The sequence below is a fragment of the Vibrio sp. N418 genome, assembly GCF_000222565.1.
Lineage (GTDB): Bacteria > Pseudomonadota > Gammaproteobacteria > Enterobacterales > Vibrionaceae > Vibrio > Vibrio scophthalmi.
The window spans coordinates 57672-115342 of sequence record NZ_AFWD01000002.1 but is presented as its reverse complement, the minus strand read 5'-3'; the positions used below and the strand labels follow the sequence as shown (position 1 = coordinate 115342).

The window sequence follows — 57671 nt, the reverse complement described above, 5'->3', positions numbered from 1 at the left end:
TTGATGATAACCAACAGATGATCCGAGTCGGGGGCGAAATCGACATTTTACGTCAGCTAAAACTTCGCGCGGGTTGGAATCGCAATTTGGCTTATGACAATCTAGATGATACCTATACAGCGGGTATTGGTTTGTCGCCATTAAATCTTTTCCAAATGGATATTGGTGCGAGTTACACTAATGAAAACTCGATGGGTGGTTACGTAAACTTCCTGACGAGTTACTAGTAATCGCCCCGAAATCATAATATAGTCGGCTCCTAAAATTAGGAGCCTTTTTTATGTTTGATGATTTAAGCCTAAGCCACGAAGAACAGCAAAAAGCGGTGGAAGAAATTCAAAAGCTAATGACGCAGGGCATTAGCACCGCAGAAGCGATTAAGATGGTCGCAACGCAAATTCGCGAGAATGCAAAAAAAGATGCTGAAAACCAGCAGTAAAAGAATAGGGCAGGAGACTGCCTTTTTTTACGCCTGTCATTTACACCCTAGTGCACTATAACGATAACTTCATCCCAATACTGCGCATAAACACGCTAATTCAAGCCCTCAATAAAAGTGACACAATTGAAAAGTAGTTAAACGTGACGCTGTTACACTTGCTACATCATTAGCACTAAACTTCATTAATTTATATTTTACAGTAACTTACTGTAGTGTTTTATTTTGTATGCATAAACCAAAAGCTGAGACTGTAATAAAATTACAACTCATATCTATTGGTTGATTTTGCCATAGAAATGGCAGTGATATTCACTAGTGCGTTATCTTGTCACATTATTATGCTGTCTATTGTTGTGGAAGGAGAATAGAGACAGGAATTAGTGGTGACAACGTAACTAGTTTGTAGGCAAAACTGTTAGTGGACTATCTGGCGTAGTAGATTAGCGATAAGGTGAAATACAACATGAGGTTTAGAAAAGTTTTTAGATAAACGTAGGTCACGTTACGATGATTAGTATGGTATCGTTTTAACCCAGTGACGTACGTGGGTACTTTAGGAATGGGCAGTATGATAAAACCAGATATAGAACAATTACGCATTGCGATGAAGCTGCCAAGTTCGGTAAGTTTTTATGGCTGGCTTATCCATAATCCTAAATGTGGTGATTTCTTGCATTCATTTAAAGAAGGCCAGTTAACAACGGAAACGTTTTGGGCCGCGACACCGGATAAAGGCTTCGAGTTTGAACAGTTCGAACACGCTTTAGAAACCTACCAATTACTGCAACTACAATCCAAAGCCATCATTGTTGCAGCCTTTAATCTTGGCGAGCAATTCATGATCGCCGATCCTGCTGACACCGGCGACGCATCATATCGTTCATTAGATCAAACGCAAGTTAGTAAAAGAAGACTGCATTGAATATTCAAACTCGTTTATTGTGACTCCACCGTAAGCCATTGCGGAGATCAGGTTATGATTCCAGCTCTAGTACTCGTTCAGATTTCGTGGTTTCTACTGGAGTCATTCCATACAGTTCATTTTCTAATTCAAAATAGTCATAACAATTTTGAACCTTGAAGCGCTTAAATGTAATGCCAGCCGACGCAGTTGCAGCATCAACAAACACATCACGTTTCTTTCTGTCACTTCTTTCATGGCTAGAGTCGTCTAGCTCAATCACCATGTGAATATCTAATGTTTCAGGATCACACAGAACAAAGTCATAGTGCTTACAAGCGATTTGATTGAACGCTCTTCGCCAGTTGCTTTTATCATATTCACCTTTCTTAGGGCTTAACACATCTGCAATACGTACTTTGGAAAAAATGAGGTGACGGTTTTTTACCGAAACGGTCAGCGCTCGATAAAAGGCCAGTTCAGATTTGGTGACTAGGGTATTTCTCGATTGGTATAGATACTCGGTCGTTGTGGTGCTTTTGTTCGGTTTGCTATTTGGTCTTCGTGATAATCGTCCAATAACAACTAAAACGAAAACAGTAACAACTGCGATTAGGATAACGTTGAGATCCATTTAGCGTTCCTTTGCGTTTTAGATACTAAAGCATATCAAGTATTTGCGTAAAAAGAAGAGCGAGCGCTCAAACAAAATCAGCAATCAAGCCGGGAATTCAAGCTAGATATTTCTGTTTATCTATTTTTCGTTGGCACACACAAAAAATGATTTTCTTGTGCAGGTCGTCTACGGACTAGGATTATCAAGTATATCAATGACTTGCGGTGCATTAGCATTGGTGTTTTACACCCCTAAAGAAGCCCTAGCTCAGTGCGCATTATGTATCTTATGTTAAATGTAATCGTTCAATATAAAGCGCATCAATCTGTGCGCTCTATTCTTCTGCTGTTGCATCTAGGATTATCACGCTTGGTTTAACATAAGCGTGATTTACCATAAAATACTTAATAATCAGTTATTTAATCATAGATTATCTAACTGATTATTGCGTTGCGTAAGCCTACGTTTAGCCGCCGGCTAATTTAACGGTATGGCCTTTTTTCTCTAAATGCGCTTTGATTTTCTCACGAGCGTCACCTTGAATCTCAATATCACCATCTTTAACCGCGCCACCGCAGCCACAAACTTTCTTAAGTTCTGCGGCTAACAGTTTAAGCTGCACGTCATCCATATCTAAACCGGTGATAATGCTCACGCCTTTACCTTTACGGCCTTTAGTTTGCTTTTGAATGCGCACAATGCCGTCGCCTTTAGGACGAACAACTTTTTCTTCTTCTGGTTTAATACGACCGGTTTCTGTTGAGTATACTAATGTCATGACTATTTCTTTTGTTGCTCAGCTTTCTTTTTAGCAATCAAGTAACCTTCAATGTGTTTTTGAATGGCTAACTTGCCGCCCTTAATTAGCTTTCCATTAAAAAAGCAGTACCAGGAATTCGGTTCACCGGTATCGCTCTTAATAATATAGCCAAAGAAGTTCTCTTGCACTGCCTTTCCTTGGTTTTCACGCGTGGTGGCCAATGAGGAGAACTCTTTTGGGTCGATGATGGTTGCGGTATCACAGAACCAATCGATACTTTTTTTCAGTGCAGCGGTGCTGCCTTGTAATATTGTGTTTTTGATTCGAACTTGCCAAACATCAGTAGTCGAACCAACGGTCTTCATTTCGAAGCCTCGGTATGTCGCAACAGCCATGCTTTTAGTCTTATCTATTGGTCTTGTGATTAATAATAATTGTAAATCACTGTTAGGCAAGTATATTTATAGCATTCCTGTCGTTAAGGTGCGTTTCGTTGCAAAAAACTATTCCTAAAATCACTGAGCCCAAGAAATTGAAAGATTTTACCGCCCAATTTGGGCAGTCAGTCACCTACGAACAAGTAAACGAGATTACAGCCGGCGTATATGCTCGTAGCTCGTTACTTGCGATGACAAAGGATTGGAATCTGTTTATTGAGTTTTGCCAGCTGAAATTGGTCACACCTCTACCCGCTTCAACCACCGCAACTCGGCAATACATCGAGAAAGTAGCAAAAGAAAAGAAATACGCAACGGTCAAACGTTACGTAGTCACAATGTCGCTCATGCACAGATTGTTGTCTTTGCCTGACCCAACGCAAAATCAACAAGTACAGCAAGCTTTGGCGTCGATACGCATAAATAAACAAGGTGACCATCAGCAAACGCATTCGTTTGGGGCGCAACAACTTGCTGAACTCACTACTCAGTTGGGCCGCTCAAGTTCAATGCGTGATTGGCGTAATTTGGCCATTTACCATGTGATGTATTATTCGTTGATGAAGCGGAAAGATCTCAGAGATTTGTGTTTTGAACAGTTAGATTTGTCCGGCGAGGAAATTGCGATCGAACTCGATGGTTCTCGCTATTGGCTTAATCCGGAATCCACTGCGATTGTCAGAAAATGGCTGTCGGTACGCGGTCAACACGGGACATTTGTTTTCTCATCGATCGATCGCCACGAAAACATTGGGATTGAACCACTAAACGATTCGTCAATCTTCAGAATTTTGCGTTCAGCCAGTGAAATGCTTAATTCGGACGTCCAGTTTTCTGGTCAGTCGCTACGAGTGGGTGCAGTCGAGGAGCTTGCCAAACAAGGAATGAAGCCAAAGGATATTCAACATGCGGGTCGTTGGTTAAGCCCTGCCATGCCTTATCAATACTTAGGTAATAAGACACAGGCAGAACTTGAAAAAATACAGTTTTTATCAATAAAACCAATAGAGTAACGAAGATTTATTACTCTATCAGATAGTTAGATTGATGACTTAACACAGTCTGCAAGGAATTGATGGAACTGATGGCCATTGTTTTCCAGCATTTTAGGGAACATCGAAATCGGTGTCATACCTGGGAAGGTATTCACTTCATTTAGATAGATGTTACCTTCTGGTGTTAAGAAGAAGTCGATGCGTGATAAATGGCGTAACTTCATCTGTTTAAACACTTTTTCAGCATTGATGCGGATCGCTTCAATTTGTTCTTCAGTCAAATTTTTCGCTACAACATCAGTGGTTGAATGACTTGCTGCAGAGTATTTTTCTTCGTAACTGTAGAAAGTGTTATCTGGTGCTTTTACTTCCCCCGGTAGGGTTAATACGAGCTCGCCTTGATATTCATACGCCGCCACTTCTAATTCGCGTGGTTTAACGGCCTGCTCTACCAATACTTGGTCAGAATAGCTGAACGCATCATCAATCGCTTTTTGCAGTTCATTTAATTCCGTTACCTTGTAACAACCAACCGATGAGCCTTGGCATGCGGCCTTCACAAATACACTGCCCCATTTTTCAAACGCTTGCTTGGTTTTCTCAAAGGCATCGGCATTGTTTTCTGATAGGAAAAGGTACGGCGTATTTGGAATGCCTAGTGCGTCATACCAAAGTTTCGACGTAATTTTGTTAAAGCTATTGGTGCTTGCTTCTGCTCGGCAGCCTAGGTATGGGATCCCTGCCAGTTCTAATAGCGATTGGATGTCACCGGTTTCACCCGGGAAACCATGAATACATGGCACCACGAAATCCACATGTAAACTTTGATCAGCAAAGTTAAGTTGGCCGGTGTTGCTATCTAACAGAGCCAATTCACCTTGATCAGTAAACCAGCCCTCTTTCTTCATTTCTATACGGGTCACTTCAAACTCAGGTGTTAGCTGGAGCTGAGATTGTAGGTAGTTTGCAGAAACCAAAGAAACGTCGTGCTCAGATGAGCCGCCGCCGCATAAAAGAAGAATGGATGTTTTGTTCATTAAAATCTTTCCGTGATACTACAGAAACTGGGATGGCTTCATCATAATAAAAACCACTCCAAGTTACACTTCTAATACCAATATAAATAAGCAGCTAATGAGAGTTAGCTGAAAGAATAGACAGTAAAAAGGGGCTTTCGCCCCTTCGTTAAATTAGTTTAGTTTGTTCAGGGTTGGATACGGAGAGTTTTTGATCGTATCGATGCTCTTAACAAATGGCTTCAATGCTCTAAATTCTGCAGGAAGCTGAGCAATAGCTTGTTTTGCATCTGCCTGTGTTGCGTAGTCACCATAAAGAACGGTGTACCATTTTGTACCGTTCACAACTTTATAGTTTTCCCAAATAGGCTGATCTGAGTTTGGTAGCATGCGAGCAAATTGATCAACTTTAGTTTGCGTACCAACAGCAACGACTTGAATGGTGTAACCAAAACGCGCGGCTTGGGAATTTTGCTGTTTATCAGATGGTGGCACAATAGCGACTGCTGGAGTCGTTTGCGCAGGTGTTGAAACAACAACAGTATCAACAACCGTTTCAGTCACTTCTTCTGTGATCGGTTGTTCCACTTCTGCCACTTTATAATCTTCGCGATAACTTTCTGAGCTTACGTCTGTCGTGTACTGACCAGAGACACATGCTGAAAGTAAAACGGACAAGCCAACGATAGCGATTTTTTTCATGAATTCTTCAAGCCCTAGATAGAAATTACTGTAAATCATGCCGTTAGAAAGCGGCATAATCAAGCCAACCTAGGCATTATATTACGAGACTCTGTGACTTGTAACACAAAGTGTTTATTGTCTTGGGTGATCTGCGCAAAACTCCATCAAATTTAGCCTGCAAGTCCAAATTAAGTCCGTTACGATTAGGTGAATATATCGTTAGGAAGTTGATTCATGAACAGCTTTGGTCATTTGCTTAACCCTAAATCGATTGCGGTTATCGGCGCCTCCACTCAGGAAATGCGTGCGGGCAACATCGTGATGAAGAACTTGCTGCAAGGTGGCTTTGAAGGCGCCATTATGCCGGTGACGCCGAAATATAAGTCGGTGTGTGGTGTTCTCGCCTATAGCACTATCGACGCATTGCCTATCGTCCCTGATGTCGCCATTCTTTGTACTCATGCGAGTCGTAATATCGAGATATTCACCCAGCTTGTTGCGAAAAAAGTCAGCTCGGTGATCGTTCTTTCTTCCGACATGCATCAACTTAGTAGTACCGGGGAACCTATTCAGGAACTTTGTGCTGGTATCGCTCGTACCGTTGGTATGCGGATCTTAGGGCCAAATAGCCTTGGCTTGATGCTACCTTGGCTTAATTTTAATGCTTCATTTTCACCTGTCGCCCCTCAGCGTGGCAAGATTGCCTTTATTTCCCAGTCCGCTGCGATGTGCACCACTATCCTTGATTGGGCGAATGACAAAAATATTGGTTTCTCTGCTTTTATATCGCTCGGCAATGCCGTTGATATTGATTTTGCTGACCTACTCGACCATTTAAGTACCGATACCCATACCGAAGCGATTCTGCTTTACGTTGATTCGATAAAAGATGCCCGTCGATTTATGTCCGCAGCACGAAGTACCTCGCGCAATCGCCGAATATTGGTGCTAAAAGGGGGACGTACAGTTGAAGGACGTAAAGCTGCTCAAGCCCATACTGGCGGCAGTGATACGCTTGATATTATTTATGACTCCGCAATTCGGCGTACCGGTATGCTGCGGGTACAAAACTCACATGAACTATTTGCCGCAGTAGAAACTCTTACCCATTCGGTTCCTTTGCGTGGTGAGCGTTTAGCGATCATTACCAATGGTGGTGGTCCTGCCATTATGGCGGTCGATACTTTATTAGAGCGTGGTGGTAAACTGGCAAAACTGGATGAATACACAGTATCGCAGCTAAATCGCGTTTTACCCACCAGTTGGAGCCAGAGAAACCCAATTGATATGGTTGGTGATGCCAGTTATCAACGTTATGTGGATACGCTTAATACCATCATGGATAGCGATTGTGCGGATGCCATTTTGATTATGCACAGCCCTTCAGCCATCGCACACTCAGAGCAGACCGCTGCCGAGATTATCAAAGCGATAAAAGCCCACCCAAGAAGCCGTCGCTTCAATATCCTCACCAATTGGTCGGGTGAACTTACTGCCCGTCCAGCACGAGAGATTTTTACCCAATTTGGCATCCCAACCTATCGCACCGCTGAAAGTGCGGTGGTTGCTTTCATGCACTTAGTTGAGTACAGACGTAACCAAAAGCAGCTGATGGAAACCCCTACCACTGCGGAACCCGTTCATATTGCCGAACTAGAAAGTGCCAAAAAATGGATTGCCGAACAATCACTGGATAAAAATACAGTATCGTTAGATACCCACCAAATCCGCTCATTTTTAAAGCACTTTGACTTTAATGTTCTGCCTACTTGGATTGTAAGTGATGCCAGTGAAGCGGTTCATGTTGCGGGTGAAATAGGCTACCCGGTTGCTGTTAAACTCCGTTCACCTGATATTCCCCACAAATCGGATGTACAAGGTGTAATGTTGAACTTACGCAATAGCACGGAAGTGGCCAATGCAGCGCAAGCGATTCTTGACCGCACCGAGTTATCTTACCCTTCCGCTCACATACATGGTTTGCTAGTACAAGGAATGGCAAAACGGGCGGGCGGTGAAGAGCTTCGAATTAAAGTGAAGTACGATGAAACCTTTGGTCCGGTTATTTTGCTCGGCCAAGGAGGATCGGAATGGAATGAAGGACTAGATGCCGCTTCAGCGCTACCGCCTCTTAATATGGCACTCGCCCGTTATCTGATTGTTCGCGCGATTAAAGGTGAGAAGATTCGCCTGCAAAAATTGCCCGAGCCTATCGACATTGAAGGTTTGTCTGAAATCTTGGTGCGTATTTCACAGATGATTGTTGATTGTCCACAAGTGCATGAACTGGACATTCATCCGCTATTGGCTAATGGTAACGAATTTACCATCCTAGACGCCGATTTAACGCTTAAAGCCTACCAAGGTGATGCACAACATCGTTTGGCGATCAGGCCCTATCCTGTAGAGTTTGAACAAAGGGTACAATTAAAAGACGCCAGTTCGATTCTATTACGCCCTATTTTGCCTGAAGATGAACCCAAACATGCGGAGTTTATTCATGCCGTTTCTAAAGATGATCTGTATAAGCGTTTCTTTACCGAAGTGGGTGAATTCAATCATGAGGCACTCGCGAAGCTAACTCAGATTGATTATGACCGCGAGATGGCCTTTGTTGCGGTTGATATGAGCGGCGAGGAGCAAAAGATTATTGGTGTCAGCCGAGCCTTGATCAATCACGATAATAGTGATGCCGAATTCGCCATTTTGATCCGTTCTGATCTTAAAGGTAAAGGCCTAGGTAAGATTCTGATGAACAAGATCATTGATTACTGCCAAAATAAAGGCACCAAACGAATGTCTGGTATGACAATGCCGACTAACCGCGGCATGTTGATGCTCGCGCAAAGCCTCGGCTTTAAAATTGATATCCAGTTTGAAGATGGCACCGCGGACATGGTATTGGACCTACAAGACACTCAGGTGTCGGAACGAAACTAGTCTCTAGAGAGTTTGTCATATTGCGCAATGTTAAGCGGTGATGTTGATAAATCACGGACTCAATTATCAACGTCACCTCTCAAATTGATTGAATGTAGTGCTTTTAAAGGCAGCGCTTTGCAACAAAGTTCGCTTTACGCTTATTTCATTTGCCAATATTTTTTTAGGTACTGAATACACCATGATTTGGCTTCACCAATTTGATGGCGTTTCCACGCCATAATTACCTCAATTTCGCGTACGTCCGTTCCGCTAATTTGTTGCAATATTCCCTGCTTGATTAGTGAAGTTGCAATGCTGGTTGGCAAGGTGCCGATACCTAAACCGGATTTTAATGCATCCACTTTGGCTGCAAAATTACTCACGGTGAGTCTTGGTTGTTTTTGTAGTACATTCACCGACATAGCGGGTTGTTCTCGAGCGGTGTCTGCAATGGCGATCACGCGATATTTTTCACGCGCTTGATCATCAAACTCACCGACACGCTTATGGACATAGTGATCCGTTGCCGCTACCCACATCATTTCTAACAGCCCTATCGTCTCCGCTTTTACATCAACTGGAATCGTTTCTAATTTTGGACAAACAAGAATATCAGCTCGGCCATTTTCCAGTGCTTCCCAGCAGCCAGCTAAAATCTCTTCTTGTAGACGTATTCGCGTAGAACTCACGTTGCCCAGAGCATTAACCATGGGGAAGAAATTGTCGACTGGAATAATGCCATCAAACGCTAAAGTAATATCAAGCTCCCAGCCATTCGCGAGCACGCTGGCATCGTTGACCAACTTTTCTGTTGCCGTCAATATCGTACGCCCTTGCTCTAAGATAAGCTTCCCAGCTTGAGTAAAGACGGCTTTATGCCCTGAACGGTCAAAGATCATGATGTCTAGATCTTGCTCTAACTTTTGGATCTGATAACTCAAAGAAGATGGTGCTCGATCCAGTTCATTGGCAGCGGAAGCAAAGCTCCCTCTCCTGTCGATGGCATCAAGAATATGAAGCGCTTCAAGCGTAATTGGACTTTGCAAAGAGTTCCCCTTTTTATTACAACATCTGAGCAAGGTTTAAAATAATGTTAGGACGGGAATTAATCAATCATCGAACGATAAAACTATGGGCTACATAAACAAGTCAGGAGAGTAAAAGCGTTCAGGTGGGGAGAAAATAGCAATATCATGAGGTTCAGATAGAACAAAAGCCAGCAAAGGGCTGGCTTCATGATCAACTTCATTCAAAAAGTGGTTTAAAATTGGGCTGAATGAGTGATTATTTAGCGGCTGACATCTCTTTCTTAACCATAACTGCTGCTGCTACGATGAAAGCGATGATTAGACCTAACTCCATGACTTACCCCTACTGATAAAATTGGAAATTAAATGCCAGTTATTTATAACCCGTGCATTGTATCAGTTATCCAATTCGATAAAAGTCGTTAACGAAAGTTTTACTTGTTTTAGCGACTCAGATCAAAATTGAAGGTAAGTTGACCATTTACTTAAGTTAAATCGAATGATTGACCCCAATTAGTGTTAATAAACTCATTTATTTCATCAACACTTTTCCGCCAATGATCTTATAAGATGGAGTGCCTCTGACTAAGGTATCGCGAGCGAACTCTGTATGACATTTTGGACAAATACAGGGTGTTTGCGTGTAATCTTCAACAATGCGCTCTTTAAAGCATTTCACCAATGCTCCTTTACCACCTTTTCGATATTTAAATAGTAAACAGCGGCACTTGGCGCAAAAAATCTCAACCGTTTTTGACGGTTGCTTCTTATTGGGTTTCGCCATGGTGAGAGCCTCGCTCATTGAGCATGTTAGGTTTAATCCATACCTTGCTGAAATCAAACCACCCTAGCGCATTGCATTTGGCATTTTGTAGTGAACCGCATTGATCTTTACTCACGCCCAACCAACAATGGAACATCGGAATCAATTGCATTTTATCGGCAAGGGATTTCCCAATATTTTGCGCAGGAAAAGTCGCAAACTCTTCACAGCGATACTGAGTGACTACCTCAGACCACTGAGCAAAGTCTTGCTCGCGACTCAAGTGTTCTATATCACTGTAGTCAAGTAACCAACCAGCGATCGCATCATCACGATTGTTGGCTATCCCCATCGGTTTTACCCAAATGTCGACTTGCTCGTTGTCAGGCATCTCCATGTCATAGGTGATCAATTCAACCTCAAGGTTATCTTGCTTCAACAGCGTCTCTAAACACTTAACTAAAGTGGGAAACATTGGGTGCTTGGCATGATAAGCAATTTTAACGGTGCGGTAGCTTGGTGGTGGAGAATAATGCGCTTGTCTTGTGTGGTGGTACCAACCCGGTTTCAAGCCGTGTGCTGGCAACGCGCCTAACTCGACAATTTTATCTTGTGGCAATAGTTGGAATACGTTCAGCGAGGATAGGCGCTGACTAAAGTAACGCGCCCAATCATCGGATTTAGCCAAGCCATTGTTGCGATTTAATAGCAAATAGGTACAACCAGGATCTAACTCCACCTCGTCGCTGATTGTGATTGCTTCCGGCGCACACGGTTTTGATAGACTAGGAAAGACCATCGAGGAATGCACCGCATCAATCACCCATACTTCGACGCTATCAACCAGCGGTCTAAAACCAAAATAGCCATCAAACGCCTGTATTGTTAGGCGTTTTTCGTCATTCTGAGTAATTTTGTAAGGGCCAGTACCTATCGGGAATTGGTCATAATCAGCACTACGCTCAGAGCTTGGCAACATCACTTTCGCGCACGATTCTGCCATTAATAACGCAAAGTGGTAATCATCTTGGCTCAAGTGGATATCGACCACATTCTTTTGCTGTGAGCACACCGTTTCAATATGAGCGAAAAGATTACGAGAACGTAGCGCCATTAAGCATTCAATGATGGCCTCGACACTTAACAGGTCGCCATTATGATACCGCACAGCAGGACGAATATAGAAACGCCAATGACGCGGTGATAGCATTTCCCATGTATGCGCCAAGTCTGGCACTAACTGCTCGTTTTCATCTAAGCGAGTTAAGCCACTGAAGATCTGTCGTACAATATGCAATTCTGAACGACGCATATTTTTATGAGGATTGAGTGAGAGTAGCGGTCGGTAATAAGGCAAACGAACGACTTGTTGCCCTTCTTGCACCTGCACGCCCAAATAACTTTCGACGACCCGAGCAAGCTTAGCCGCATCTTGATCTAGCACTTTAAGCGCTTGGCCTATTTTACCTTCTTCAAGATAACGGCGTGCGAGATTCTCACTAACATCCGTACGACTGCGCTTAAAGTTGAGTTGCGAGAGCTTTCCACGGCCCGGAGATGGATGCCATTCAATCCAACCTTCTTCTTCCATCTTATTGAGGACAATGCGTGCGTTACGTCTTGTACAACAAAGGATGTCGGTGATCTCTTCTAATTGAACGCCAAGATCAATACCATCATAGTGTTCAAAAAGGGTTTCGAACTGGACACGAAGTCGCGGGCTACTCATAAAGGGGGAAATCTCAATCAAACATTACTATTTGTCATTTTCCCCATTTAGTGAGAGTGGATCAAGCAGTTACTGGATGGCAATGCCTAATTGTGATGCAAGGTCGATTAGTTGTTGCTCATCATCGAGTTTAATTGACCATTTTGCTTCACTTGAATGTACTGCGATGACATTTGCTCCGCGTCCAATCAGTTGGACGGCATCACTTTGTGCTTGCAAGGTGATCATATGCGGACCATTCACTTTCACGACAAGCTCATGAGGCGTCGCGATAATCTTGCCATTAGAAAATTCAATTACCATTTATCTCGCCCCTATCCTGCGTTGTTGGCACCAGTCTCAACATTGCCTTTGCGCTGTTGTTTGACGGCAATGGTAAGACGGCTTGTGCACACTAGGCGCCCGCGCTCATCGCTAATGTTGATTTGCCATACCTGAGTAGAAACGCCCAAGTGAATTGGCATCGCTTTGCCGATGACTAAACCACTCCTCATCGCACGGACATGATTTGCGTTAATATCAAGCCCAACACAGTAAGCATTGTCATCAACGCAGAAGTTGGCCGCGACAGAGCCTAAAGTCTCAGCCAATACAACGGATGCTCCGCCATGTAACATACCTAGCGGTTGATGAGTGAATGAACAAACAGGCATAGTGGCACAGATATAGTCGTCACCAACCTCGGTATAGAGAATATTTAAGTGTTCGATCAGAGTGTTTTTTGAGGTTTGATTGAGACGATCTAGATTGATCTCTCGTTTCCAAATGGTCATAGTAAATCCATCCATAACGGTTACGTCTATTCTAACCGGATGTTATGATGAATATATAACTGTATTTACATGGAATGTCATATGTCGTGGTTTAAGTTCTCCGCTTTAGCTTTAGCCGCTGGGTTAACGGCGTGCAGCTCGTCACCTACTGGACGAAATCAATTAATCTTGTTTTCTGATACCGACATGAGCCATCTCGGCGCTCAGTCATTTGAGCAGATGAAACAGCAACAAAAAGTCAGCAAAGACGCTAAAGTGAATCGCTATGTCGAATGTGTTGCCAATGCGGTCACCAAACACGTGCCAAAACAGCCAGGCTTCGATAAGTGGGAAGTGGTGGTTTTTGATAGCGACCAAGTTAATGCGTTTGCCCTACCCGGCGGTAAAATCGGGGTCTATACCGGCCTGCTAAATGTCGCTGAGAATCAAGACCAACTTGCTACTGTTATTGGCCATGAAATTGCCCATGTATTAGCTGACCACAGCAATGAACGTCTATCGCAATCTCAGTTAGCCAACACAGGGCTACAGATCACTGCTGTCGCGCTTGGCTCTTCGGAATACGCTCAATATCGTGATGCGACAATGGCGGCGTTAGGGCTTGGTTTACAGTATGGCGTCATATTGCCTTATGGCCGCACCCAAGAGTCAGAAGCGGATATCGTTGGTTTGGATTTGATGGCTAAAGCGGGATTTGATCCTGCCCAAAGTATCGATTTGTGGCATAACATGGCAAAAGCATCCAACGGTCAACAACCTCCTGAACTGCTGTCGACCCACCCTTCGCACAGTACTCGAATTCACGATTTACAGCAGACCATGGCGAAGTTACCAAACTATCAAACAGCAAAACCAAACTGTTCTTAGCTTTGTTCAAACCCCAGTCATTGCATCACAGATAATAAAGGGAGCTATTTAGCTCCCTTTTCTAATGTGTTGCCATCTGACGTTTTAGCAATGTGGATAATCACTATGGCGATAGTGTTAGGTGCCAAGCAGTTGCAGCGGTAGTTGCAACAAGGCATCGCCACTTTGAGCAAAGTACCAAATAATCGCCACTAGACCTGCAACAAGCGCGACATACCATAAACCAGCAACGATTTGACCATAACGGTCGAGCGGCAGTAGATGGCTATGGTGTCGGTAACGCCACTCCATAATGATTTCAAGTGTCCCCATGATCAGCAAGAAACCGAGTAAGCTCAAACCCAGCGTATAGCTAAGAAACACCCCGCCAATCGCCGCGGCTGTACACAAAATCATGCCCGTTAGACTGTTCATTGAAAAACTGATGCTTTTCAAAATATGACCGCCATCCAGTGGTAAAATGGGTAGCAAGTTAAACAGATTTAAGAAGGCGTTAAAGGCGGCTAGACCGGCAAAGAACATCTCGCCAGTCACCCAATAAACCACCAATAGAATCAGCGAAAGCACAAAACCAAACATCGGCCCCATGATGGAGATGACCACATCTTGCCAACGGGTGTTAATTTTCTCATCCGTTAGCGCAAGTCCACCCAAGAATGGCACAAGATAGATGCCTTTGGTTTTCATACCAAAGTACTTCATCGCTTTAACATGGCCATATTCGTGCACGACTAAACAAGCAATTAGCGCCATGGCAAATTGAAAAGAAAACAACCATGAATATGCAGCTAAACTTGCGGAGGCGAGCACCACTTTAATCAGCTTGGCGCTCTTGAGCATTTTCATACCAAGCGACACTAGACCAATCAGGCTAAAACGTTTTTCTGGTTTTGGTGCGACAACCGGGCTCTGTTGTTCGATATCCTTAGTATTACGCTCGCCTTGGCTAATGAGCTGTTGATTTACTTTAACTTGATAGTGAAAGGAAAACGGCTGCCAAGTAAGATTCGTGTCCAATTCACAATTTAGGACTTCATCGCCCTTTTGCAATACGAACGCGTGTTTAGTTTGTTCTTGTCGATCTGCATCAGCCGTGAGTTGTGAGACGATTTGATTATCCCAATACAGTTCTTGCCATCCAGCCATGCTGCCCTCAAGTCTTAGAGGACGGCCCAGGAATTCAATAGAGAGTAATTCCAATTTTTAACCTATTAATTTGCTATATAAACCTAACCGATTATGCCGCTAGGCACTAACAAGGTAAAGTAAAGGTGCAGCAATGTTACGTGGTCACGCCAATTAAGTTATTGAAGGGCATTTGAATGTTACCAATTTAACAACAAACTTCAGTAAAATGTCATTTTACGTCGGTTAAACCTTTGCGTTACCGAATGCCCCTTCCAATTAGTCGGATAAAGTGGATAATAAGCCCCGTTATTAATCCCGACTATATGTGAGTCCATTATGTCTATTGAAGCTACAATGCTACAACGTTGCGAATCTAAGTGTGAACTATGTGGTGCAGACGCACCATTGACTGCGTACGCGGTACCACCGCACGGTCACGTAACAGTAGATTACGGCATCATGGTATGTGACAAATGTCTGGGTGAAATTGAAGATCCTAAAGACATTAACCACTGGCGTTGTCTAAGTGACAGCATGTGGAGCCAAGTGGTTCCTGTGCAAGTGACTGCATGGCGTCAACTAACTCGTCTTAACTCAGAAAGCTGGGCACAAGACGCGCTAGACATGATGTACATGGAAGAAGAAACTAAGAACTGGGCTATGCAAGGTATGTCTGCTGACGACAAACCTTTCGATGTAAACGGCGCAGAGCTTAAAAAAGGTGACGACGTAACTGTTATCAAAGACCTTCCAATCAAAGGCAGCACACAAGTAATCAAGCAAGGCACGGTTATCCGTGGTATCGCATTGACTGACGACCCTAAACTTATCTCTGGTAAGGTGAACGGCGGCCAATCTATGTATGTTATTGCTGAATACTGCCGTAAAAAATAATCGCTAAGATTAAAAAAATAAAGCACCTTAACGGTGCTTTATTTTTAGCTGCTATTCCTGTTTCCTGCCGCTAGGCAATCTTTTTGATTACATCCGCTAATTCACTCGTGCTGTCTTGCACTTTACTGTTCATCTCATTAGTGAGTGTCATCAGCTCATAAGAATCTGCATACTTCAAATTGATCGATTGAATATTCTCATTTATCTCATCAGAAACATGCACTTGCTCTTCAATCGCAACGGCAATCTGTTGATTGCGGTCGACAACATCTTGTACCAACTCTTCCAATAACTGAATGCTCTGCTGTGCATCCGCTAGCAGTTCAACAGTACTGGCAGATTTCTCATTACCTTTATGCAGTGCATTCACCGCGGTCTTACTGCCACTTTGAATACTTTCTATCGCTGACTTTATTTCAGTGGTCGACTCTTGCGTTCTTTGCGCTAAGGTGCGAACTTCATCCGCCACGACGGCAAAGCCACGTCCCTGCTCGCCAGCTCGTGCTGCTTCGATTGCCGCATTCAATGCTAATAGATTGGTTTGTTCTGCAATATCGTTGATCACTTCAACTACTGAGCCAATCTGCTCGGTTTGATGATTGAGATCGGTGACCGTTTGTGAGATCTGTTTAAGTTCGTTAACAAGCTCAAGTACCGAATGGTTGACGTTGTCGATAACACCACGACTATTGGTCATGGTGTTTTGCGCCGTTAAAGTGGCATCCGCAGTCGCTTGAGCATTTTGCGAAATTTCAGCAGACGCCGCCTGCATCTCATTGACTGAGGTCGCGACAACATCGATTTCGACTTTCTGCTCACTTAAATTCTGTGTGACGCGTTCGCTATTGCTGGCAGCAGAGTCTGCGTTCGCTTTGGTTTCCTTACACGAATCCATAACGGAGATACCGACACGTCCTAATAGTGCATCCGCGTATTGCTTACGCATTTTCATCCCTAACGCGATTTCGGATAGATCGTTCACGCGGCCAAAATAAATATATTCCATCAGAGGATTATTGAAGTCTTGTCGTGCTTGTTGAGCAATTTTTTCTAATGGGCGAGTTAATATGTAACTTGATAATGCAGACAACGTTGCAATCACGCCGATTGCAACCATCGGACTTTGACCATAATTCAGTAGCAGATGACCTACGCCCGTGGCGGCGGCAATGCAGATCGTTGAACGCATCCATAATCGAGTGCGTGGCAATTTCAGGATCAGTGAAGTACCGCCGTTACGAAGTTTACTATAGATTTTTTCTGCGCGATCTACATAGAGACGTTCTGGCTTAAAGCGAACGGATTGGTATTCAACAATTTCGCCATTGAACTTAATGGGCGATGCGAAGGCATCAACCCAGTAATACCCGCCACCTTTACGTTGATTCTTAACCATCCCCATCCAATGTTTACCCGATTGCAAATGGCCCCACAAATCTTTAAACGCAGCTTTAGGCATGTCTCGATGACGAACAATATTATGCGGTTTACCCACTAATTCGCCATCTTCGAATCCGGCAACTTCACTAAAATGGGCACTGGCGTATTTGATATAGCTTGAAGGGTCGGTAATAGAGATGAGATTGTAGTTGTTTGGGTAGTCGTATTCCATTTCGCTCATAGATTGATCCTTACCTAGTCACTGACGTAAATTATGTTTATGCAATTACGCACTTATTAGTCAGTAGTAAGAATAGAGCAATATTCTGTATAGCAAATCGAATGCACGAAGCCAACTAAGGAAAAGAGTTTTAACTCACTGTTAAAATTGATGTTTATTGAGCAAAAAAAAAACGCCAGTAACATTACTGGCGTCTTCAAATTTGGTCTCTATCGATATAAACCGACATCTTTCTGCATATGGTTCGATAAGTCACTCGCATAGTATGCTCGAGGTTCATTACGATCGGTAAACAGAATATCTAGCAGGTGAACAAACAATCCTTTGATGGTAACCGAGTAGGTTTTTCTGTCCTTAGAAGGGGTGTTGATTATGGTTGTAGCGTCTAAAACTTGTGCCATATGTGCCTCTTCTTGAAATCGGATAACTCAGCTTGTGATTATTTTAACGTTGATTTTATCGCCAGTTAAAATGACAAAATTTCGATTTTCAAATTAGATAATCTAATAAAACAACTCACTAACATTTGCTGTTGATCGTTATTCACTTCGCTTTGCTATTGATATTACTTAGTCACTACCGCTGTTTAATTATTCAAATAATAAAAAACGCCCCACCCGTAGATAACAATTATTTTACATAATTAATATCTTTTAGTGAGGCGTAACTCGCATTTCAATTAGTTGAAATAACGCAAATTATTATGCTTGTTGTGCCAAGCTGCGTTGTTTAACAATCGAAGCTACCACAGCAATTGTCATGGTGATCAACAGAACCAATAGTGATACCGCGGTAGGGATTGCCCAAGCCGTACCCACTAGAAGCATCTTAATACCAATGAAGACCATGATGAAAGACAGTGCTGGTTTTAGATAAATAAACTTATCCATCATTCCTTGCAGTACAAAGTACAAAGAGCGTAAACCAAGCAAGGCAAATACGTTAGCTGCTAATACCAAGAATGGCTCACGAGTGACAGCGAAGATTGCAGGGATAGAGTCTAGAGCGAACATCACATCCATAAAGGCAATCACACCGATAACAATCATCATTGGTGTCACGCAACGTTTGCCATTCTCAACCACGGTTAATGCATTTTCACGGTAGCCATCGGTTACCGTCGCAAATTTACGAATGATCTTCTCAGGCAGAGGGTTTACTTCTTCCTCTTCACCTTTATCACGTGCCAATTGGATACCAGTCCAAATTAGGAATGCAGCAAAGATGTAAAGAATCCAATGGTATTGAGCGAGTAGCTGAGCACCAACCGCAATCATGATTGCACGCAGTACCAGCGCACCAATCACCCCCCAAAGCAGCGCGCGTGGGCGTAAATGCTCTGGTACTGAATATTGGGTAAAGATGATCGCGAAGACAAACAGGTTATCGACACTGAGTGATTTTTCCAGCAAATAGCCGGTTAGAAATGAAACGGTCGCTTTTTCTGCTGTATAGCTGCTTCCTGGCGCATAGAAATCCCAGAAAAAATAGATAGAGCCTGCGAAAAGAAAAGCCAGTACAAACCAGAACACACTCCAAACAGCGGCTTTTTTAATTGTGATGTTACCACCACGTGTTTGCCAAATATCGAGTGCCACTAGAGCAAGTGTTAGTAGACCAAGGCCTAGGTAGGTTGACGGGGTCATTTTATCCTCCAAATAACGGAGGGATCGGTGCGTTTATGCTAACGATCCCTACCGCAAACAAACAACCTCATACCCCGTTAAAGGCATAAGGATTTGAATACGTTGGTCTCGTCGAAGCGCATAACGCTTATACTTACCGGAAAGGCATTGCCTAACGAGATGACGATAAGTAAACCAGAGGCGACTACTCCCCAAACGCCGCGGATTGTATGCCTCAAATCAATTTACGTCTACTAGAAAATCAAAAAGGAGCAAAAAAATGCTCCTTTCTTTTACATTCCCCCACCGGGAATTAAATACACCATTGCAGCCCATACAGAAATCCAGCTGATGACAACCGCAACATCGACCCAGTCTTTACTCCACATAACGACTCCTATTCATTAATTCGGATAAAATGAATCAAGGAACAAAAAGCAAAGTGTATGCCAAGTGTTTAAAATTTAGTCATTAATTAGTAGTAAGCATTTGATCGCCGTGTAGTACTTCTGGATTATCTTTTAAGTAGCGAATGAAACAATCTGCCATTGATAGGTGGGTAATATGCCCTTCGCCTTTCATATTGAGAATCGCTTCATAGCCTTCTTTTCCCTTCATGGTATAAGCAGAAGATGAACCAATGTAGGTTTTACTAGGTTCAACAGGCTGCCACCCATCGGTGTTAGTGTGAATGTCTAGATGGTGGATTCGCTCGCCTTTAGGCGCATTAGCATCATAGTGATAGCGTAAATTGGCCGTATAAGGGTAAGAGCCTGAGCCTGTTCCTTCCACGCCATTATTTAATGCATTGTTTATTGCCCCTTCCAATGTTTGAGCAATATAGCGTCCTTCAATCTCATAACTGCCAATCGGCACCAGAAACGGCAACACCTTTCCGGCGATATCGGCAACAGAGATATTTCCTACGGCAAGGGAATTACGCACTCCGCCCGCATTATGAATGGCAAAATCTACCTGACTACCCTGTTGACGCATAGTATGAACAAATGACTCTGCGACTAATGGCGCGATTTCGCTGCCGCCACGTTCATCAGGAATTCTTATATGGCGTAGATTTTTTTCTGTACGCGCTAAGATGGTTTTTTGTTGCTCGCGAACCCGAGCTTGATAGCGCTCTTCTAATAACCGCTGGATACCTTTGTCTTTCTTACAGACAGCCACGTTTTGATGCGCATGAACAAAATCTCGGATTGGTTGGTATTTTTCATCCTGCCAAGACTGACTCATCGAGGTGTCGACAAACAAACGTCTACCTAGCAGCAGTTCATTTTGGCCGTTAAAAGCAATCACATTACCTTCACTGTCAAAATCAATGTCACAATGGCCTAGAGACAAAGCATGAAAGCCTGCTTGCACCACATAGGTTTGATTGACCTTTACACCATAATCATCACTTTTCGCCAAACCTAACTCGCTAAAGTCACCCTGTAACACATGACTGTGTCCACCGACAATTAACGAAATGCCATCAACATGATTGGCAAGTTCAAGATCAGCCTCATAACCCATATGACTCAGTAAAATGATTTTGTTGATACCCGCTTTATGGATCTCTGCCACGGTATTTCTGGCGGTTTCGATACTGCTGACAAATGGCGTGTCAATATCAGGATTAGAAATCTCCGCCATTTTATCTAATGCTAATGAAAATATCGCAACCGACTCGTCACCGACATGTTTGATTAGCCATTGTGCCGACCGAGTGAGTGGTTTGTAAGAGTATACCGTTGGGTTAAAACGTAAGGTTTTTGGTTTATCCTGGCGCTCATTGGAAAGATCCCAATTGCCAGCAAGAAGTGGGAAATCGATACGCTCGGCAAATTCAGCAACAGGCAGATTACCCATATCGAGTTCATGATTCCCTACCGCCATGCCATCAAGACCCAGTTGATTGAGCATCACCGCGTTTGCTTCTCCTTTAAATAAAGAGAAGTACAAAGTGCCTTGAAAGCAGTCTCCGGCATGGAGGAAGAGAAAGCCTCGTTGGTTTTGCTCGGCTTGTTGCTTAAGTTGTTCAGCGCGGGTTTTTATGCGGGCGATGCCACCAGCACTCACAAATGGGGCGAATGATTGTTGTTCTACGGTCAGCGCAAGCTGTAAAGACGTCTGTTCAAAATAGGAATGTGTGTCGTTTATGTGCGCGACTCTAATTCTGGTCGTTCTATTATTTTTCTTCATCATAATTCTTCTCACTTTTCACCGTCATGCTAACTCATTCTTTATGACAGATTCATTACTTTTTACGAATAATTCGCTTATGTGAGCTAACCTCATGCTTATATTAGTTTTTTCTTTTATGCTTAAATTAAGATAATTGATAATGATGAGGTCACTGTATGCAATTAGAACGGATTGAAATTGCGGGTTTTCGTGGCATCAAACGCCTATCCCTCTCGTTTGAACAGCTGACGACTTTGATCGGTGAAAACACTTGGGGTAAATCGTCGTTGCTTGACGCGCTTTCAGTTGCCCTACCGCCTGATGGTGTCCCTTACCAGTTTGAAATGTCCGATTTCCATGTGGATTACTCTGTTTCTCATCCTCAAACACAAGATTTACAGATTGTCTTGAGCCTAGTATCGAACGATAAGAGCGAAATGCGCTCAGGGCGTTACCGTAAAATTAAGCCGATCTGGACCACCGATGAAAACGATACTCACCGTATCTACTATCGACTCAGTGCTAGTCGTGACAACTATGACATTGAAACTCAGTACGATTTTCTCGATTTTGAGGGCAACCCGTTACCGTTACATCACGCAGTTAAATTAGCGCAAGAGCTGATGTCTCTTCATCCCGTGATCCGTTTGAAGGACTCCCGAAGGTTTAATCGCCCCATTCAAGCCAATGGCACACTCAATGAGCGAGTAGAAAAGAGGATTGATAATACCTGTCGCCGCTTAATGGCCATTCCAGGACACGTGAACAAAGGCGAGATGCGCAGCAGTCTCAATTCAATGAGCATGCTGGTTGATCACTATTTCTCGTTTAAGTCGAACGCTCGTAATAGTTTACGCAAACAACGAGATGGAATTTTCTATACCGGTCAGCCAAATTCGCTGTCTATTTCGGAAATCGTCGAGCAAACCAGTAATAAACAGACTCGTTTACTATTTATGGGGTTACTCAATGCGTATCTACAAGCAAAAGGCCCCAATAAGCTGCGTCGTTGTGCTCGCCCGTTATTGATCATTGAAGATCCTGAAGGACGTTTACACCCGACACACCTCGCTCGTGCTTGGAGTTTACTGCAGTTACTGCCGATGCAAAAAATATTGACCACGAATAGCGGTGATCTTTTAGCGAGAGTGCCGATCCACAGCATCCGCCGTTTGGTGCGTCAATCCGATAAAACCGTTTGTACCAGTCTTGGTCTACAGAGCTTATCTCGTGATGAATTGCGTAAGGTTGGGTTCCATATTCGTTTTCATCGTTCTGGCGCGTTGTTTGCTCGTTGTTGGTTGCTGGTGGAAGGCGAAACGGAAGTTTGGTTATTTAATGAGTTTGCCAATCAGTGTGGTTATAACCTCGCAGCAGAAGGTGTGCAGATCATCGAGTTTGCCCAATCTGGTCTAAAGTCGCTTATTAAGGTCGCTAAAGCATTTGGTATAGATTGGCACGTCGTCACTGATGGGGATGCGGCGGGTAAAAAGTATGCTCATACTGTGCGCACGCGATTGGATCATGATCAAGAGCGTCATCGTTTAACTGAATTGCCTGATCTCGATATCGAGCATTTTCTCTATAACCACGGCTTTGAACCTTTTTTCCGCGAGATGGTAAAGATCCCAGCCGATCACCCTATCCCAGCGAAAAAAGTGGTTCATCGTGTCTTAAAGAAATTTGCAAAACCCGATTTAGCATTAGCCATTGTTTCTCATTGCGAAGAAAAAGGCATAGAGGGAATACCGCTGTTGATTCGTTGGACGCTAAAACGTGTTGTCACCATGGCCAACGGCAATACTTAATATAACGTATAGTCGGTAGTAAAAAGCCATGCCCTTCAATTATCGATAGACATGGCTTGTTTAAACATCGAAAACGATTGTGATTCAATTATGCTGAAGGGGTTTATCAATTCGCCCGACTAGTGAGCGTTGCAGTAGCCTTACCAGGTTGTGATTTAGCTTGTAACCACATCCCACTCCATTTCATGGTGTAACCAAACAGGCCGCCAAGCAACAATGACGGAATTACTAGTTGCCAATCCCCATTGGCAGCAAAGGTTGCACATGATCCGATAAACGTACCCGGAATATAGGCCAACCACGATTGTTTCGCTTGTAGGCACATAAATAACGTAATCAGTCCCGTCAGCATATAACCGGCAATTTCTAATGACACATATTGAGAACCTGCGATGATCACCATCGCCCAGAATACACCGGTTAAATTAGTGATAAGGCTTATCAATAATCCTTTTACACCTTCTTGAGGTGCAGCAAAAAAACTTGTGCAGCCCAAAAATCCTGCCCACGCGAGTAGACCAACACTCACTGCAACCCAGCCCCAAACCCCCGAAAGAATTGCGGTCGTTATTGAGATGGCAACCAATGTACTCATAATAAAACTCTTCATCTTTGTAACAAGTGAAGCATACTACTGAGTTCGCTCGCACAATTTATCGATCTCGATCACGCATCAAGGCAACAAATATCAATGCGTTACACAAAAGAGTGACGCAATCGTTACTTCAACAGAATCCGTGCATTAAAAAAGCCCAAGAGGCGAGCCTGCTTGGGCTTTAAAGTCACATCGTTGTGCTTAGATTGGGTTTAATCGATAGGTTAAAAGACGGAAGGCTTACCTTTCATCATTCGCGAACCCTCACGTTTTAAACATTCAACGAGTGGGTTTTCAACCATATCTGCGCGCCAAACAAACGAGAGCGTTCTTTCCATGCTTAATTCGGGCACATTAAGGGCGACTAATTTACCTGCAGCAATGTGCTGTTCAACATCTAAATAAGGCAAACAAGTTAAGTACAGTCCATTCGCAACCATGCTACGCAACACGGGTACGTGTTCGTATTCACGCCATACATCAAGATCTTCAATCAAATGATGAATAGAGCTATCAAAAATCATGCGAGTACCAGAACCGTGTTCACGCAATACCCATTTTGCTTGTTCTAACTGGGCTAAGCTAACACGCTCTGACTTAGCAAAAGGATGATGCGCTGCCGCCACGACTGTTAAATGATCTCGACACCAAACTTCTTGGTGTAAACGGTTGTCATCACAGCGGCCTTCAATGATCCCAATGTCGTATTTGTAATCAAGTAAACCTTCCAAAATACTATCGGTACTGCGCACTTTCAAAGACATACGCATTTCTGGAAAGTCATTATCAATGTTACTGATAAGGTCTGGAACTAAGTGCTCTGCGGGGGTTTGACTTGCACCAATGCGCAGCTCTCCGCTAAGTAAATGCTGCTCAATGAACCCCATTGATATCTGCTGTGCATCTTGCAACAAACGCTTTGCTTTTGGCCTTAACCATGTCCCCCAGTGGGTTAGTGCCATTTGCTTTCCTTGCCTTTCAAACAAGGGTCTTCCTAACATTTTCTCAAGCTGGGCGAGCGACATACTGGTGGCTGACTGTGTCAACGCCAATTTATCTGCTGCCATACTCACACTACCGGTATCGGCGACTGCATCAAATACCGCGAGTTGCTTTAGTGAATAACGCATAACTCTCCTTTTCGTTATTACGTTAAGTGTTTGATTTTTCCTTTTTGCCATGTGCACAGATAGGCACATACGCTCATTTTAACGCCTTCTAAAAACATATCAAATTATTTGATGAAGTTACTCAACATTATCAATTTTACCAGTGCGTTCAAACCCCCTAATCTGAATTGGCAACGAGGCGAAAGCCCTTTGTTTTCCACATATGGAGGTTATTTATGAAACATACGATTAGGAGCGGTTATGTCATCTAGTCAAGCCAACAATCAATACTTCTCTCCCATGGAGATGATGGCTGAGGCTGAGAAATTTGCGTTAAGTAAAGCAAAAAAAAGTAGCGGTATGACTTTAAGCCTAGCGGTAATGGCTGGGGCATTTATCGGTTTAGCGTTTCTCTTTTATATCACTGTTACAACCGGTAGTGCAGATGCTGGATGGGGACTTAGCCGATTTGCAGGCGGGCTTGCATTCAGTATGGGCTTGATTCTTATTGTTATCTGCGGTGGTGAATTGTTTACAAGTTCAGTGCTTTCAAGCATTTCTTGGGCAAATAAACAAATCACCTTTGGCAAGATGATTTCAACTTGGGGAAAAGTCTACTTCGGTAACTTTATTGGCGCAATGCTACTGCTTGTTATCGTTTCTGCTGCTGGCTTATATCAAATGGATGGCGGTCAGTGGGGTTTGAATGCACTAAACATAGCGCAACACAAGCTGCACCACACTATGGTTCAAGCCTTTGCCCTAGGCATTCTTTGTAACCTTCTTGTGTGTCTTGCAATTTGGCTAACGTTTAGTAGTGCAAATGCAATGACCAAAGCAGCGATGACCATCATGCCTGTAGCCATGTTTGTCTCAAGTGGTTTTGAGCACTGTGTAGCAAACATGTTTATGGTGCCACTTGGTATTGTGATTCAAAACTTTGCGCCAGAAAGTTTCTGGCAAATGACTGGAACAACAGCAGCACAATATGCCGACTTAAATGTCATGCAGTTTGTTACTGCCAACTTAATCCCTGTAACCCTTGGCAACATTGTTGGTGGTGCCGTACTTGTTGGATTGGCGAACTGGTGTATCTACCGCCGTCCACAGTTAAAAGCAGCCAACATCGCAACCATTACCACCACCACAAATATTACGTCAGTTAAGGAAAGCACTATGAAAAACAACATCATCATCAAAGATATCATGAACACGCAACCAATCACTCTAAGCGCTGAGATGACCACGCCAATGGCTATTGATCACCTACTAGCACACAACGAAGTAAGTGCGCCAGTAACTGATATCGAAGGTCGTCTTGTTGGTTTCTTCTCTGCTCATGACGTAATGGTTGAATTGTGGTGCCAAAACTACATCCCAACTCAAGGTCAAAAGGTGGTGGATCTAATGGCTCGTGATGTAGTGGCAATCGATGTAAATGACAAACTGGTTGATGTAGCGGAATTCCTTTGCATCGATAAAGAGCAACTTTACCCAACCACAAGCATGGGTATCGCAACTCGCTTTAGCACTCTATCGGTTGAAGAGCGCGCTAAGAGCATGAAAGTGAGCAAACCACATGTATTACCAGTATTAGAAAACGGTCATATGGTTGGTGTTGTGAGTCGCTTAGAAGTACTAAACGCAATGCGTGATGTGTTTGGTAAACCAACTGAAGTGGTTGAAGAGCACAAACAAACGGCTTAACGACATCGTTGGTTGTCCAATACAAAAAAGCGCCTTATGTTAAAGGCGCTTTTTTTATATGAATAAAATAGTGTTTATAGAAATGTCTTACTGCTTGATGCCTTCCACATGCAGTTCCATATCAACATAACTTGATGCTCCCATGACTGGAATTTTATAATCAGCAAGCTCTAGACGGGTGGTACCAAAGAATCCAACACGTTCCCCACCCCACGGGTCTTGACCTTGGCCAATTACCTCAGCTTGGATAACGATAGGCTTAGTGACGCCATGCAGATTAAGGTCGCCCAGCAGCTCAAATGTACCATCGCCTTTATCGACAACCTGCGTACTATTAAATGTTGCGGTTGAATATTTACTCGCATCAATAAAATCGGCACTACGAATATGTTTGTCACGCTCAGCATGGTTAGAATCTAGGCTTTTGGTATCCACATTGACCGTAATAGATGATGCTGAAATGTCATCGGGGTCATAAGAAAAATTCCCGTCAAAAGTATTAAATCGGCCTTGGATATAGCTGTAACCTAAATGACTTACTTTAAAGTTAATTGACGCATGCGCGCCCTTGGTATCAATCACATAATCCGCTGCGCTGGCACTCAACGGCATAACCATTGCAATCGCTAGTCCTGTAGCAAGTAACGTCTTGTTCATTTTGAAGCTCCTATCATTTTGCGTAGCGTGTTGTCTTTGTCGATAAAGTGATGCTTGAGTGCTGCCATGGCATGGAAGCCTGCCAGTATGATCAACGTCCATGCGGCATAAAAGTGAACCTCTCCGGCAAGATCTGCCTGCCCTTCAAATAAAGCACCAGCGCCGGGAATGGCAAACCAATCGAAAATATCGATAGCACGACCATCTGCTGTAGAGATGAGATAACCAGATGTAAAAAGAATCAAAAGCACAATATACATCAGCCCATGCGCTACTTCGGCAGCCCATTTTTCTAACGTATTGCCTTCGACACTAGGTGACGCGGTAACACTTTTCCAAACCAAACGAATTAGGGTTAAGCCAGCGAGTAGAATACCGATCGATTTGTGCCAATGTGGTGCGGTACGATACCACTCACTGTAGTAAGAAAGATCGACCATCCACAAACCTGCTGCGAACAAACCAATGATAGCGATGGCTGAAAGCCAGTGTATTAATCTCGCGATTGGATTGTAATTTTTTACCTCGGTTCTCATTTGTGTCCCTACTTCGCTAAATTCAAACTCATCATATTGTGAGATCAGTATTACCCAACTTATCTACACAGAACATCTACGCCTATTGATGAAGTCATTCAAATATTTTGAATATCTCTTATAAGTTATCAAGATAGAAATTAATTGAGCTCATCCACTTGCTCGATTTGATAAATTTCATCTGCGATATCAAGCATCTTGTTGTGCATAATACTCTGTGCATCCGCCAATCCTTTGTTATAGAAGACCGGTCCCAGTTTTTGGGTAATATGATCCGCAAAAAACTCCGCATCAAACTGACCTATTTCAATATCCAACTCATCGGCAAGATAGTCTTGGATAAGCATCGCCATCTTCTGTTTTTGTTGTGATGTAAATTCAATCTTCGACATAAACCCTTCTTATTCCGTCGTTTAAAGCCATTTAGTGTAACGAAAAGCCTCGCCTGCATGTTAACCTTACTATCTAAATTTGAGGTCTATCAGGGAGAATAACTGTGTTACTGGATGTGCTCATTCAAAGCGTTAATGAGTTTCAAGCGGACTGTATGACGCTATGTGAACAGCATTATCCCACTATTCATAACCGTGGTATGAGTGAACATCATCTCGGACTGGCCTTTTCACGCCGCCTGGCACGAACCCTTACTGAGTTTGGCCATCATTGCAGCTACGCAACACTAGAATGCTATCCATCAACAGAACAACCTAGCCACTTTCGCGTCTCTTCTGATGCCGGAACCGTATGGATTTTGACTTCACACTTGGTCAGTGCTGGCAGCTCATGCCGACGTAAGTTATTTAAAACCATTCACCACTGGCAGAGTGAATACGATTACGCAATACAACCTAATGATTTACTGCTACTACTATCGGATCACTGGATCACACGAAGTAAGCAGAGCCGTGAGCTTATCCATTGGTGGACAAGCCATATTCCTGACGACGTTGATGATTACAAATCCCAAGGAGTCAGTCTTTATACCAGTGATTCTCAACTCTCTTTGACCTTAGAGGAGTGTTTTAGCATCAGCCCTTATTACATTAAATTTACCCATCCTTTGAAACGCGCGACCGATAAACAGTTGGTGCGCAAGTACGTGCAACTTTATGCGGTAATACAGCTCAGTTAGCGCATCAGTGACTCTTCACTTCGTTTAAAGAAACGCATTTTCTAGGCTTGGTACCCACAGACATCTCTCTTGTTTCCAATTATGCTCTCCCGTAAAAAATAGCGCACCATCGGCCTCATCATCGATCAAAATCTAGCATTCATTAGAATGAGAGATCATACGAGAAAACCACCATTTTATTAGTCATTTAATGTCTTTCTAGTAACAGCCAGTCTAAATTAGCTTGGTGTGATAAACTATTTAATGAAACTAAAGAAATGTCTAATTGATACAAAAGTTTAGAACCGATATCAAATTTGTGGACATTAGTCAGGATTGAACGCTAGTTACAATACTTTATTCGTTGACAAAATTATGTCGGCGTCAATATCATGTCACACGAGCTTGCACTATTGCATACGGAATAACTTGATACTAAAGGCTTAAACGTAAAATGATTCTGTCTAGTCAACATCAGTTTCACGAATGCGTCTCTTTCAATGAAGAAAGACAATTTGTCGCCGCCTATAAAGGGCTAAATCTTCGTAGCGTTTATCAGCCTATCTTTGATCATAAAAATCATCCAATTGGCGTCGAAGCCCTTGTGCGTATTGAGGATCAGCAGCAGAAAAACGTTAGACCTGACCACTTTTTTCACTCTAATAAAATCAGTTTAGAAGACAAAATCAATGTCGAACGACTTAGCCGTGCAATCCACATTCGTAATTTTTCTAACTCAAAATATCGCCACCTTAATTTGTTCCTTAATGTTCTCCCTTCTGACGGTGAATTTTTTGCTTTAGAAAACATGCGTGTTGGTCAACTATCTGAAGGACTAAAATCTCTCAATTTACAGCCTAACCAAGTGGTTATGGAAGTGGTTGAACTCGATTCACCGGACGAACAATGCTTAAAAAATGCCATGGCTATTCTTGAGGCTAATGGTTACAAAATTGCTATAGATGACTTTGGTATGCACGCTTCTAACCGCGATCGCGTCGAGTTGATCAAGCCCAGTATTATCAAGATTGATCGGTCTTTATTGCTCGACTATATGCAAGGTATCACCGCGCCAATGTTGAGTGGTATTGAGCTGGCAAAAAAAGTTAGAGCGAAAGTGGTAGTCGAAGGCATTGAAACTGAAGAGCAATACTTAGCTATGCGTGCCCTCAATGTTGATTTTTTCCAAGGTTATTTTCTCGCCACACCCCAGCCACTTGCAGCAACTGAAGCCACCGAGGTCATTTAACTCCTCACTATGATCATATAAGGAACTTTCGAGTTCCTTTTTACATTTTTAATACTTAAATAACTTAATTTAACCACTGTAAAACAGAATATTAATCTACATTTTTCATTAAAATCCTTTTATTGTTTTAGATCACGAGTTGTACGTTTACCGCTCGTGCTACAGTCAAGTTTTCGGTAGATTCACTGACACAGTTTGACACACGTTGTCATATTTTTTCTTATCTACCGAGGTATTTCATGCTGGAGCTTCTAATCGGATTAGTTGTTACCGTAGCCGTAGGCTATTTTATCGTTAAAGGATATAAACCTGCCGGCGTTCTTCTCACTGCTGGTCTTGCTTTGATGTTTATGACTGGCTTTCTAGGCCATAGCATTCTACCAAGTAAAATTGCTTCAACCGGTAACATGTTCACCGATTCACTTGAGTACGTGAAATTCATGCTACAAAACCGTGGCGGCGGCTTAGGTATGCAGATCATGCTATTGTGTGGTTTCGCTTCTTATATGACGCACATTGGCGCAAACAATGTCGTGGTTAAACAGTTTTCTAAACCACTTGCGGTGATTAAGTCTCCTTACGTATTACTTGTTGCGGCTTATATCGTAGCGTGCTTAATGTCCCTAGCGGTTAGCTCTGCAACAGGTCTTGGTGTTCTATTGATGGCAACACTATTCCCAATGATGACCGCTATGGGTATCTCACGCCCAGCGGCGGTTGCAGTGTGTGCATCACCTGCAGCAATCATTCTCTCGCCAACCTCTGGTGATGTTGTTATCGCCGCAGAAAAATCGGGCATGACGTTGGATGTATTCGCAGTACAAACCGTATTGCCAGTGTCATTCTGCGCTATCGTGGTCATGGCTGCGGCGGCATTCTTCTGGAATAAATACCTAGATAAGAAAGACAATACGCCAATGGAGCGCGTTGACGTGACTGAGATGGAAGTAAAAGCACCAGCTTACTACTCTATCCTACCTTTCCTGCCAATCATTGGTGTCTTCTTATTTAACGGCCGCACAATTCCTGGTCTATCGTTGGACATCTACACCATCGTGGTACTGTCAATCTTTGTTGGTGCGGTGATCGATTACATCACTAAGCGCTTTGATGGCAAAGCAACACTGGAAGATCTTGAATCTTGCTACGAAGGCATGGCTGATGCCTTTAAAGGTGTGGTCATGCTATTGGTTGCTGCAGGCGTATTTGCACAAGGTCTGATGTCAATTGGTGCCATTGATAACCTACTTCATCTTGCCGAAACAGCGGGCGCAGGCGGTGTCGCACTGATGCTTATCCTAACGGGTCTAACGGTGGCGGCAGCAATTGCGACTGGTTCTGGTAATGCTCCGTTCTATGCGTTTGTTGAACTAGCACCTGCACTCGCTGCGAAGATGGGCCTAAACCCTGCATTCTTAATCATTCCGATGTTACAAGCGTCCAACCTAGGTCGTACGATTTCTCCAGTTTCTGGCGTTATTGTAGCGACATCAGGCATGGGTAAAATCAGTCCATTCGAAGTGGTTAAACGCACCTCAGTTCCGGTACTTTGCGGCCTAGTAACCGTCATCGTCGGTACACTTGTTTTGGTTCCTGTTTACGCATAGTCCAAACAATCTAACGTAATTTACTACTAAAGAAGGGCGCTCAATGAGCGCCCTTCTTCTTTATAAGCCAACCTGTATCCGAGTTAACTCAGTTTTATTTAATGTCGCCGAAACGTTCAAGGTACAATACTGTTGCTGCAGTGCGCGATGGCACGCTGAGTTTCTTCAATAAACTCTTCATATGTACTTTTACGGTCGACTCAGAGATAAACAAAATATCCGCAATCTGTTTGTTGCGTAACCCTTTGGCCACTTGTTGCAAGATCTGCAATTCTCGGTCCGTCAAGCCATCAAAGATGTCACTATGGCTAGAACGCTCTGCTAGATATTGTGCTACTTCACGGCTATATGCTTTATTACCCTGTAGCGTTTGTTTAAGCAGATCGATTAACTCATCAGGCTCAGTATCTTTTAATAGATAACCATCGGCACCTGATTTAACAATGGCATCAATATCTGAAGCACTGTCTGAGACAGTCAAGATCACAATATTGGCATCGCAATTATCCGCTCGTAACGCTTTTAACGTATCGAGTCCTGACATACCTTTCATATTGAGGTCGAGCAAAATAAGATCAGGTTCAACTTCATGGTTTTTCGCGACAGCTTCAGCGCCAGAACTTGCTTCCGCAATAATTTCAAATTCATCTTCAAAGCTGAGCAACTGCCCTAACCCGCGACGCATCAGTGGATGATCGTCAACCAGCATTACCTTACATGTTGTCAAAGTTTTCATCCTTTGTTCTTGGGTATTTTAATTCAATTTCACAACCCAGCTCTAGTGCTGTATTGATCGTTAAGTGACCATTTAAGCGACTGGCTCGTTCATGCATGATCGATAATCCATAGTGATCCAGCTTACCATCGGTAATACCTTCACCCGTCATGCCAATTCCGTTATCTTTTACGCGCATCACAACACAGTCATCTTCTTCAATACAGGCGATCTCAATAAGGCTCGCATTCGCGTGTTTAATCGCATTGAGTGTCGCCTCCCTAATTAACTGTAGTAGATGAACTTGTTCATGAGCATCGAGTTCTGCTGACGACAATTCGTTTAGCAAACGAATCTCGGCATCGGTTTGTTCAGCTAGTTGTTCTACCATACCAGTCAAAGCTGAACCAAAGCTGCCTTCTTTGATTGAGAGTCTAAAAGTGGTTAATAGCTCGCGTAATTGTGTATAGGCACCATTTAGCGCGCCATCCAAATCCGCAATAACACCATTGGCGCTCGCTGCCGCTTTATCCTTCGCCAGCTTTTTCATTAGTCGCTTTAGTAAAGAAACCTGAATCTTCAGGTAAGACAAAGATTGGGCAAGTGAATCGTGAAGTTCACGCGCTATGGTAGCCCTTTCTTCTAGCAACAATAGATTTTCTGACTGTCGCTGAGCTTGGTTATAATAAACTGCACGAGATAATATTCTAACAAAATTATCAATAAGAGCTTGATCTGGACAAGGTAAACGCCAATTCCAATACAACGTACCTAAATTTTGTCCATCTAAGATTAACTCACGCGAAGCGCTATTCTCTGGGTTGTAATCGCCTTTAGTGAGTACCAGCGGTTTTTCGCCACGCGATGATATAGAAAGTTGTACGGCATCGATTCCTTCAATACTTTTTATATATTCTAATATTGCCGCAAAATTATCCAAGGTGATGCGCGACGCCGTCAGTTCGCTCGACGATTTATACAATACCGACAAAGATTGATTAGCATGCTGTAACTTATGGGTTTTTTCATTTACCGCATTTTCTAACCCATTGTAAAGCTTACCAAGCTCTTTTGCCGTGTTGTTAAACGTACGGGTTAAGATGCCAATTTCATTGTCGCTCACGACATTCAAATCAACATCAAACGAATGAGATTGAACTTGTTCACTAGCAAGTACTAATGCTTGTAACGGGTTAACGATTTCACGGCGTACAAATAGCACCACGAAGACACTGGTGATCAAAATCCCACCCATTCCAATGCCACCAACCCACGCTAGCTGGAGTAATTTTCGTTCAGAAAAACTCTGTAATTTGAAAACGAAGGCATCAATTTGTGATACAAAATTCGGCACTAACACCAAATATTCAGATCGTTTTTCACTCTTTAGCAGCGCTTTTAGTTCGTGCCAGCGTATGATCAATTGATAGTAATCTTGGGTGATATCTTCAGGAACCGTCCAATTTTGTAATGCCATCATCGATGGTGAATAAATGGAATGTTCAAATAAGTATATATGGGATGAATAGTCACTAGATTGAGATTGAATATCACTTGCTAGTCGATAGCTTTGCATCCTCATTGACCCTGCAACATTGACCGCTTCAGCATCATTAAGACTTGATGCCAACAGAATAAATGCATAACCAATGGTACACACAGACAGCAATACAATGAATGTCATCGCCTTTGCTATCGTGCCTGTTACCGATTTTTTAACCGTTTTAAACAATGTCGACTCTCGATTTTGGGGCCAATAATTTGGACTACTCTTAATAGGTAGATAGCCTTTAGTTCAATATGTGATCAAATCTAACTGAATTAATTGATCTAAAACAATATCTCACCTCAATTACCTCCTAAGAGGTATTTATACAAATATGTCAAAAACTACAATTTATATATCGATAAATGACTAAATATTAATGGCACTTAGCCATTTACGTTCAACAGTAATGGATTGTAACTGAATGGTAGACCTTTCGAGACGAAGATTTTTCACTCGTAACGTGGTTGCTGGTACTTCGGTAAGACTACCTTGGTTAACGGCCCCCGAGCGCTTCACTGACCTTTGTAGTCAATGCGGAGAATGCGTTAAAGCATGTGAAACTCAAATTATCATTAAAGGTGATGGTGGTTTTCCTCGCGTCGACTTCTCAATTGATGAGTGCACATTTTGCTATCAATGTGCGCAATCTTGTCCTGAAACTCTCTTTGAACCAGCTCAGAGCGAACCTTGGCAAGCAGTAGCAGAAATCAGTTCACAATGCCTAGCAAAACAAAATATTGAATGTCGTGCTTGTTCCGATATTTGCGAACCCATGGCGATACGCTTTAACTATGCTGTTGGGCAAGTCGCTCAACCCAGCATAAATCATGAGCAATGCTCAGGATGTGGAGCCTGTGTTGCCGTATGCCCTACGTCATCTATCAATGTGAGCAACGTTGGCGCGTAAACCAACGACAACTATGAGAGCAAAACATGCCAAAAAATGAAGTGCATATATCCAGTTTAATTGTTCATTGCCAACCTGAACAACTTCAAACGGTTACAGCACAAATTAGCGACATCGATGGTGCCGAAGTTTATGGCGATAGTCCAGAAGGAAAGCTAATCGTCGTACTAGAAACCGCGACACATGGCTTTATCACCGACACTATCGACGTAATCAATAATTTGCCACATGTTCTAAATACCGTAATGGTTTATCACCAAATAGAACCTGAAGAAATCTATACCGAACACACCGAATTAGAACCAAACACTGGAAATCAACAATCCCAAGTAGAGGGTGAAGTATGAAAATGACACGACGCGCGTTTGTAAAAGCAAACGCAGCCGCATCAGCCGCGGCAGTAGCGGGGATTACACTGCCTGCTTCTGCAACGAACCTGATTGCTAGCTCAGACCAAACCAAGATTACCTGGGATAAAGCGCCTTGTCGTTTTTGCGGTACTGGCTGTTCGGTACTGGTTGGTACCCAAGGAGGTAAAGTAGTTGCAACTCAAGGTGATCCAGAAGCTCCTGTAAATAAGGGGTTGAACTGTATCAAAGGCTACTTCCTTTCGAAAATCATGTATGGCCATGATCGATTAACCCAGCCTCTACTTCGCATGACTGATGGCAAATACGATAAGAACGGTGAATTTGCGCCTGTCTCTTGGGATGATGCTTTCGATATCATGGCGGAAAAATGGAAATCAGCTTTAAAAGACAAAGGACCAACCTCTGTGGGTATGTTTGGTTCTGGTCAATGGACAGTAATGGAAGGTTACGCTGCATCAAAACTAATGAAAGCAGGCTTTCGTTCAAATAACATTGACCCAAATGCACGCCATTGTATGGCTTCAGCGGTTGTCGGCTTCATGCGTTCATTCGGCATAGACGAACCGATGGGCTGCTATGATGACTTTGAACATGCAGACGCATTTGTGCTTTGGGGTTCAAATATGGCGGAGATGCACCCAGTATTATGGACTCGTATTACCGACCGCCGCCTAAGCCACCCACACGTAAAAGTTAATGTATTATCAACCTACTATCATCGTTCTTTCGAATTGGCTGATCATGGTTATATCTTTACACCGCAAACGGATCTCGCGGTTGCCAACTTCATCGCTAATTACATCATCGAAAATGACGCTGTAAACTGGGACTTCGTTAACAAGCATACCCACTTCAAACAAGCGACAACCGATATTGGTTACGGTCTTCGTGATGACAATCCGATTCAAATGGAAGCTGAGAACCCTAACTCAGGCGTTATGACCTCAATCGCATTTGATGAATACAAAAAATCCGTTGCGCCTTATACACTTGAATATACGGCAGAGCTTTCAGGCATTGCGCCAGAAAAGCTGATTGAACTTGCTAAGCAATATGCGGATCCTAACACCAAGGTCATGTCACTGTGGACGATGGGCATGAACCAACACACTCGTGGTGTGTGGATGAACAGTTTGGTGTACAACCTTCACCTGCTAACCGGTAAAATTTCCACTCCAGGTAACAGCCCATTCTCACTGACTGGTCAACCGTCTGCCTGTGGTACCGCACGTGAAGTGGGTACGTTTGCTCACCGCCTTCCAGCCGATTTGGTCGTCGCGAATCCGAAACACCGTAAAATTGCAGAAGGCATTTGGAATATTCCTGATGGTGTCATCCCACCTAAACCAGGCTTCCACGCCGTATTGCAAGATCGCATGCTTAATGACGGCAAACTCAACGCTTACTGGGTGATGTGTAACAACAACCTGCAAGCCGGACCGAATATCAATGAAGAGCGTCTACCGGGTTACCGCAACCCTGAGAACTTCATCGTGGTGTCTGACCCATACCCAACCGCAACAGCACAAGCCGCTGACCTTATTTTGCCAACGGCAATGTGGATCGAAAAAGAAGGCGCTTATGGTAACGCCGAACGACGCACTCAAGCATGGTATCAACAAGTTGAAACCATTGGTGAAGCGAAATCTGACTTATGGCAGTTAATGGAATTCTCCAAGCGTTTCAAAATTGAAGAAGTGTGGACTGAAGAAGCGCTAGCCAAAGCACCGCAACATCGCGGTAAAACCATGTATGACGTTCTATACAAAAACGGAACCGTCGACAAGTTCCCGATTGAAGAAGCTCGTGAACTCAATGATGACGCTCATCACTTTGGTTATTACGTACAAAAGGGCCTGTTCGAAGAGTACGCCCAGTTTGGACGCGGACATGGACATGACCTTGCCCCATACGATGTTTATCATCAAGTACGCGGACTACGTTGGCCTGTCGTCGACGGCAAAGAGACTCTTTGGCGCTTTAAAGAAGGATCGGATCCTTACGCTAAAGCTGGATCTGATTGGGACTTTTATGGCAAGCCAGACGGCAAAGCTTGGATCATTTCTGCACCCTATGAAGCGCCACCGGAAGTCCCAAATGAAGAGTTTGACATGTGGTTATGTACCGGGCGTGTCCTTGAGCATTGGCATACCGGCACCATGACTCGTCGTGTCCCTGAGCTCTACAAGGCCGTTCCTGACGCTGTTTGTTACATGCACCCAGATGACGCGAAAGCGCGCAACGTTCGCCGTGGGGAAGAAGTTTTACTGTCAAATAAACGTGGCGAAGTTCGTGTTCGCGTAGAAACTCGCGGCCGTAATCGACCACCACAAGGGCTTGTATTCGTACCATTTTTTGATGCTCGAATACTGATCAACAAACTGATCTTAGATGCAACGGACCCACTGTCTAAACAGACCGATTTCAAAAAATGTCCGGTTAAGATCACCAAAGTTGTTTAATCCATTGTTGGCAGGCTGCAGCCAGCCAACATAAAAAATTGCCCTTAGGCGGAGAAGTTACAATGAAAAAAATAGTGATTGCCCTATTTGCTTTTGCAATGATTGCCAGCGGCAACGTAGTTGCTGAGCTGGATAATCCAGGCGGAACTGGCGGTGTTGATTCACTTCGCGGTAGTACCCGATTAGAAGACACTCGCCCTGCCGATGACTTTAAGAAATACCCGAAAGAACAAGCGCTAGAGAGCAGCTTTGTCTATCAGCCACCTCTGATCCCACATAGCATTCGTAATTACGAAGTCTCTCTGAATGCGAACAAATGTTTGGCCTGCCACAGTTGGAAAAATGCCAAAGAAATGGGCGCAACCAAAATCAGTGTTACACACTACGTGAACCGAGAAGATGCCGTACTAGCCGATATGTCTCCTCGCCGTTACTTCTGCCTACAGTGCCATGTACCGCAAGCAGAAGCGACACCGCTGATTGGAAATGATTTCGAACGCGTTCAGTCGTTGAAATAAGACTGTTACGTAAAATTAACGAGGTTAATGTATGAAATTATTGAAAGCGTTTTGGAAGCGACTAAAAAGCCCAAGTAAAGCCGCGGTTGGCGTGGTTCTATTCATGGGTTTTGCTGGCGGCCTTCTATTCTGGGGCGCATTTAACACCGGAATGGAAGCGACCAACACGGAAGAGTTTTGTTCAGGGTGTCACGCGCCAATCGTGGCAGAAATCAAAGAGACGATTCACTACTCAAACCGTTCTGGTGTACGAGCTATCTGTTCAGATTGTCACGTTCCACATGAATGGTCAGATAAGATTGTTCGTAAAGTTCAGGCATCAAAAGAGCTTTTTGCTCACTATGTTTTGAAAACCATCGACACGCCTGAAAAATTTGAAGAGCGTCGTGCACATCTTGCTGAGCGTGAATGGTCAAGAATGAAAGGTAACGACTCATTAGAATGTCGTAACTGCCATGAATTTGAGTATATGGATTTCTCAGAACAAGGCTCTCGTAGTGCGAAACAGCACTCTACTGCGCTAGCAAATGGCGATAAAACATGTGTTGACTGCCATAAAGGCATCGCGCACAAATTACCGGACATGCAGGGCGTTGAAGGCTGGCAATAAGGAGCGATTATGAGTACGTTTGAATCGGTTGTATGGCATATACTCGGATACAGTGCGATGCCAGTTATTATCCTTTCAGGCTTTGCAGCCGTGGCAGCGATTTGTGTTTGGCTACTGTCACTGAGTAAAGACAAAGAAACGGAATAGCACCACGTTTAACAACATTATACTTATCTAGCTAAAACAAGGCGCTCATATCGAGCGCCTTTATTTTTAATAGTATCAGCAACTAAAGTATGACTTCACGCTCATATAGATTCTGATTTATGACACTATTTTCGCGTGATTCAAGCTCGGCTACAAAACCACTCGCAAATTGTGGCCTTTATTGTTCAATCCTGATGAGAAACAGCCCGTTGGCTAACACAATATGGTCTAAACCTCACCAAAGTCGTTAATTACGCCAAGTTTTTAACTCAAAGGAGACTTTTATGACCGTAAAGCTGTTGTTACTCACCACCACGTTAGTTTGTTCCAGTTTCTCCTCTTTCGCTGAAACGACGTTAACTTTTCTTGATTCGCATCGAGCCTCAGCGCAATTAAGTCGCAACGACGATTTTATGCAGCGCCTTAGCCAGTTCGATATGGAAGCACGAATGAAAACCGTCGATCATGTGATCAAACCTGAATTTAAGCGCTTTGTCCGAAATCACACACTCGATTGGTCAGAGCAAGACCGTGCATACGTTAATCAAGCCTATGCTGAACTAAAACAAGAATTAGACCACTACCCGCTCGATTTACCTCATTCGATTAATATGATTCTCACCACCGGCGCAGAAGAAGGCACAGCCGCTTACACGCGAGGCAAAGCGATTATTTTACAACGGGATAAGCTCGTTTTGGGGAAGGAACTAAAGCGAATTATGGCTCATGAAATCTTCCACATTTATACCCGCCATAATCTCGCTAAAAAAGATGAACTATATCAGTCGATCGGTTTTGACTATGTTGGTGAGATAGAATTTCCTGATGATTTAGAAGATCGGAAAATCACCAACCCTGACGCACCACTCAATGATTACGCTATTCTAGTTGAATATAACCAGCAGCCAGTATGGGCGATGCCAATTCTATATTCAGTTAGCGAGAAGTATGATTTAGATAAAGGTGGCGAGTTCTTTAACTACCTACTGTTTAAATTTTTAATCGTGGCGGATAAAGAAGGCAACTGGACGTACGATGACGACCATCCTCTGATTGTCGATCGCAGCGAATTGAACGGTTTTCTTGAACAAGTTGGCTATAACACCAACTACATCATCCATCCAGAGGAAATTCTTGCCGATAATTTTGCTCTGCTGATACTTAACACGCAGCCGGTAAACTCCCCTGAAGTCATTGCCAAGATGAAACGTATTTTGATGAACTAACTGAATTCAACATACAAAAGCGTGTGTTGAATTCATCAAACCAACAACTATCAACCGTGACATAGACAATAGGAAGCGACATCTCATTTATGGGAATGTAGGTCACTAATATAACAGTAGCTTCAACTGCTTTAGATTTTAGAGTCGTTCGAAATCCGATACTGATAAGCCAATATCGGATTTCCGGAGCCCTTTATCGAGAACGTAGTCGTGCTTTATAGGTGCCCGCTTCGGTTAACTGGCGCTCAACCTTTGGTAGAGCGCATCTTTAAGTTCTGCGCGATTATGTTTCAACTGCATCATCGCATCATCACCAATGGGTGATCCGTTAAGTTCTAGAACTCGTATTTCCTTATCTAACGCATTGTAGTCTTTCATCGCTTGAGCAAAGGAAGGGTCATTTCCTACTAAAGCAGCAATCGTATCTTTCATCTCTGGAAAGTCTGCGATAAGAGCATGATTTTCACCTAACATTGTGTCTCCTTATTATTGCAACCAACCACTGAACCCACGATAAACACCTCTGAAATCTAACGGGGTTCAGCAAACAACAGTTATAGTGTAGTGTGAAAATGCCTTTCTAATGAAGTTCTAGGATGTACGTTCATCACCACTTCAGATAAGTCGCTCAAGTAACATTCGAACTGTTTATTTATCAAATTCACGTTACACATCACTGATTAGTAAGTTATTTAGCCAAGAAATTTTGTTTCGCGCATTATCTTAAATTTCTGGTCTACACTTTGTTATAAGTTGGCTATAAATGGATAATAAGAATGGCAAAATGGGTATCATGGAGTGATATCTCGATAAAGTATAAGCTGTTCGGGTTGGTTCTCTTACCGATATTACTTTTACTTTATCTCGCTTCTCGTCAAATTAGCGTACTCAACATGCAAACTGACGACCTGCAAAAAGCAAAAGCGATGACGGCTTTTCTCCAGGGCTTTTCGCAAACCGATCATTCTGCGCATAATACCGAGCGTAGCAAAAGTTCATCATCACTTGATGCTGCGAGTGTCAATGCGTTGCTACCATCGCTGTTTCCTTCACAAGAAGCGAAACAAATCTCAAGCATTCTGCGTGAATATTTGTCTGTCAGTCTACAAATCACCGTCAATCAACACCCGGATGAGATGCTCGATAACCTTGAGTGGCAGGCCGATTTGTATCAACAACTTATCATGGCTATGGAGCGAATATCACTGAACCATATCCCGATTTCGATCGAGCAAGATCTTCATGCTCTAATTCAATTAGAGTGGATGATGTTTTGGGCAAACCAAGAAACGTCGCTAAGCCAACAGATAGTTGCCGACGGTCAAGTTGATGATGAACAACGCGCCGAACTTCGCAGCCAGGTAACAGCGCTAGCACATAATCAGCAGTTGTTTGTCGAACGCTTTGTCAATCTAAATGCCAATGAACACCAAGTGAATTTTATGCTGGAAGCTTTTAGTAATGAGGCATTTCAGCAAAGCCAACTATTTAGACAAATATTGCTAGACCAGACTGAGTTTAGCCAACTCTCTGCTGATAATGTACAACAAGGCTTAAATGCCCTATTAGCAAGACTAGAGCTACTAAACAAAGTTGGACACAAAATCGAAGACCAGCTAATTCGCAGAATAGACTCCGCGACACAATCAGCTAACAATCAAAGAATTGTCTTTATCGGTGTCGTTTCCGCCCTCACCTTTATGGTTATGTTTATTGCAATAGGTCTGGCTCGTCGTGTCACAAACAATCTTAATTTGGTACTGAACTACCTTACAAATGATCAGGGACAGATAGCGGGTGAACTAACAAAAAGTATATCTGGAAATGATGAGCTTAACCATTTCGCCCATGAAGTAGAAAGACTAACCCTCGAGCGGCGTCAAGCGAATGAGCGGTTAACACATGCAAAAAACATTGCCGAACAAGCTAAAGATGATGCCATCCGGGCCAGCAAAGCAAAAAGCAGCTTTTTGGCCAACATGTCGCATGAGATTCGCACACCACTTAATGGTGTTATCGGCATATCAGAAGTTCTCTCAGATACCTCACTTACGCCAACTCAGCGTGATTATGTCGATACAATTGAGACCTCTTCACAACTACTTCTGAGTCTTATTAATGACATTCTCGATTTTTCTAAAATAGAATCGGGGATGTTAATGATTAACCATCATTCTACTAATGTTAGAGAAACCATTTATGACATCGCCTCCATCGTCGCTCCTAGAGCCAAAGAGAAAGGCTTAGATCTTCGGGTTTCTATTGATGCCGACGTCCCTTACAAAATGATGATTGATGATCATCGCCTGCGCCAAACATTGATGAACTTTATGTCTAACGCAGTCAAGTTCACCGAACAAGGTTATGTGGCATTGTCGATTACTACGCCGACAAGCAATGGGACAACACCGCCATCATCCACAGCAAACACTTGCCAGCTGGAGTTTTCAGTCAGCGATTCCGGTATCGGCATTGATGAGCAGCAGCAACGCAACATCTTTGAACCTTTTGCCCAAGAAGACGACTCAACGACACGTAAATTTGGCGGTACCGGCTTAGGCTTAGCGATCAGCACTCAATTGGTCGAATTAATGGGCGGTAAAATCCAATTAGAGTCTCAAAAAGGGGTTGGTAGTCGTTTTTATTTCTCACTTGAATTCAACATTGAATGCCAACGTTTATCAAAACCCAATTCCACCACTTCACCACTCTATTTGATAGGTGCTAACGAAGTATTGCGTCAAACATTAAAAAGCGAACTGGCATTTTATAACCAGCGTGTAGATCAAATATTTGACAACATTGAACAGTACCTTCATTTTCATTCATCTGATAATCCGGCCATTGTCTTATTCCTCGAAGAGACACCTAATAGCGCCCAAACAATTGTAACCGAGCTTAGCGAACTCACTCGTAAGGGTCACTACGTTTGTCTGATTCGCGCATTTACCAGCTGTAGTTTCGATTTCCATAATTCTGTTGCTACCATTATTACCCAGCCTTTTTATGGCCAGCGTCTTATGCGTAAGCTAGAACAGTGCCAAATGCAGTCCAACGCCAATGACAACGCTCAGCACCTCCATCCTGCAACGACGACCGCCCCCCAGCGAGTATTAGTCGTCGAAGATAACAGTGTTAACCAAAAAATTGCAGGCCTGCATTTGGTCAAAGCGGGATTAGAGTTCGATGTTGCTAATGATGGCCAAGAGGCGGTCGATATGTACCGCGCGACACCAGATAGATACGCACTGATCTTGATGGACTGTATGATGCCAATCATGGATGGTTTTGCGGCAACAACGGAACTGCGCAAGCTTGAGTTACACCTCAACCGTCGTATTCCTATTATCGCTCTTACCGCGAGTGTCATTGATGATGATGTACAGCGTTGTTTCGATGTCGGTATGGATGACTACATCGCCAAACCATTTAGAGCCAATGTGTTACAAGAAAAAATATTTAATCTTATTGAGACTGTTGACGTTACGAATATCGCTACAGAGGTAAAAGGTGCCTCTCCTTCAATCAGTTCCGCGGTACATCATCCTGCCCCTGATGAAGTACAGAGCGCTAATGTTGAAGGCAACCATTCTGATACGCCTAAAACCGTTGGTCGACATGAACGAATTTTGTTGGTTGAAGATAATCGTGTTAATCAAAAAGTCGCCTCACTTATGCTCGACAAAGCCGGGTTTCACTACGCCATCGCTGAAAATGGTCAAATCGCAATTGATATGTATAGCGAAGACAGCAGTTTTGATGTCATTTTGATGGACTGCATGATGCCCGTAAAAGACGGATTTGAAGCGACCAGAGAAATACGCCAACACGAAGTTGACTTCGGTTTAGTTAAAACTCCAATCATCGCGCTTACTGCCAGCGTGATTGACGACGATATTCAACGTTGTTTTGATTCCGGAATGGATGCCTATGTAGCAAAACCAGTCCGTAAAGACAATCTCATTGAAAAAATTGAAAGTATTATCTAACCAGATAAGAGTGACTTGTTATGTTAATCCAAAAGAAGACACATCGACATCGTAATAGCACCCTTCACTATGGTTGCGGTATTGTGGCGATATTGTGTCTATTTATCTCCGTGAACAGTATTGCGATGGGCGCTGAGCAATACGCCATATTCACGCTTGAGCAAGAGTTCACACCGCTATCGGTTAGTAAAGCACGAAAACTTTACCGCGGAAAAACCAAACGCTTAGAAGGTAAAAAAATTGAATTATCTGATTGGCCAGAAGCAAGCACTGAACGCGCCGAGTTTTATCAATCTCTTCTTGGTAAAAACACCGCACAAATGAATGCACATTGGGCCTCACTCTCTTTCTCCGGTAAAGCTCGCCCACCTAAAGAGATGACAACAGCCGACGTATCTGCATTGTTACAATGGATGGAGGAAAAATCAAATCGTATTGGCTACGCACCACTGAATCATCTCCCAGATGATGCAACGGTGCTGTTTGTTGTCGAAGAGGTAAAATAATAATGAATAATAAACTGCTAACTCTCGCTTTATTAACGACGTCTTTGCCTGTCTTCGCCAATATAGAAATTAGCGAAAATATTCTGCTTAGTGGCTTTGGTTCTACTTCATGGGCGAAAAGCGACAACGATACACCACTTATCACTCACGTTGAGGTAGCTGATCATAGCTGCTTTGACTGTGATACTACCTTTGGCCTACAACTTGACGGTTATTTCAATGCGTTACATGTTTCGGCTCAAGTAGTGAAACGCCCACAAGACCATTGGAGTGAACCAGAGCTTGAATGGGCTTATCTTGGCTACCAATACAAGGATCTGTTAGTTCGAGCTGGACAACTGAGAATCCCTCTATTTCTCTACTCTGAATATTATTACGTCGGTCATGCTTATACCATGGCTCGTCCACCAACCGAGGTTTACAACAGCATTCTTGGTATTACTGCCTACCAAGGATTTAGCTTAACCTGGAATGTCGATATTGATGATGAAAAGACCCTTGCCATCACCCCTTTTTATGGCCTCAAGGATGAAAAAGAAGTTCATCTCAATCCGGACACTTTCCTTGAACTTGATACCAAGCGTATGTTCGGGATCAATTCCCAACTTTCAGGTGATAATTATCGTTTGAATGCTTCGTACCTCAATTCGCGATATGATCAGCGTGTCACATTATCAAACATCATCGTTGCACTTCCGATGGGAGGCTCGCTAACGCTCCCTCCTGTTGTCGATGAATCTAAAGACCATCGAATTGAACTCTATTCACTTGGCGCAGAGTATGAATTTGGCCCGACGACATTAAGCGCTGAATTACAAAAAAACGACCGAACTTCCGCTTGGTACTCTGCGTTGCAACATCGCTTCGATGCATTTACACCCTATCTTGTTTATGGACAGCAATACAGTGAAGAAAGCGATAACGGCAAACGAACCAGAGAAGGTGAAAGCGTAACAACCGGCGTTAGATATGATTTAAGGTACAATTTGTCATTGAATGCTGAATGGCAATATTTCCATACTGAAAACGGTGGTGCTGGTGCGTTTATCGATGTTCCGACTAAGCCTAATGCCAACCTCTATACTGTCATGGTTAATTTCGTATTTTAGTAAATTCACCGACTTCCTCCAGAGAAAGGCAGCATCCAACTGAGAGGATGCTGTCTAAATCCCAACTGATATATTTTCCTTTAAAATGTTGTTACGTAGTAGCCTTATTTATACACACAGCTAACCGACAACATATAATAAGCAGTTCGCAACATTATCAAACAATGAACCTCAAAAAAATGCTAAAAATCGCATCCGATTATAATTTTCTTATCCATCATTAAATTAGGCCTATGCCTCTCCTTCCTTCACCTCGCAAAAACCTGCAACACCATCCCGCTATTGCACAAATTAATTGACGCATCAGACTAAAAAGACACCACTTAAATAATGTTTTTATCGTCTCAATTATTTAACACTCCAAATTAAATCTAAGTTTCATTATTGATACTTATGTAAAACTATTTGCACCAGCTCGCACTTATCAGGCATATATTACTCTAATTAATTGATAGAAATAATTCCATCAAGTAGGTTAGCAATCAAACAACACCAATCGTTATTATTTACTAACGGACAACTAATGCTTTTGTATTAATTTTGCAATCTGCTTCTATTTTATTTTTTTACTTTTAGGCAGAATAACAAGATTAAAAAGACAAAAGCCCTCACAACAAACAAGGAATTATTATGAAAAACTTAGTAAAAGTAGTGGTAGCTTCAGCATTAGCACTTTCAGCATTCCAAGCATCAGCTTTAACAGAGAAACTCGATATCACGCTAAATGTAAAACAACCATTAACCTTGGTTAATACTAAGGCATTAGATTTTGGTACTATTTTTACTTCAGAAACCGCAGACCAAGCGATCCAATATACGGATCCTGAAGCTGCTGCATTCGATGTCACTGGTGAAGCAGGCTCAATCGTTGATGTTGCCGTTAATAATGGGAATACCGTTGAGCTTGATAATGCGGGTAATAAATTAGTCGTAACCTTCAATAATCCAGCCGCTCTTACTCTAACTGGGGGTAATGCGGTACTCAATGTCGGTGGCACGGTTGGTGTAGCAGGTAAGACACTAGTTGCTGGCGCTTACACTGCACAAGTAGACGTTGCTGTTACTTACCAGTAATCAAGTATTTTTGAGGGAGAGCAATCATTGCCTCCCTCTATTTATTATGTTTATTTCACGCTCATTCGTATTACTCATTCTATTTTCGTCAAGCGCATATTGCGATACCACACTTTCGGTGGTGACAGAAAATAATCAACTACGATTTTCTCAACAATTGGTTTCTGGTTCGCATCAACAAATCACCTCACACCCAAGAATAAATCAAACCGATGTATTTCGTTTTTATATCAAAGGTAAAAAAGGTAAGAAGATCCAAATTTCTTTGCCTAGCGACCAAACCATTGCTCGTGGTAATGAAAAAATATCGATTAACCAGTTTATATTCGGTTGCGGCCTATCAAGTGCAGGAGTAGCCACTATTAAAAATACGGGCATTTCTGATTTACTTTGTATTGGCGCAAAAGTGACGGTGCAATCCAAGCATTCTCCCGGCACCTATTCCAATTCAGTTCCCATTGAGATCGATTATTTATGAAGCATTCTTTCGCCATAGCCTGTTTGTTACTCTCATTTCAAAGTTACGCTCAACTGCTTATCGCCCCTACTCGGATTGTTATCGATGGTTCTAAAACCGTCACCGAGCAGGTGATCATTGAAAATACCGGTAACGAAGCGCTACGGGTTGAAATTAATTCCGTTTATAAACCCATTGCAAGCAACGATGTAACGCGTAACAACCCTAATGTACAAACTATTGAAGATATCTCATCAAAGGTACGTCTCTCTCCTCCAGTTATTCGTAGCCTTAAACCTAATCAACGCCGCACCATACGTATACAAATTCCTGCTATCCCTGATTCACTTCCAGATGGTGAGTACCGTACCTATTTGCAGTTTAGCCCAACCACTACAGTACCTAGCCAAAAAAGTAGCGCGGATGAAAGCGTCGACTCAAGTATCGATATTCAATTTAACGTTCACACTTTTATCCCACTTTACCAAGCCAAAGGCACGCCGATACCAAAAATGGAGTTTGACTGTAATCCATCTCAGTTGACTATCGTAAACCAAGGAAAATTTCAATTTAGCGCTTGGATTGACAGCGATGTCACTGATGCTCGAAAAATCGTATTGCTGAGAGAAAGTACCATGCGCTTGGCTAAGGAAAATGGGGAAACACTGACGATAAGACGAGACGACCAGAGGTTGTTTCAGTGCACTAAATAGCTAGTCTTGAGCGACAAGTAATGTCTAAATGGCTGTTGCCACTTTGGCTAGCTCTCTTATCAGGAGCTAGCTCTAAAGGTTTTGCCCAAGATCTCTTCACTGCCCATATCGAAATTCGCTTAGGTGATACTAGCGAGAACTTTTATCGTGTAATGATGGATTTCGATGAGCAACCGTATCTAAGTATTGAAAATCTGGCTCAGTATTTACTGGAGATGAACGGTGACTGTAGTGGTGGCGAATGCGAATTTTTCCTACCCCATGATCTTGCTCGTGAGTTGCCCTCCTATTCTGTCGATCTAAACCAAAAAATTTGCCATTCAGAACAAAATGCTAAAACCACAATTGAAACGGTCGAATTTGAGGGAGATACCTTTGTTCATTGGGATTCTCTGCCTCAATGCTTGCCAATTACCACCAAGTGGGCTTTGGATGACTACAAGCTTTACATCGTTAAGAGTTTTAAAAGTCTTTCAGAACTTGAAAAAGATATCTCGAAGTTAAAAAAATCAATACGAGATAAAGCACTCGAGGCAGAATCACGGCATGCGCAGACTGTCATACCTGCAAATAGTGACGTTGGGCTCGCTTCTCGCTTGGCAGTATCAACAGACTATGACTCAAATGATCAGCATGTTGAGTTCTCAGCACTGGCTGACATTCTTTTCAGTACAGAAAATTCACTCTCACAACTGTCGATAGATTCTAAATTAGAAGATCCAATTAGCTATTACAACATCGCGGTCAGCACAAACCAAGGCTCCGGACGACTAGAGTTAGGGCACATTCTTCTTGATGGCGACACCTTCATCAATAACCAAAGCCTTGAACACGGCCTCTACTATACCAACCGTGTCCAACAACCGGGATTTGGCAACTTACAGTTGGAAAATAGCACTAAGCCAAACATCGAAGTCGATGTCCTCGTCAATGGTATCTATCGCAATAGTTATCTCTCCGATTCATTCGGTCGATTTACGATAGACGAGCAAAATATCTCTCCCGGCGATACTGTCACCTTTCGCTACTATCTTGGTGAAGGTTTATGGTCTGAAGAAGAGATCACTGTCGCGGGTATCGACAGCGCTTTTTTGCCTAAAGGTGAGTGGGCAACTAAGTTTGCTTACGGTAACGACGAGACCCAAGCGGGTGTCGTCTCTCTTGATTATGGTCTAACCAATTACGGTACGCTGGGCATAAGCCTATTCCATATTGAAGATGAAACCTACAGTGGCGTGCAAGCCCAGTTTCTCCCTACCCACTGGCTTTCTACACGATTTGGTTGGATAGCGGAACTAGACCGATTCCCTACTCGCTTTGATGTGCTGCTTTCAAAATCTCAATCATTGACGCTTGATTTAAATAAAGCAGATAACTTCGATACAGATGAACTTGAATACCACCAACTTGACTATAGTTTATCGACCCGACATTTTAGCTTTACTTCAAGAGCGAGCATAGATGACAACGCCTTTGAACTTAATCCCACACTACGCCGTCAACTTTCTCCGAGCCTCTACCTCTCGTATGCGGCTAACTATGATTACTCTCGCACCAATCATCAAAGCAGTACACTGCACAAACTAGAGCTGACAAAAAGTAGTTTGTCTGACACCTCTTGGGCCATCAATACTGAGCTGGATGAATACGGTGATTACTACCGCAGTTCCGCGCGCCTGAGGAAAAATTGTTCCAATTGCTGGTTGAACCCCTTTGCTCTATTTCAACAAGTGTCCACCAGTCTACAACTCAACCACCAAGATGATGATCTAACCGCACATGCCTCTTATAGTGCAGATATAAACCATAACCTTCATTTGACGCTCGACGGTGACCAAGAAAGCTATCGCTTTCAACTTACCGCCGAATTTGGTGCAAAGACAAATTTCGATAGTGAAACGACTCACTTAGTCGGTTGGGATGAATATAGTTACGCGGCTGTCAAAGGTACAGTTGTCGACCAAAATAGCTCCCCTATTGCCGATGTAAAGTTACAACTGCTTAGTCAACATGCCACAACCAATCAAAATGGCGAATTCACATTTGAGCGAATTCCCGCGAGAAAAGAGCTGACATTGAAAATTGACGAAGGATCACTCGACCTAAGCCTTAGCCCAGAGCAAAATCCAATTTTTCTTAATACTCGGGAGATTGCCACAACAGAAGTGGTTGTTACGCTCATCAATTCGTTTGGCGCCGATGGTTTTATAAAGGCTGATATTAACGACAAAGCCTTTATCTATTTTAAGCACTTAAACAAACTTGAGGAATACTCCAGTGTTGTTGAGGCGGATGGATTCTACGTAGTTGAAGGGCTCATCGCTGGTCTTTACGTAGTCACCTTAGAAATCGGCGACAAAGAGTATGTATTGTCCAAGCAGTTAGATGCCGATTTTTGGCTAGGAGGGCTCGACTTCTCACTCGAAGAGTTTGAAAGAACTCGTTAGTATTTCATTATCTTTGGCTATATGTGTACTTGAGATTTAAGTTGTTTCAGATGTAAAAAGCGCGGATTCACCGCGCTTTAATTAACTTGAGAAGAAAAAGTCGACTCTTTTACCAAATCTCATCGAGCAATGAATCACGTAGTTTTTCTGCTTCGGCAATTTTGCTTGCAGACATCTGAGATTTCACTTCTCTGACATCCTTAACCGCATCGCTATAACCATATTCAACCGCCACTTCAAACCAAGCGAGTGCTTTCGTAAAATCGCTCCACGTTCCCGTTCCATTACGGTAAGCATAACCGACTGAGTATTGGCTGTATCCATCACCCTGTAACGCGGCTTGTTGGTAGTACTCAAATGACTTTTTAAAATCTAGCGTCTTGAAACCACACGGTTTCTTGTATTCGTCATAAGAATTGATGTCGCCCATTTTTGCTAAAGAGAGTGTGTGATCAGCTTGCTCGATAGCCTCGTTGAACAATGCCATCGCTTTGCTACAACTCTTCTCTACTCCCTCGCCATTTAAGTAAGAAATACCGAGGTTATACATGGCACTCTCGTCACCTAAGTTAGCCGACTGTTCAAACCAATACGCTGCTTTGGTGTAATCCTGTTTGATGCCATCACCATCATTATATGAAAAGGCCAATTGATACATCGCATCTGAATAACCCGCTTTTGCGGCAGCAAGATAATACTCATTACCTTTTGCCATATCGACAGGTGTTCCTTCACCATCAAAGTACATCACACCTAAGCTGTATAGCACATAAGGATCGTTACTGGACTCAGCTTTGTGATACCAAGCGAGTGACTGCTGATATTCCTCTTCATCGTAATAATAGTCTGCTAGCGATATCGCAGCTTGATGTGAACCCGCTTCAGCGGCGGTTTTTAGGTATTGATAACCGCGATCTACGTTTTCTTGCATCATCGAATCACCAATTAGCAACTCGGCTGCCAGTCTCAATACGTCGGGATCATTGGAAGTTTCGGCTTGTTTAATCGCAGCCAGTTCTTCACCTTCAAAAAATTCCATACTGAGATCGTACGCCATCACATTTGCCGATACGAGTAGTGACAACGACGTAAAGAAAGTACCACAGTGCTTTTTCATAACATCCTTTCTATCTAAGAGTCTGATTTGCGAGGACTATAACAAACTCATCCATCCATATACGACGTCACAATCATCAATATTTGAACTAGGCAACATTTTGCACAGGCAAATTAGTATAATCACAATAGAAGCAACTGCATGACTATTGAAAACTATGATTCACAACGAAATATTCAAAAATTTTGTTCGATGATGTGTTTAGAAAGTGCCATGAAGCAGTAGAAATGGTCTAGTAATGACCACTGCATCTGGAGTGATCATTACTAGACTGGTCAAGAGCACATATACGTGCCCTCTTTTGACGGGCATTGACGATAATAAATAGCGAATCCGATGGGTTAAAACATATCAAACAAACGGTATACCCAAGTCACCTCACCATAAGCGATCAAATCAAATATGGTCAAAAACACTGCAGTAATCAGTGCTAATTTAATTAGCCTTTGTACAATAAACATACTCATTTCCAAACGGTTGCCATCATGTCCCGCCAAAGGACGTGAAAAATGGATCATTAGCTTCTCATGCCTATTATTTTAGCATCAGTTAGTATCTTGTTGATGTTACTCGCCATTTCTTGGCAATTCTAATCATTTCTTACTGCATCCATGAAAAGCCAAAGCTCCGACCAGTAAATTTATCCATAGTTCTTTGGACACGCATCAAAGTTACGATATAGAATTCGGACCAAAATCACATTAATCATAACGATAAAAGAAATTTGTTACATGACCACGTTCCGTTTAATCCAGTCAAAGTTACGCTATAAAACGACCCTCTATTTTTGTCTTGGAATGATCGGCATGGTCATTAGTTTTATTTTCATTAGTCGCTCGTTCTTTCTATATAGCCTCAATGAGCTGGAAAATATGGAGATGACACGCGCCAGCGACCAAGCAAAGTCTGTCATCAATATCATGATTGCGGAGCAACAAGAACGCTCTTATGACTGGGCTAACTGGGACGAAACCTACCATTTGCTACAAGATGGCGATACACAAACCTTTCGTTCTCGTAATTTGTATCTTGATACTCTTAATACATTAGCCTTGGATCTGATGATTTTCGTTACCTTAGAAGGTGACGTGATTGAACATTTATCCCGAAAAAATGACCCTAATCATGCATTCAGCCTAGTTAGTACACTACTGAGTCAACAAACGATACAAAACCATATCGCGAGTTCGCGTAATGCCCAAGATGTTGGAGCTAACAGCATTGCTGACCTATTTCGTGTGGATAACGAAGTGTGGTCGGTAAGCATTACACCAATACGCAATAGTGAAGCAACCAACCCATCAGTGGGTTGGTTGGTGTGGGGCAAAAATCTAACCAGCCGCTTTCCAGGTGAGTTCCAGTCTATTTTAAGTGCTCAAAATAGATTAGCACTCTCATTGCCTGACAATGTGGAGCGTTCAGCGCAAATCAACAAGGCGACAACGATGATCTTGCGCCAAGGAGATAGCATCGTTCAATGGTCTCCATTAAGTGGCAACGACAGTTCACCGATCGCCTTTCTGGTTACCCAAGCCCAGCGCGAACATTTTCACCGCAGTAGCTCGCTTTTTGCCTATTTATTTATGGCTGTCGGTCTGAGTACCACTGTCATCGCGGGAGGCTCATTTCTATTTTTTAAAAAAGGTGTCGCGACACGATTTAATACCTTCGAAAAAGGCATTAACCTACTGTTTGATAAATACCAACTTAGTGATCAAAGCAGTGGTAAAGCGGATGAGTTGGATCGCGCGACTCAATTAGTTGAAGCTCTCACTACTAACGCTCTTGTCGCCGAAGGCAAAGTGCTTGATACACAACAAAAATACCAAGCTCTCTACGAAAGTAAGTCTGTGGGTCTTTTGGTTGTGCTCGAGAGTAAAATTATTGATTTAAACAACCGAACACTCGATTTACTTGGCTATCAAAGAGATGAGCTCATTTGCCAATCACTCGCAACATTATGTTCAACAGGCGAATATGAATATCACGTTGATTTGCTCTATCATCAACTCAGTAATGGTCAACTCACTTTTGAAGCGCAATTAGTCGCCAGCAATGGTGACATTGTCGATTGCCAAATTGAAGCGGCTTCTATTCAGCATAATGGGAAAAATGCACTGCTTTTCTTAATCCACGACATGGGCATTCAAAAACAGCAACAAGCATTAATTGAAGAGCTATCAGGTCGCGATCCCGTTTCTGGTTTAAAAAACCGCCCGACGATTTTAAATCAAGTGTCACAGTTAATCGAAAACCAGCCAAACCAGTTCTCGTTGATGTACATTGCCATCGAAAATCTCAAACAGGTCTCTGCTATTTATGGTCATTTAGTATTTGATGATGCTATTCGTCACGCAACGTGCGTGTTCAATGGTCTCTTGAGCCACTATCGCATCGGTCGTATTAGTGAGTTTGAATTTATTGCCATCGTTCCCAACGATGCTGATGCTTATCAAGCGCTTGATCTTGCCAACAAACTCATCGATAACTTGACCAATAAAATACAGATTTGCGGCCTTGCCATCGATCTCAATTGCAAAGTGGTAATGGTAGAACGTAAACTCACCCACCACTCACTAGCCTATTTACTGCAAGCGGCTTACTACTCTGCTCAATCTGCCGTCGGTAACCAGAGCAAAGAAGTTATTATGATGAGTGAAGGACTGTCGGAAGATGCACAAACGGCGCTAAAAATCACACGAGAGCTCGAGTCTGCCATTAGTGGCGGGCAAATCGGGGTGCTCTTTCAGCCAATCATCGACACCAAGAGTGAACAAATAAATGGCTTCGAAGCGTTAGCGCGTTGGTTCCATCCAACATTAGGTACCGTTTCCCCTGATGTATTTATCCCATTGGCAGAACAAAACAACTTAATTGTACAGCTTGGAGAAAGCGTGTTACGCCAATCGTGCGCCTTCATCCACCACCTCAATCAATTGCGCCGTGAACAAGGTATGTCAGCGCTATCCATTCACGTTAACCTCAGTGCTAAACACTTCTATCACACTGATCTGACGGATCATCTTACGCAGGTAATGAACGAGTTTGAGCTGTGCGATAACCAATTGGTGGTTGAACTCACCGAAAGCATGTTGATGGGTGTCGAAGCCGAAACGGTCGCTCGTATGAATGAAATCAAACAACTCGGAATACAGCTCGCTTTAGATGACTTTGGTACTGGTTACGCTTCATTCAGCACGCTTATTCCATTCCCACTCGATATAGTCAAGCTCGATAAATCGTACATTGACCAGATCGAAACCAGCGACCGAGCGGAAATATTGGTTCGTAACCTAGCGAATATGACCCAAGAGCTAGGATTAATCACCGTTGCTGAGGGCGTTGAACGCCTAAACCAAGTCCATCAGTTACGAGAATGGAATATTGATGAAATTCAAGGCTACTACTTTTACAAACCGATGAGCGCCCAGCAAGCAACCAAGCTGTTTACCACCGATCTCATTTAACAGACGACGAATCATTGCAGTGAATAGAACAAAGTGCTGTGTGTACCCAGCACTTTACACTACGCAGATCTGTCGTTTCTGCTCATCAATCACATCTTATCTATACTTTAATCAATAGCCACTCAACGAGGGAGGCTGTATGCATAAATTATGGATATTTTGTGTCGGCTTATTGTTCTCGAGCCTAATCAATGCTCAAACCGTTTGGATTGTGCCGATCAACGGGGCGATTGGGCCGGCCAGTAGCGATTATGTCAGCCGCGAAATAGAATTGGCGCAAACTTCCGGGGTGAGTCTGGTGATCTTGAAAATGGACACTCCGGGAGGCTTAGACAGCGCCATGCGCGACGTGATTCAAACCATCACGACCTCCAATGTCCCCGTTGCAACTTGGGTTGGCCCATCAGGATCGCGTGCCGCCAGTGCCGGAACTTATATTCTATTAGCCAGTCACATTGCGGCCATGGCCGAAGCGACCAATTTAGGCGCCGCGACCCCGGTACAAATTGGCGGATTAAAACCGCCTGGCGCGGAAGAACAGACGCCCAGCAAAAAACCGGCTGCACCCGCCCCCTCATCAGACGAACGCTCATCCAACGAAGCCACTTCCGATGAGGGCACTTTCGATGAGGGCACTTTCGATGAGGAACAACCAAGCAAAATTGACCAAACACAACCATTGACCACCAATGATGAGCAAGTCCCCGCCAATACCGCGATGGAGAAAAAGGTTATCAATGATGCTAAGGCTTATATAAAAGGCTTAGCCCGCCTGCACGGCCGCAATGCTCAATGGGCAGAAAAAGCCGTCAGTGAAGCAGCAAGCCTCGATGCCACTGAAGCGCTAAAACTCAATGTCATCGACTTTATTGCTAATTCGCCCGAAGAGCTGGTTAACCTTGCTAATGGCCAAGTGGTGAGTCTGAACAGTCGAGCAGTCACTCTCGCCATCAGCAATCCGGTCTTTCAACTGCGCCAACCAGACTGGCGAGCTGAGATGTTAGCGGTGATCACCAATCCCAATGTTGCCTATATTTTAATGCTAATCGGTATTTATGGCTTGTTGCTGGAGTTCTACAACCCAGGTGTCGGCTTACCCGGGGTTCTTGGTGGCATCTGTTTGCTGTTGGCGATGTATGCCTTGCAAATGATGCCCGTCAACTACGCCGGTTTGGGGTTATTGTTACTTGGGATTGCACTGATGATAGCGGAAGGATTTAGCCCTAGTTTTGGTGTACTCGGATTGGGCGGAGTCGTCGCTTTTGTACTTGGTTCAATATTTCTTATGGATAGCGATATTCCCGGTTTTCAAGTTGCCCTTCCGCTTATTTTCGGCATTGCGGCATTTTCCGTCATATTGATTATCCTCACTATCGGGCTGCTACTACGCATTCGCCGTAAAGGCGTCACTACCGGCACAAATGCGTTCCCTGGAAAAATTGCCGTAGTCACTGATAATTTCAGCCATGGTTCAGGTCGAGTACTGCTCGATGGTGTGTTGTGGTCGGCACAAAGTGATGAACCGAACATGCTCAAACCGGGAGACAAGGTTACCGTTAAACACATTACAGGCTTAACCCTTACGGTTGAGCGTCTGCGCACACAAGACTAGGAGGCGCTTATGATGATTTATACCGTCGCGGTGGTGTTGGTGTTGTTATTTGCACTGGCAACACAAGTGTTCAAAGTGCTGCGTGAGTACGAGCGTGGCGTGGTGTTCTTTTTGGGCCGATTTCAAGAAGTCAAAGGCCCGGGCCTGATCATATTGATCCCTTTCATTCAACAGATGGTTCGGGTTGATTTACGTACTATCGTACTCGATGTGCCCACCCAAGATCTCATCACGCGCGATAACGTCTCTGTGCGCGTCAATGCCGTAGTCTATTTCCGTGTGATCGATCCGCAAATGGCGATCAACAATATCGAAAGCTACAGTGATGCCACCAGCCAACTATCCCAAACCACACTACGTTCAGTACTTGGCCAACATGAGTTAGATGAACTGCTGTCTGAGCGTGATCGGCTAAACAAGGATTTACAATTGATTCTTGATCAACAAACTGACGACTGGGGAATCAAAATTGCGACCGTCGAAGTCAAACACGTTGATCTTAACGAGAGCATGGTTAGAGCGCTGGCACGACAAGCGGAAGCAGAACGAAATCGTCGGGCAAAAGTGATTCACGCTACGGGTGAACTGGAAGCCTCAGGAAAACTCAAAGAAGCAGCTGAAATGCTCAATGAAGCCCCCAACGCCCTGCAATTGCGTTATATGCAGACTCTGACGGAAATCGCCAATGAGAAAACATCGACCATTATTTTTCCGATGCCGATCAATTTGGTCGAAACCCTATCAGAGCTAGCCAAAGTGAAACAAAAAGAAAAACCAATCGAGTAATGAAACAAAGGTCTAAGCATGGCTTAGACCTTTGGGAATCAGGAATCAAGAATCGAGAGCTGAGAATCGAGAATAGAGACCCTAGAACCGAGAGCTGAGAAGCTAGATTCGAGAATTGGGAGCTTAAT

The 57671-nt window shown here is 43.2% G+C and carries 56 protein-coding genes (2 of these 56 cut by a window edge); 30 read left to right on the top strand and 26 right to left on the bottom strand.

What is annotated here, in order from left to right; translation table 11 throughout:
* From RH86_RS00765 to RH86_RS00760, 3 genes are all read left to right on the top strand, one after another.
* Positions 1-227 carry the end of a conjugal transfer protein TraF gene (locus RH86_RS00765; protein ID WP_009384324.1) on the top strand. Its footprint begins 895 nt before the window's first position, so only the last 227 of its 1122 coding nucleotides appear in the window; the start codon falls outside the window, past its left edge; the stop codon is at positions 225-227.
* 53 nt (positions 228-280) lie between these two features.
* Positions 281-439 carry a YoaH family protein gene (locus tag RH86_RS20025; protein ID WP_005599740.1) on the top strand — a complete coding sequence of 53 codons (159 nt, stop codon included), beginning with the start codon at positions 281-283 and terminating at the stop codon, positions 437-439.
* Between the two features lie 571 nt (positions 440-1010).
* The gene (locus RH86_RS00760; protein WP_009384323.1) at positions 1011-1364 is read left to right on the top strand and encodes a hypothetical protein; all 354 of its coding nucleotides are present in this window, start codon (positions 1011-1013) and stop codon (positions 1362-1364) included.
* Positions 1365-1416: 52 nt separating this feature from the next.
* On the opposite strand, the gene RH86_RS00755 is transcribed toward RH86_RS00760, so the two are convergent.
* A complete protein-coding gene (locus RH86_RS00755) occupies positions 1417-1977 on the bottom strand; it encodes a DUF2726 domain-containing protein (protein WP_009384322.1) in 561 nt (186 codons plus the stop codon).
* A gap of 157 nt (positions 1978-2134) precedes the next feature.
* Here RH86_RS00755 and RH86_RS20020 point away from each other — a divergent pair, with 157 nt between their 5' ends.
* Positions 2135-2254, top strand: a complete 120-nt coding sequence (locus RH86_RS20020) for a DUF3693 domain-containing protein (RefSeq protein WP_411572001.1) — start codon at positions 2135-2137, stop codon at positions 2252-2254.
* Positions 2255-2425: 171 nt separating this feature from the next.
* Here RH86_RS20020 and yciH read toward each other — a convergent pair whose 3' ends face one another.
* Together yciH and RH86_RS00745 are read right to left on the bottom strand one after the other, a co-directional pair.
* Positions 2426-2737, bottom strand: coding sequence for a stress response translation initiation inhibitor YciH (gene yciH / locus RH86_RS00750; protein WP_005595571.1), 312 nt, complete (start codon positions 2735-2737; stop codon positions 2426-2428).
* A gap of 2 nt (positions 2738-2739) precedes the next feature.
* Positions 2740-3114: a DUF3319 domain-containing protein gene (locus RH86_RS00745; RefSeq protein WP_009384321.1), complete on the bottom strand. Its 375-nt coding sequence runs from the start codon at positions 3112-3114 to the stop codon at positions 2740-2742.
* 98 nt (positions 3115-3212) lie between these two features.
* Here RH86_RS00745 and RH86_RS00740 point away from each other — a divergent pair, with 98 nt between their 5' ends.
* Entirely contained in the window at positions 3213-4169 is a 957-nt protein-coding gene (locus RH86_RS00740) for a tyrosine-type recombinase/integrase (protein WP_009384320.1), read from the top strand.
* Positions 4170-4195: 26 nt separating this feature from the next.
* Here the strand turns inward: RH86_RS00740 and RH86_RS00735 are convergent, their stop codons facing one another.
* Together RH86_RS00735 and RH86_RS00730 are read right to left on the bottom strand one after the other, a co-directional pair.
* A complete protein-coding gene (locus tag RH86_RS00735; protein WP_009384319.1) occupies positions 4196-5188 on the bottom strand; it encodes a D-alanine--D-alanine ligase in 993 nt (330 codons plus the stop codon).
* A gap of 153 nt (positions 5189-5341) precedes the next feature.
* A complete protein-coding gene (locus RH86_RS00730) occupies positions 5342-5869 on the bottom strand; it encodes an SPOR domain-containing protein (protein WP_038219021.1) in 528 nt (175 codons plus the stop codon).
* Between the two features lie 216 nt (positions 5870-6085).
* Between RH86_RS00730 and RH86_RS00725 the strand changes: the two genes are divergently transcribed.
* Positions 6086-8791, top strand: coding sequence for a bifunctional acetate--CoA ligase family protein/GNAT family N-acetyltransferase (locus RH86_RS00725; protein WP_009384318.1), 2706 nt, complete (start codon positions 6086-6088; stop codon positions 8789-8791).
* A 140-nt stretch (positions 8792-8931) separates the two neighbouring features.
* Here the strand turns inward: RH86_RS00725 and RH86_RS00720 are convergent, their stop codons facing one another.
* The 5 genes from RH86_RS00720 to RH86_RS00700 all read right to left on the bottom strand — a co-directional run bounded on the left by RH86_RS00720 (position 8932) and on the right by RH86_RS00700 (position 13066).
* Complete coding sequence (locus RH86_RS00720) at positions 8932-9819, bottom strand: LysR family transcriptional regulator (RefSeq protein ID WP_009384317.1); 888 nt, start codon at positions 9817-9819, stop codon at positions 8932-8934.
* A gap of 514 nt (positions 9820-10333) precedes the next feature.
* Complete coding sequence (locus tag RH86_RS00715) at positions 10334-10585, bottom strand: hypothetical protein (protein ID WP_009384316.1); 252 nt, start codon at positions 10583-10585, stop codon at positions 10334-10336.
* Positions 10569-12293, bottom strand: a complete 1725-nt coding sequence (locus RH86_RS00710; protein ID WP_009384315.1) for an SgrR family transcriptional regulator — start codon at positions 12291-12293, stop codon at positions 10569-10571. The genes RH86_RS00715 and RH86_RS00710 overlap by 17 nt, the downstream gene beginning before the upstream one ends.
* Positions 12294-12362: 69 nt before the next feature.
* Positions 12363-12596: a DUF3389 domain-containing protein gene (locus RH86_RS00705; protein WP_009384314.1), complete on the bottom strand. Its 234-nt coding sequence runs from the start codon at positions 12594-12596 to the stop codon at positions 12363-12365.
* Positions 12597-12607: 11 nt separating this feature from the next.
* Positions 12608-13066 carry a hotdog fold thioesterase gene (locus RH86_RS00700; protein ID WP_009384313.1) on the bottom strand — a complete coding sequence of 153 codons (459 nt, stop codon included), beginning with the start codon at positions 13064-13066 and terminating at the stop codon, positions 12608-12610.
* Positions 13067-13147: 81 nt separating this feature from the next.
* On the opposite strand from RH86_RS00700, the gene RH86_RS00695 reads away from it, so the two are divergent.
* A complete protein-coding gene (locus RH86_RS00695) occupies positions 13148-13933 on the top strand; it encodes a M48 family metallopeptidase (protein ID WP_005595587.1) in 786 nt (261 codons plus the stop codon).
* Positions 13934-14050: 117 nt separating this feature from the next.
* On the opposite strand, the gene RH86_RS00690 is transcribed toward RH86_RS00695, so the two are convergent.
* Positions 14051-15133 carry a site-2 protease family protein gene (locus tag RH86_RS00690; RefSeq protein ID WP_038218995.1) on the bottom strand — a complete coding sequence of 361 codons (1083 nt, stop codon included), beginning with the start codon at positions 15131-15133 and terminating at the stop codon, positions 14051-14053.
* Positions 15134-15397: 264 nt separating this feature from the next.
* On the opposite strand from RH86_RS00690, the gene RH86_RS00685 reads away from it, so the two are divergent.
* A complete protein-coding gene (locus RH86_RS00685) occupies positions 15398-15955 on the top strand; it encodes a PhnA domain-containing protein (protein ID WP_006710789.1) in 558 nt (185 codons plus the stop codon).
* A gap of 70 nt (positions 15956-16025) precedes the next feature.
* On the opposite strand, the gene RH86_RS00680 is transcribed toward RH86_RS00685, so the two are convergent.
* The 4 genes from RH86_RS00680 to RH86_RS00660 form a co-directional block, all read right to left on the bottom strand.
* A complete protein-coding gene (locus RH86_RS00680; RefSeq protein ID WP_009384311.1) occupies positions 16026-17576 on the bottom strand; it encodes a PAS domain-containing methyl-accepting chemotaxis protein in 1551 nt (516 codons plus the stop codon).
* Between the two features lie 209 nt (positions 17577-17785).
* On the bottom strand, positions 17786-17977 hold the full coding sequence (locus RH86_RS20630; protein WP_005595592.1) for a hypothetical protein: 192 nt from the start codon (positions 17975-17977) through the stop codon (positions 17786-17788).
* Between the two features lie 300 nt (positions 17978-18277).
* Positions 18278-19222 (bottom strand): TerC/Alx family metal homeostasis membrane protein, encoded by a 945-nt coding sequence (locus RH86_RS00670; protein ID WP_009384310.1) that lies wholly within the window; start codon positions 19220-19222, stop codon positions 18278-18280.
* Between the two features lie 450 nt (positions 19223-19672).
* Positions 19673-21403: a bifunctional metallophosphatase/5'-nucleotidase gene (locus RH86_RS00660; protein ID WP_038218992.1), complete on the bottom strand. Its 1731-nt coding sequence runs from the start codon at positions 21401-21403 to the stop codon at positions 19673-19675.
* Between the two features lie 155 nt (positions 21404-21558).
* On the opposite strand from RH86_RS00660, the gene RH86_RS00655 reads away from it, so the two are divergent.
* The gene (locus tag RH86_RS00655; RefSeq protein WP_005595597.1) at positions 21559-23190 is read left to right on the top strand and encodes an ATP-dependent endonuclease; all 1632 of its coding nucleotides are present in this window, start codon (positions 21559-21561) and stop codon (positions 23188-23190) included.
* Between the two features lie 106 nt (positions 23191-23296).
* On the opposite strand, the gene RH86_RS00650 is transcribed toward RH86_RS00655, so the two are convergent.
* Entirely contained in the window at positions 23297-23785 is a 489-nt protein-coding gene (locus RH86_RS00650) for a DUF1097 domain-containing protein (protein WP_009384308.1), read from the bottom strand.
* Between the two features lie 224 nt (positions 23786-24009).
* Positions 24010-24915: a LysR substrate-binding domain-containing protein gene (locus RH86_RS00645; protein ID WP_009384307.1), complete on the bottom strand. Its 906-nt coding sequence runs from the start codon at positions 24913-24915 to the stop codon at positions 24010-24012.
* A gap of 240 nt (positions 24916-25155) precedes the next feature.
* On the opposite strand from RH86_RS00645, the gene focA reads away from it, so the two are divergent.
* A complete protein-coding gene (gene focA / locus RH86_RS00640; protein ID WP_009384306.1) occupies positions 25156-26601 on the top strand; it encodes a formate transporter FocA in 1446 nt (481 codons plus the stop codon).
* 87 nt (positions 26602-26688) lie between these two features.
* Here focA and RH86_RS00635 read toward each other — a convergent pair whose 3' ends face one another.
* The 3 genes from RH86_RS00635 to RH86_RS00625 all read right to left on the bottom strand — a co-directional run bounded on the left by RH86_RS00635 (position 26689) and on the right by RH86_RS00625 (position 28186).
* The gene (locus tag RH86_RS00635; RefSeq protein ID WP_009384305.1) at positions 26689-27258 is read right to left on the bottom strand and encodes a YceI family protein; all 570 of its coding nucleotides are present in this window, start codon (positions 27256-27258) and stop codon (positions 26689-26691) included.
* Entirely contained in the window at positions 27255-27794 is a 540-nt protein-coding gene (locus RH86_RS00630; RefSeq protein ID WP_009384304.1) for a cytochrome b, read from the bottom strand. Before RH86_RS00630 ends, RH86_RS00635 begins: the two co-directional genes overlap by 4 nt.
* 140 nt (positions 27795-27934) lie before the next feature.
* Positions 27935-28186, bottom strand: a complete 252-nt coding sequence (locus tag RH86_RS00625) for a DUF2164 domain-containing protein (protein ID WP_009384303.1) — start codon at positions 28184-28186, stop codon at positions 27935-27937.
* Between the two features lie 104 nt (positions 28187-28290).
* On the opposite strand from RH86_RS00625, the gene RH86_RS00620 reads away from it, so the two are divergent.
* The 3 genes from RH86_RS00620 to dcuC all read left to right on the top strand — a co-directional run bounded on the left by RH86_RS00620 (position 28291) and on the right by dcuC (position 31761).
* Positions 28291-28926 carry a hypothetical protein gene (locus RH86_RS00620; RefSeq protein ID WP_009384302.1) on the top strand — a complete coding sequence of 212 codons (636 nt, stop codon included), beginning with the start codon at positions 28291-28293 and terminating at the stop codon, positions 28924-28926.
* A 433-nt stretch (positions 28927-29359) separates the two neighbouring features.
* Entirely contained in the window at positions 29360-30154 is a 795-nt protein-coding gene (locus tag RH86_RS00615; RefSeq protein ID WP_009384301.1) for an EAL domain-containing protein, read from the top strand.
* A gap of 239 nt (positions 30155-30393) precedes the next feature.
* Positions 30394-31761: an anaerobic C4-dicarboxylate transporter DcuC gene (dcuC, locus tag RH86_RS00610; protein WP_009384300.1), complete on the top strand. Its 1368-nt coding sequence runs from the start codon at positions 30394-30396 to the stop codon at positions 31759-31761.
* A gap of 94 nt (positions 31762-31855) precedes the next feature.
* On the opposite strand, the gene RH86_RS00605 is transcribed toward dcuC, so the two are convergent.
* Together RH86_RS00605 and narQ are read right to left on the bottom strand one after the other, a co-directional pair.
* A complete protein-coding gene (locus tag RH86_RS00605) occupies positions 31856-32488 on the bottom strand; it encodes a response regulator (RefSeq protein WP_174269630.1) in 633 nt (210 codons plus the stop codon).
* Positions 32475-34208, bottom strand: coding sequence for a nitrate/nitrite two-component system sensor histidine kinase NarQ (narQ, locus tag RH86_RS00600; RefSeq protein WP_009384299.1), 1734 nt, complete (start codon positions 34206-34208; stop codon positions 32475-32477). Before narQ ends, RH86_RS00605 begins: the two co-directional genes overlap by 14 nt.
* Before the next feature lie 238 nt (positions 34209-34446).
* On the opposite strand from narQ, the gene napF reads away from it, so the two are divergent.
* The 7 genes from napF (at position 34447) to RH86_RS00570 (ending at position 40266) form a co-directional block, all read left to right on the top strand.
* Complete coding sequence (gene napF / locus RH86_RS00595) at positions 34447-34932, top strand: ferredoxin-type protein NapF (RefSeq protein ID WP_009384298.1); 486 nt, start codon at positions 34447-34449, stop codon at positions 34930-34932.
* 26 nt (positions 34933-34958) lie between these two features.
* Entirely contained in the window at positions 34959-35279 is a 321-nt protein-coding gene (locus RH86_RS00590) for a chaperone NapD (protein WP_005592948.1), read from the top strand.
* The gene (gene napA, locus RH86_RS00585; RefSeq protein ID WP_005592947.1) at positions 35276-37765 is read left to right on the top strand and encodes a periplasmic nitrate reductase subunit alpha; all 2490 of its coding nucleotides are present in this window, start codon (positions 35276-35278) and stop codon (positions 37763-37765) included. Before RH86_RS00590 ends, napA begins: the two co-directional genes overlap by 4 nt.
* Positions 37766-37827: 62 nt before the next feature.
* Positions 37828-38283, top strand: coding sequence for a nitrate reductase cytochrome c-type subunit (locus RH86_RS00580; RefSeq protein ID WP_009384297.1), 456 nt, complete (start codon positions 37828-37830; stop codon positions 38281-38283).
* A 31-nt stretch (positions 38284-38314) separates the two neighbouring features.
* Positions 38315-38893 (top strand): NapC/NirT family cytochrome c, encoded by a 579-nt coding sequence (locus RH86_RS00575; protein WP_005592945.1) that lies wholly within the window; start codon positions 38315-38317, stop codon positions 38891-38893.
* 9 nt (positions 38894-38902) lie between these two features.
* The gene (locus tag RH86_RS20015; RefSeq protein WP_005592944.1) at positions 38903-39040 is read left to right on the top strand and encodes a TIGR02808 family protein; all 138 of its coding nucleotides are present in this window, start codon (positions 38903-38905) and stop codon (positions 39038-39040) included.
* Positions 39041-39324: 284 nt separating this feature from the next.
* Positions 39325-40266, top strand: coding sequence for a hypothetical protein (locus RH86_RS00570; RefSeq protein ID WP_009384294.1), 942 nt, complete (start codon positions 39325-39327; stop codon positions 40264-40266).
* Between the two features lie 234 nt (positions 40267-40500).
* Here the strand turns inward: RH86_RS00570 and RH86_RS00565 are convergent, their stop codons facing one another.
* Positions 40501-40740: a YdcH family protein gene (locus RH86_RS00565; RefSeq protein ID WP_009384292.1), complete on the bottom strand. Its 240-nt coding sequence runs from the start codon at positions 40738-40740 to the stop codon at positions 40501-40503.
* A 302-nt stretch (positions 40741-41042) separates the two neighbouring features.
* Here RH86_RS00565 and RH86_RS20800 point away from each other — a divergent pair, with 302 nt between their 5' ends.
* The 7 genes from RH86_RS20800 to RH86_RS00530 all read left to right on the top strand — a co-directional run bounded on the left by RH86_RS20800 (position 41043) and on the right by RH86_RS00530 (position 50561).
* A complete protein-coding gene (locus tag RH86_RS20800) occupies positions 41043-44255 on the top strand; it encodes a response regulator (RefSeq protein ID WP_009384290.1) in 3213 nt (1070 codons plus the stop codon).
* Positions 44256-44275: 20 nt separating this feature from the next.
* Positions 44276-44761, top strand: coding sequence for a hypothetical protein (locus RH86_RS00555; RefSeq protein WP_009384288.1), 486 nt, complete (start codon positions 44276-44278; stop codon positions 44759-44761).
* Between the two features lie 2 nt (positions 44762-44763).
* Entirely contained in the window at positions 44764-45870 is a 1107-nt protein-coding gene (locus tag RH86_RS00550) for a porin (RefSeq protein WP_009384286.1), read from the top strand.
* Positions 45871-46500: 630 nt separating this feature from the next.
* Positions 46501-46944: a DUF4402 domain-containing protein gene (locus tag RH86_RS00545; protein WP_009384284.1), complete on the top strand. Its 444-nt coding sequence runs from the start codon at positions 46501-46503 to the stop codon at positions 46942-46944.
* Between the two features lie 121 nt (positions 46945-47065).
* Entirely contained in the window at positions 47066-47422 is a 357-nt protein-coding gene (locus RH86_RS00540) for a DUF4402 domain-containing protein (protein WP_223296311.1), read from the top strand.
* On the top strand, positions 47419-48114 hold the full coding sequence (locus tag RH86_RS00535; protein ID WP_009384280.1) for a molecular chaperone: 696 nt from the start codon (positions 47419-47421) through the stop codon (positions 48112-48114). The genes RH86_RS00540 and RH86_RS00535 overlap by 4 nt, the downstream gene beginning before the upstream one ends.
* Before the next feature lie 20 nt (positions 48115-48134).
* A complete protein-coding gene (locus RH86_RS00530) occupies positions 48135-50561 on the top strand; it encodes a carboxypeptidase-like regulatory domain-containing protein (protein ID WP_009384278.1) in 2427 nt (808 codons plus the stop codon).
* 109 nt (positions 50562-50670) lie between these two features.
* Here RH86_RS00530 and RH86_RS00525 read toward each other — a convergent pair whose 3' ends face one another.
* Both RH86_RS00525 and RH86_RS20510 read right to left on the bottom strand, forming a co-directional pair.
* Positions 50671-51678, bottom strand: coding sequence for a tetratricopeptide repeat protein (locus RH86_RS00525; RefSeq protein WP_009384276.1), 1008 nt, complete (start codon positions 51676-51678; stop codon positions 50671-50673).
* Positions 51679-52019: 341 nt separating this feature from the next.
* Complete coding sequence (locus tag RH86_RS20510; RefSeq protein ID WP_009384274.1) at positions 52020-52196, bottom strand: hypothetical protein; 177 nt, start codon at positions 52194-52196, stop codon at positions 52020-52022.
* A gap of 354 nt (positions 52197-52550) precedes the next feature.
* On the opposite strand from RH86_RS20510, the gene RH86_RS00515 reads away from it, so the two are divergent.
* From RH86_RS00515 to RH86_RS00505, 3 genes are all read left to right on the top strand, one after another.
* The gene (locus tag RH86_RS00515; protein ID WP_223296310.1) at positions 52551-55145 is read left to right on the top strand and encodes an EAL domain-containing protein; all 2595 of its coding nucleotides are present in this window, start codon (positions 52551-52553) and stop codon (positions 55143-55145) included.
* Positions 55146-55284: 139 nt separating this feature from the next.
* On the top strand, positions 55285-56757 hold the full coding sequence (locus RH86_RS00510) for an NfeD family protein (protein ID WP_009384270.1): 1473 nt from the start codon (positions 55285-55287) through the stop codon (positions 56755-56757).
* A gap of 9 nt (positions 56758-56766) precedes the next feature.
* Positions 56767-57543 carry a slipin family protein gene (locus tag RH86_RS00505; protein ID WP_009384268.1) on the top strand — a complete coding sequence of 259 codons (777 nt, stop codon included), beginning with the start codon at positions 56767-56769 and terminating at the stop codon, positions 57541-57543.
* 123 nt (positions 57544-57666) lie between these two features.
* Here the strand turns inward: RH86_RS00505 and RH86_RS00500 are convergent, their stop codons facing one another.
* Positions 57667-57671, bottom strand: partial view of a succinylglutamate desuccinylase/aspartoacylase family protein gene (locus tag RH86_RS00500; protein ID WP_009384265.1) — the end only. The gene runs 991 nt beyond the window's last position; the window shows 5 of its 996 coding nt (coding positions 992-996); the start codon falls outside the window, past its right edge; it ends in the stop codon at positions 57667-57669.

Bases quoted from the DNA above. Each gene is read 5' to 3' on its own strand.
- RH86_RS20025 (WP_005599740.1), top strand. From the start codon at position 281: ATGTTTGATGATTTAAGCCTAAGCCACGAAGAACAGCAAAAAGCGGTG.
- RH86_RS00760 (WP_009384323.1), top strand. From the start codon at position 1,011: ATGATAAAACCAGATATAGAACAATTACGCATTGCGATGAAGCTGCCA.
- RH86_RS00755 (WP_009384322.1), bottom strand. From the start codon at position 1,977: ATGGATCTCAACGTTATCCTAATCGCAGTTGTTACTGTTTTCGTTTTA.
- yciH (WP_005595571.1), bottom strand. From the start codon at position 2,737: ATGACATTAGTATACTCAACAGAAACCGGTCGTATTAAACCAGAAGAA.
- RH86_RS00745 (WP_009384321.1), bottom strand. From the start codon at position 3,114: ATGGCTGTTGCGACATACCGAGGCTTCGAAATGAAGACCGTTGGTTCG.
- RH86_RS00735 (WP_009384319.1), bottom strand. From the start codon at position 5,188: ATGAACAAAACATCCATTCTTCTTTTATGCGGCGGCGGCTCATCTGAG.
- RH86_RS00730 (WP_038219021.1), bottom strand. From the start codon at position 5,869: ATGAAAAAAATCGCTATCGTTGGCTTGTCCGTTTTACTTTCAGCATGT.
- RH86_RS00725 (WP_009384318.1), top strand. From the start codon at position 6,086: ATGAACAGCTTTGGTCATTTGCTTAACCCTAAATCGATTGCGGTTATC.
- RH86_RS00715 (WP_009384316.1), bottom strand. From the start codon at position 10,585: ATGGCGAAACCCAATAAGAAGCAACCGTCAAAAACGGTTGAGATTTTT.
- RH86_RS00710 (WP_009384315.1), bottom strand. From the start codon at position 12,293: ATGAGTAGCCCGCGACTTCGTGTCCAGTTCGAAACCCTTTTTGAACAC.
- RH86_RS00705 (WP_009384314.1), bottom strand. From the start codon at position 12,596: ATGGTAATTGAATTTTCTAATGGCAAGATTATCGCGACGCCTCATGAG.
- RH86_RS00700 (WP_009384313.1), bottom strand. From the start codon at position 13,066: ATGACCATTTGGAAACGAGAGATCAATCTAGATCGTCTCAATCAAACC.
- RH86_RS00695 (WP_005595587.1), top strand. From the start codon at position 13,148: ATGTCGTGGTTTAAGTTCTCCGCTTTAGCTTTAGCCGCTGGGTTAACG.
- RH86_RS00685 (WP_006710789.1), top strand. From the start codon at position 15,398: ATGTCTATTGAAGCTACAATGCTACAACGTTGCGAATCTAAGTGTGAA.
- RH86_RS00680 (WP_009384311.1), bottom strand. From the start codon at position 17,576: ATGAGCGAAATGGAATACGACTACCCAAACAACTACAATCTCATCTCT.
- RH86_RS20630 (WP_005595592.1), bottom strand. From the start codon at position 17,977: ATGGCACAAGTTTTAGACGCTACAACCATAATCAACACCCCTTCTAAG.
- RH86_RS00670 (WP_009384310.1), bottom strand. From the start codon at position 19,222: ATGACCCCGTCAACCTACCTAGGCCTTGGTCTACTAACACTTGCTCTA.
- RH86_RS00660 (WP_038218992.1), bottom strand. From the start codon at position 21,403: ATGATGAAGAAAAATAATAGAACGACCAGAATTAGAGTCGCGCACATA.
- RH86_RS00655 (WP_005595597.1), top strand. From the start codon at position 21,559: ATGCAATTAGAACGGATTGAAATTGCGGGTTTTCGTGGCATCAAACGC.
- RH86_RS00650 (WP_009384308.1), bottom strand. From the start codon at position 23,785: ATGAGTACATTGGTTGCCATCTCAATAACGACCGCAATTCTTTCGGGG.
- RH86_RS00645 (WP_009384307.1), bottom strand. From the start codon at position 24,915: ATGCGTTATTCACTAAAGCAACTCGCGGTATTTGATGCAGTCGCCGAT.
- focA (WP_009384306.1), top strand. From the start codon at position 25,156: ATGTCATCTAGTCAAGCCAACAATCAATACTTCTCTCCCATGGAGATG.
- RH86_RS00635 (WP_009384305.1), bottom strand. From the start codon at position 27,258: ATGAACAAGACGTTACTTGCTACAGGACTAGCGATTGCAATGGTTATG.
- RH86_RS00630 (WP_009384304.1), bottom strand. From the start codon at position 27,794: ATGAGAACCGAGGTAAAAAATTACAATCCAATCGCGAGATTAATACAC.
- RH86_RS00625 (WP_009384303.1), bottom strand. From the start codon at position 28,186: ATGTCGAAGATTGAATTTACATCACAACAAAAACAGAAGATGGCGATG.
- RH86_RS00615 (WP_009384301.1), top strand. From the start codon at position 29,360: ATGATTCTGTCTAGTCAACATCAGTTTCACGAATGCGTCTCTTTCAAT.
- dcuC (WP_009384300.1), top strand. From the start codon at position 30,394: ATGCTGGAGCTTCTAATCGGATTAGTTGTTACCGTAGCCGTAGGCTAT.
- napF (WP_009384298.1), top strand. From the start codon at position 34,447: ATGGTAGACCTTTCGAGACGAAGATTTTTCACTCGTAACGTGGTTGCT.
- RH86_RS00590 (WP_005592948.1), top strand. From the start codon at position 34,959: ATGCCAAAAAATGAAGTGCATATATCCAGTTTAATTGTTCATTGCCAA.
- napA (WP_005592947.1), top strand. From the start codon at position 35,276: ATGAAAATGACACGACGCGCGTTTGTAAAAGCAAACGCAGCCGCATCA.
- RH86_RS00580 (WP_009384297.1), top strand. From the start codon at position 37,828: ATGAAAAAAATAGTGATTGCCCTATTTGCTTTTGCAATGATTGCCAGC.
- RH86_RS00575 (WP_005592945.1), top strand. From the start codon at position 38,315: ATGAAATTATTGAAAGCGTTTTGGAAGCGACTAAAAAGCCCAAGTAAA.
- RH86_RS20015 (WP_005592944.1), top strand. From the start codon at position 38,903: ATGAGTACGTTTGAATCGGTTGTATGGCATATACTCGGATACAGTGCG.
- RH86_RS00570 (WP_009384294.1), top strand. From the start codon at position 39,325: ATGACCGTAAAGCTGTTGTTACTCACCACCACGTTAGTTTGTTCCAGT.
- RH86_RS00565 (WP_009384292.1), bottom strand. From the start codon at position 40,740: ATGTTAGGTGAAAATCATGCTCTTATCGCAGACTTTCCAGAGATGAAA.
- RH86_RS20800 (WP_009384290.1), top strand. From the start codon at position 41,043: ATGGCAAAATGGGTATCATGGAGTGATATCTCGATAAAGTATAAGCTG.
- RH86_RS00555 (WP_009384288.1), top strand. From the start codon at position 44,276: ATGTTAATCCAAAAGAAGACACATCGACATCGTAATAGCACCCTTCAC.
- RH86_RS00550 (WP_009384286.1), top strand. From the start codon at position 44,764: ATGAATAATAAACTGCTAACTCTCGCTTTATTAACGACGTCTTTGCCT.
- RH86_RS00545 (WP_009384284.1), top strand. From the start codon at position 46,501: ATGAAAAACTTAGTAAAAGTAGTGGTAGCTTCAGCATTAGCACTTTCA.
- RH86_RS00535 (WP_009384280.1), top strand. From the start codon at position 47,419: ATGAAGCATTCTTTCGCCATAGCCTGTTTGTTACTCTCATTTCAAAGT.
- RH86_RS00530 (WP_009384278.1), top strand. From the start codon at position 48,135: ATGTCTAAATGGCTGTTGCCACTTTGGCTAGCTCTCTTATCAGGAGCT.
- RH86_RS00525 (WP_009384276.1), bottom strand. From the start codon at position 51,678: ATGAAAAAGCACTGTGGTACTTTCTTTACGTCGTTGTCACTACTCGTA.
- RH86_RS20510 (WP_009384274.1), bottom strand. From the start codon at position 52,196: ATGATCCATTTTTCACGTCCTTTGGCGGGACATGATGGCAACCGTTTG.
- RH86_RS00515 (WP_223296310.1), top strand. From the start codon at position 52,551: ATGGAGATGACACGCGCCAGCGACCAAGCAAAGTCTGTCATCAATATC.
- RH86_RS00510 (WP_009384270.1), top strand. From the start codon at position 55,285: ATGCATAAATTATGGATATTTTGTGTCGGCTTATTGTTCTCGAGCCTA.
- RH86_RS00505 (WP_009384268.1), top strand. From the start codon at position 56,767: ATGATGATTTATACCGTCGCGGTGGTGTTGGTGTTGTTATTTGCACTG.